This window comes from Streptomyces sp. CWNU-52B, assembly GCF_047444975.1.
GTDB lineage: Bacteria > Actinomycetota > Actinomycetes > Streptomycetales > Streptomycetaceae > Streptomyces.
The window spans coordinates 243,856-295,623 of sequence record NZ_JBLFJV010000001.1; the positions used below are offsets into that span (position 1 = coordinate 243,856).

Annotated in this window: 45 protein-coding genes and 1 pseudogene; 26 read left to right on the forward strand and 20 right to left on the reverse strand. The window is 71.5% G+C overall.

Annotation, left to right across the window (positions count from 1 at the left end; translation table 11 throughout):
- Positions 1 to 250: 250 nt before the first annotated feature.
- The 5 genes and pseudogenes from ACLVWQ_RS01040 to ACLVWQ_RS01060 form a co-directional block, all read right to left on the reverse strand.
- On the reverse strand, positions 251 to 1,804 hold the full coding sequence (locus tag ACLVWQ_RS01040) for a YfbK domain-containing protein (protein ID WP_414106124.1): 1,554 nt from the start codon (positions 1,802 to 1,804) through the stop codon (positions 251 to 253).
- Positions 1,805 to 1,981: 177 nt separating this feature from the next.
- Positions 1,982 to 2,845, reverse strand: coding sequence for an ABC transporter permease (locus ACLVWQ_RS01045; protein ID WP_414106125.1), 864 nt, complete (start codon positions 2,843 to 2,845; stop codon positions 1,982 to 1,984).
- A complete protein-coding gene (locus ACLVWQ_RS01050) occupies positions 2,842 to 5,544 on the reverse strand; it encodes an alpha/beta fold hydrolase (protein ID WP_414106126.1) in 2,703 nt (900 codons plus the stop codon). The genes ACLVWQ_RS01045 and ACLVWQ_RS01050 overlap by 4 nt, the downstream gene beginning before the upstream one ends.
- Positions 5,545 to 6,007: 463 nt before the next feature.
- Positions 6,008 to 7,942 (reverse strand): 3D-(3,5/4)-trihydroxycyclohexane-1,2-dione acylhydrolase (decyclizing), encoded by a 1,935-nt coding sequence (gene iolD, locus ACLVWQ_RS01055; RefSeq protein ID WP_414106127.1) that lies wholly within the window; start codon positions 7,940 to 7,942, stop codon positions 6,008 to 6,010.
- Positions 7,943 to 8,155: 213 nt separating this feature from the next.
- Positions 8,156 to 8,493, reverse strand: a pseudogene (locus ACLVWQ_RS01060) (hypothetical protein); the annotation flags it as partial.
- A 110-nt stretch (positions 8,494 to 8,603) separates the two neighbouring features.
- Here ACLVWQ_RS01060 and ACLVWQ_RS01065 point away from each other — a divergent pair.
- Together ACLVWQ_RS01065 and ACLVWQ_RS01070 are read left to right on the forward strand one after the other, a co-directional pair.
- Positions 8,604 to 9,551 (forward strand): sugar phosphate isomerase/epimerase family protein, encoded by a 948-nt coding sequence (locus tag ACLVWQ_RS01065; protein WP_414106128.1) that lies wholly within the window; start codon positions 8,604 to 8,606, stop codon positions 9,549 to 9,551.
- A gap of 321 nt (positions 9,552 to 9,872) precedes the next feature.
- Positions 9,873 to 10,073: a helix-turn-helix transcriptional regulator gene (locus tag ACLVWQ_RS01070; RefSeq protein ID WP_414106129.1), complete on the forward strand. Its 201-nt coding sequence runs from the start codon at positions 9,873 to 9,875 to the stop codon at positions 10,071 to 10,073.
- A gap of 14 nt (positions 10,074 to 10,087) precedes the next feature.
- Here ACLVWQ_RS01070 and ACLVWQ_RS01075 read toward each other — a convergent pair whose 3' ends face one another.
- Entirely contained in the window at positions 10,088 to 11,131 is a 1,044-nt protein-coding gene (locus ACLVWQ_RS01075; RefSeq protein WP_414106130.1) for a zinc-dependent alcohol dehydrogenase family protein, read from the reverse strand.
- A gap of 200 nt (positions 11,132 to 11,331) precedes the next feature.
- Between ACLVWQ_RS01075 and ACLVWQ_RS01080 the strand changes: the two genes are divergently transcribed.
- Positions 11,332 to 11,571 carry a heavy-metal-associated domain-containing protein gene (locus tag ACLVWQ_RS01080; protein ID WP_414106131.1) on the forward strand — a complete coding sequence of 80 codons (240 nt, stop codon included), beginning with the start codon at positions 11,332 to 11,334 and terminating at the stop codon, positions 11,569 to 11,571.
- Positions 11,572 to 11,656: 85 nt separating this feature from the next.
- Positions 11,657 to 13,987 (forward strand): heavy metal translocating P-type ATPase, encoded by a 2,331-nt coding sequence (locus ACLVWQ_RS01085; RefSeq protein WP_414106132.1) that lies wholly within the window; start codon positions 11,657 to 11,659, stop codon positions 13,985 to 13,987.
- A gap of 635 nt (positions 13,988 to 14,622) precedes the next feature.
- Here ACLVWQ_RS01085 and ACLVWQ_RS01090 read toward each other — a convergent pair.
- From ACLVWQ_RS01090 to ACLVWQ_RS01110, 5 genes are all read right to left on the reverse strand, one after another.
- A complete protein-coding gene (locus ACLVWQ_RS01090) occupies positions 14,623 to 15,912 on the reverse strand; it encodes a citrate synthase (RefSeq protein ID WP_414106133.1) in 1,290 nt (429 codons plus the stop codon).
- Between the two features lie 522 nt (positions 15,913 to 16,434).
- A complete protein-coding gene (locus ACLVWQ_RS01095; protein WP_414106134.1) occupies positions 16,435 to 18,735 on the reverse strand; it encodes an ATP-dependent RecD-like DNA helicase in 2,301 nt (766 codons plus the stop codon).
- An 83-nt stretch (positions 18,736 to 18,818) separates the two neighbouring features.
- On the reverse strand, positions 18,819 to 19,754 hold the full coding sequence (locus ACLVWQ_RS01100; protein ID WP_414106135.1) for an SDR family oxidoreductase: 936 nt from the start codon (positions 19,752 to 19,754) through the stop codon (positions 18,819 to 18,821).
- Positions 19,755 to 19,947: 193 nt separating this feature from the next.
- Complete coding sequence (locus tag ACLVWQ_RS01105; protein WP_414106136.1) at positions 19,948 to 20,070, reverse strand: hypothetical protein; 123 nt, start codon at positions 20,068 to 20,070, stop codon at positions 19,948 to 19,950.
- Positions 20,071 to 20,264: 194 nt separating this feature from the next.
- Positions 20,265 to 20,582, reverse strand: a complete 318-nt coding sequence (locus ACLVWQ_RS01110; protein WP_414106137.1) for a hypothetical protein — start codon at positions 20,580 to 20,582, stop codon at positions 20,265 to 20,267.
- A 95-nt stretch (positions 20,583 to 20,677) separates the two neighbouring features.
- Between ACLVWQ_RS01110 and ACLVWQ_RS01115 the strand changes: the two genes are divergently transcribed.
- The 3 genes from ACLVWQ_RS01115 to ACLVWQ_RS01125 all read left to right on the forward strand — a co-directional run bounded on the left by ACLVWQ_RS01115 (position 20,678) and on the right by ACLVWQ_RS01125 (position 22,613).
- Positions 20,678 to 21,556 carry a LysR family transcriptional regulator gene (locus tag ACLVWQ_RS01115; RefSeq protein ID WP_414106138.1) on the forward strand — a complete coding sequence of 293 codons (879 nt, stop codon included), beginning with the start codon at positions 20,678 to 20,680 and terminating at the stop codon, positions 21,554 to 21,556.
- A 153-nt stretch (positions 21,557 to 21,709) separates the two neighbouring features.
- Positions 21,710 to 22,312, forward strand: coding sequence for a nuclear transport factor 2 family protein (locus ACLVWQ_RS01120; RefSeq protein WP_414106139.1), 603 nt, complete (start codon positions 21,710 to 21,712; stop codon positions 22,310 to 22,312).
- A 7-nt stretch (positions 22,313 to 22,319) separates the two neighbouring features.
- On the forward strand, positions 22,320 to 22,613 hold the full coding sequence (locus ACLVWQ_RS01125; RefSeq protein WP_414106140.1) for a hypothetical protein: 294 nt from the start codon (positions 22,320 to 22,322) through the stop codon (positions 22,611 to 22,613).
- A gap of 65 nt (positions 22,614 to 22,678) precedes the next feature.
- Here ACLVWQ_RS01125 and ACLVWQ_RS01130 read toward each other — a convergent pair whose 3' ends face one another.
- Positions 22,679 to 24,301, reverse strand: a complete 1,623-nt coding sequence (locus tag ACLVWQ_RS01130; RefSeq protein WP_414106141.1) for an ArnT family glycosyltransferase — start codon at positions 24,299 to 24,301, stop codon at positions 22,679 to 22,681.
- 237 nt (positions 24,302 to 24,538) lie between these two features.
- Here ACLVWQ_RS01130 and ACLVWQ_RS01135 point away from each other — a divergent pair, with 237 nt between their 5' ends.
- The 4 genes from ACLVWQ_RS01135 to ACLVWQ_RS01150 all read left to right on the forward strand — a co-directional run bounded on the left by ACLVWQ_RS01135 (position 24,539) and on the right by ACLVWQ_RS01150 (position 28,667).
- Entirely contained in the window at positions 24,539 to 24,934 is a 396-nt protein-coding gene (locus tag ACLVWQ_RS01135; RefSeq protein WP_414106143.1) for a GntR family transcriptional regulator, read from the forward strand.
- 69 nt (positions 24,935 to 25,003) lie between these two features.
- Complete coding sequence (locus ACLVWQ_RS01140) at positions 25,004 to 25,996, forward strand: ABC transporter ATP-binding protein (RefSeq protein ID WP_414106144.1); 993 nt, start codon at positions 25,004 to 25,006, stop codon at positions 25,994 to 25,996.
- Between the two features lie 62 nt (positions 25,997 to 26,058).
- Positions 26,059 to 27,033: a cell wall protein gene (locus tag ACLVWQ_RS01145; RefSeq protein WP_414106146.1), complete on the forward strand. Its 975-nt coding sequence runs from the start codon at positions 26,059 to 26,061 to the stop codon at positions 27,031 to 27,033.
- A gap of 278 nt (positions 27,034 to 27,311) precedes the next feature.
- On the forward strand, positions 27,312 to 28,667 hold the full coding sequence (locus ACLVWQ_RS01150; RefSeq protein WP_414106147.1) for a hypothetical protein: 1,356 nt from the start codon (positions 27,312 to 27,314) through the stop codon (positions 28,665 to 28,667).
- Between the two features lie 161 nt (positions 28,668 to 28,828).
- Here the strand turns inward: ACLVWQ_RS01150 and ACLVWQ_RS01155 are convergent, their stop codons facing one another.
- The 4 genes from ACLVWQ_RS01155 to ACLVWQ_RS01170 form a co-directional block, all read right to left on the reverse strand.
- On the reverse strand, positions 28,829 to 29,623 hold the full coding sequence (locus tag ACLVWQ_RS01155; RefSeq protein WP_414106148.1) for an SAM-dependent methyltransferase: 795 nt from the start codon (positions 29,621 to 29,623) through the stop codon (positions 28,829 to 28,831).
- Between the two features lie 110 nt (positions 29,624 to 29,733).
- Entirely contained in the window at positions 29,734 to 31,464 is a 1,731-nt protein-coding gene (locus tag ACLVWQ_RS01160; RefSeq protein WP_414106149.1) for a PQQ-binding-like beta-propeller repeat protein, read from the reverse strand.
- Positions 31,431 to 32,054 carry a hypothetical protein gene (locus tag ACLVWQ_RS01165; RefSeq protein ID WP_414106150.1) on the reverse strand — a complete coding sequence of 208 codons (624 nt, stop codon included), beginning with the start codon at positions 32,052 to 32,054 and terminating at the stop codon, positions 31,431 to 31,433. The genes ACLVWQ_RS01160 and ACLVWQ_RS01165 overlap by 34 nt, the downstream gene beginning before the upstream one ends.
- 426 nt (positions 32,055 to 32,480) lie before the next feature.
- Positions 32,481 to 32,624: a hypothetical protein gene (locus ACLVWQ_RS01170; protein ID WP_414106151.1), complete on the reverse strand. Its 144-nt coding sequence runs from the start codon at positions 32,622 to 32,624 to the stop codon at positions 32,481 to 32,483.
- 154 nt (positions 32,625 to 32,778) lie between these two features.
- Here ACLVWQ_RS01170 and ACLVWQ_RS01175 point away from each other — a divergent pair, with 154 nt between their 5' ends.
- From ACLVWQ_RS01175 to rbsD, 5 genes are read left to right on the forward strand one after another with little or no spacing between them, the layout of a single operon-like run.
- Complete coding sequence (locus tag ACLVWQ_RS01175) at positions 32,779 to 33,846, forward strand: LacI family DNA-binding transcriptional regulator (protein ID WP_414106152.1); 1,068 nt, start codon at positions 32,779 to 32,781, stop codon at positions 33,844 to 33,846.
- Positions 33,843 to 35,393 (forward strand): sugar ABC transporter ATP-binding protein, encoded by a 1,551-nt coding sequence (locus tag ACLVWQ_RS01180; RefSeq protein ID WP_414106153.1) that lies wholly within the window; start codon positions 33,843 to 33,845, stop codon positions 35,391 to 35,393. The genes ACLVWQ_RS01175 and ACLVWQ_RS01180 overlap by 4 nt, the downstream gene beginning before the upstream one ends.
- Positions 35,383 to 37,347, forward strand: a complete 1,965-nt coding sequence (locus tag ACLVWQ_RS01185; protein WP_414106155.1) for a substrate-binding domain-containing protein — start codon at positions 35,383 to 35,385, stop codon at positions 37,345 to 37,347. Before ACLVWQ_RS01180 ends, ACLVWQ_RS01185 begins: the two co-directional genes overlap by 11 nt.
- A 51-nt stretch (positions 37,348 to 37,398) precedes the next feature.
- Positions 37,399 to 38,373 carry a ribokinase gene (locus ACLVWQ_RS01190; protein WP_414106156.1) on the forward strand — a complete coding sequence of 325 codons (975 nt, stop codon included), beginning with the start codon at positions 37,399 to 37,401 and terminating at the stop codon, positions 38,371 to 38,373.
- Entirely contained in the window at positions 38,370 to 38,771 is a 402-nt protein-coding gene (gene rbsD, locus ACLVWQ_RS01195) for a D-ribose pyranase (protein ID WP_414106157.1), read from the forward strand. Before ACLVWQ_RS01190 ends, rbsD begins: the two co-directional genes overlap by 4 nt.
- Positions 38,772 to 38,826: 55 nt before the next feature.
- Here the strand turns inward: rbsD and ACLVWQ_RS01200 are convergent, their stop codons facing one another.
- Positions 38,827 to 39,663, reverse strand: coding sequence for a helix-turn-helix transcriptional regulator (locus ACLVWQ_RS01200; protein WP_414106158.1), 837 nt, complete (start codon positions 39,661 to 39,663; stop codon positions 38,827 to 38,829).
- Positions 39,664 to 39,806: 143 nt separating this feature from the next.
- Here ACLVWQ_RS01200 and ACLVWQ_RS01205 point away from each other — a divergent pair, with 143 nt between their 5' ends.
- From ACLVWQ_RS01205 to ACLVWQ_RS01245, 9 genes are all read left to right on the forward strand, one after another.
- Positions 39,807 to 40,871 (forward strand): aldo/keto reductase, encoded by a 1,065-nt coding sequence (locus ACLVWQ_RS01205; RefSeq protein WP_414106159.1) that lies wholly within the window; start codon positions 39,807 to 39,809, stop codon positions 40,869 to 40,871.
- A gap of 334 nt (positions 40,872 to 41,205) precedes the next feature.
- A complete protein-coding gene (locus ACLVWQ_RS01210; RefSeq protein ID WP_414106160.1) occupies positions 41,206 to 41,622 on the forward strand; it encodes an NUDIX hydrolase in 417 nt (138 codons plus the stop codon).
- Positions 41,623 to 41,668: 46 nt separating this feature from the next.
- The gene (locus ACLVWQ_RS01215; protein ID WP_414106161.1) at positions 41,669 to 42,040 is read left to right on the forward strand and encodes a hypothetical protein; all 372 of its coding nucleotides are present in this window, start codon (positions 41,669 to 41,671) and stop codon (positions 42,038 to 42,040) included.
- A gap of 34 nt (positions 42,041 to 42,074) precedes the next feature.
- Positions 42,075 to 43,238: a hypothetical protein gene (locus tag ACLVWQ_RS01220; protein ID WP_414106162.1), complete on the forward strand. Its 1,164-nt coding sequence runs from the start codon at positions 42,075 to 42,077 to the stop codon at positions 43,236 to 43,238.
- A 61-nt stretch (positions 43,239 to 43,299) separates the two neighbouring features.
- Complete coding sequence (locus tag ACLVWQ_RS01225) at positions 43,300 to 44,070, forward strand: MBL fold metallo-hydrolase (RefSeq protein WP_414106163.1); 771 nt, start codon at positions 43,300 to 43,302, stop codon at positions 44,068 to 44,070.
- Positions 44,057 to 44,740, forward strand: a complete 684-nt coding sequence (locus ACLVWQ_RS01230; protein WP_414106164.1) for a hypothetical protein — start codon at positions 44,057 to 44,059, stop codon at positions 44,738 to 44,740. The genes ACLVWQ_RS01225 and ACLVWQ_RS01230 overlap by 14 nt, the downstream gene beginning before the upstream one ends.
- A gap of 12 nt (positions 44,741 to 44,752) precedes the next feature.
- On the forward strand, positions 44,753 to 45,490 hold the full coding sequence (locus tag ACLVWQ_RS01235) for a hypothetical protein (RefSeq protein ID WP_414106165.1): 738 nt from the start codon (positions 44,753 to 44,755) through the stop codon (positions 45,488 to 45,490).
- A 4-nt stretch (positions 45,491 to 45,494) separates the two neighbouring features.
- The gene (locus ACLVWQ_RS01240) at positions 45,495 to 46,700 is read left to right on the forward strand and encodes a sugar-transfer associated ATP-grasp domain-containing protein (protein ID WP_414106167.1); all 1,206 of its coding nucleotides are present in this window, start codon (positions 45,495 to 45,497) and stop codon (positions 46,698 to 46,700) included.
- A gap of 71 nt (positions 46,701 to 46,771) precedes the next feature.
- Entirely contained in the window at positions 46,772 to 47,437 is a 666-nt protein-coding gene (locus ACLVWQ_RS01245) for a GNAT family N-acetyltransferase (protein WP_414106168.1), read from the forward strand.
- Here ACLVWQ_RS01245 and ACLVWQ_RS01250 read toward each other — a convergent pair.
- From ACLVWQ_RS01250 to ACLVWQ_RS01260, 3 genes are read right to left on the reverse strand one after another with little or no spacing between them, the layout of a single operon-like run.
- Positions 47,358 to 48,203 carry a sugar phosphate isomerase/epimerase family protein gene (locus ACLVWQ_RS01250; RefSeq protein WP_414106169.1) on the reverse strand — a complete coding sequence of 282 codons (846 nt, stop codon included), beginning with the start codon at positions 48,201 to 48,203 and terminating at the stop codon, positions 47,358 to 47,360. The two genes, ACLVWQ_RS01245 and ACLVWQ_RS01250, sit on opposite strands and share 80 nt — an antisense overlap.
- Positions 48,200 to 49,399: a dihydrodipicolinate synthase family protein gene (locus ACLVWQ_RS01255; RefSeq protein ID WP_414106170.1), complete on the reverse strand. Its 1,200-nt coding sequence runs from the start codon at positions 49,397 to 49,399 to the stop codon at positions 48,200 to 48,202. The genes ACLVWQ_RS01250 and ACLVWQ_RS01255 overlap by 4 nt, the downstream gene beginning before the upstream one ends.
- A complete protein-coding gene (locus ACLVWQ_RS01260) occupies positions 49,396 to 50,547 on the reverse strand; it encodes a Gfo/Idh/MocA family protein (RefSeq protein ID WP_414106171.1) in 1,152 nt (383 codons plus the stop codon). The genes ACLVWQ_RS01255 and ACLVWQ_RS01260 overlap by 4 nt, the downstream gene beginning before the upstream one ends.
- A gap of 213 nt (positions 50,548 to 50,760) precedes the next feature.
- Here ACLVWQ_RS01260 and ACLVWQ_RS01265 point away from each other — a divergent pair.
- The coding region (locus tag ACLVWQ_RS01265) for a LacI family DNA-binding transcriptional regulator (RefSeq protein ID WP_414106172.1) at positions 50,761 to 51,768 on the forward strand (1,008 nt) is incomplete at its 3' end.

Genomic DNA, 51,768 nt, shown 5'->3' on the forward strand with positions numbered 1-51,768 from the left:
GGATGGGGCTGGGCGCGCAGTTCCCCGCGCCCCTGGGGGGGGCGGGTGAAGGTTCGTGGTCGGGTGCGGGTGGGATGGGGCTGGGCGCGCAGTTCCCCGCGCCCCTGGGGGGTGGGGGTCGAGGTTCGTGGTCGGGTGCGGGTGGGATGGGGCTGGGCGCGCAGTTCCCCGCGCCCCTGAGGGGTGCGGGTGGGATGGGGCTGGGTGCGCAGTTCCCCGCGCCCCTGAGGGGGCGCGGCTGTGTGGTCGTCTAGAAGCCCAGGGATGCCGCCCTTGCGATCGTGGTTGACAGGGTTCGGGTCTCCTTGGATTCCGTGGCGGATGCCAAACCCTCCGCCCGGCTCGCCAGTTCGCGCAGTGGCGGCGCCCCGGGCAGCGTCCCGTCCCCCGAGCGGAGCGCGTCCGCGAAGTACGCGGCGACGGCCGCCACCTGCAACCCGCTCCGCGCCGTCTCCCCGTCCCACAGCGGCCCGTCGAGGGAGGCGCCCTCGATCCGGCCGCTCTCCTCGTGCGGCACCCGCGTGCCCGGGTCCAGCCACCGCACCGTCGCCGTGGCGACATGCCCCGTCGCGCCCGGCCTCGTACGCACCGCGTACAGCGCGGTGACCGTGTGGCCGGGACCCGTCTCGCCGCCGTCCACCCGGTCGTCGCGGAAGTCCTCGTCCGCCACCCCGCGGTTGTCGTAACCGATGAGCCGGAACTCCTCCACGGTCTCCGGGTCGAAGGCGACCTGCGCCTTGGCGTCCCGGGCCGTCAGCTCGACGTTCCGCGGCAGTTCGTCGCAGAAGACCGTGCGGGCGTCCTTCGTGTCCGACACGTACGTGGTGTGCCCGTCGCCCCGGTCCGCGAGGCGTTCCATCAGCGCGTCGCCGTAGTCGCTGCCCACCCCGACGCCGAAGAGCGTGATGCCGTGCTCACGGCGGGCGTCCCCGACCCGTTCGAGGATGGCGTCGGCGTCGGTCTCACCGGTGTTCGCGAGCGCGTCCGACAGCAGCACGACCCGGTTGGTGGCGCCCTCGCGCAGCCCCTCGACCGCCGTGCGGTAGCCGGTGGTGACGCCCGCGCCGAGGTTCGTCGAGTCGATGGCTTCGAGGGTGTCGATCGCCTCGTGGACGCGGCCCCGGTGCTCGCCGAGGCGCGTCATCGGGAGCACGGTCCGCGCCTCGTCGCTGAAGGTGACCAGCGCGACCGCGTCGTCGTCGCGCAGCCGGTCCGTCATCACGCCCAGGGAGTCCTTCGCCAGGTCGAGGCGGCCCGGTTCGGCCATCGAGCCGGAGACGTCGATGACGAAGGTGAGGGCGGCGGGCGGACGTTCGGCGCTGCCCTGCGCCTCGCGGGTGGCGAGGCCCACCCTGACGAGCCGCCAGTCCGGGCTGTCCGTACGGGCGCCGTCCATCGTGACCGTGAAGCCGTCGCCGTCGGGGCGCTCGTAGTGCTGGCTGAAGCTGTTGACGAACTCCTCGGGCCGCACCGTCGACGGCTCGGGCCGCCTGCCGTCCTCCAGGGTGCGGCGCGCGTAGCCGTACGAGGCGGTGTCGACGTCCAGCGCGAAGGTGGAGAGGTGGTCGGCCGGGTCCGGGTCCGGGTCCGCGGGGCCGCCGGTCGGCCGGGCCGGGGCGGGTATCGGGACGTCCTGCTGCAGCTTGCTGCCGCCCCGGTCCTGCGAGCTCTCGCCGTCGCCGCCGCCGCAGGCGGTGAGCAGGAGTCCGACCGTGACGGTGACCGCCCCGGTCACGAGTAGGCCCCGCCGCCCCCGGGTACGGGTACGCCGCCGCTGTGCCTGGTGCCGTTCTGTACGCCTCATGTGTGTCCCCCTCGGTGACCTCTGTGAGCCGACGTCTGTGACTGTGACGGCGGAGGAGGCCGGAATGAGCGGCACAACATGTTGCGGATGGATCTCGATGCGGCCACGGTGGGCGGCCGCCGAGACCGGTGGGTGATCCTCCGGAGACCCGGAGGTGTCCCGCTGCCTACGGCACCGCTACGACACCACGTCCTTGCGGGCGAACCCGCGGAAGGCCAGCGCGAACAGCACCATCGCGTAGGTGACGGAGACCGCCGTGCCCTGGATCATGCCGCCCCACTCCGGGGTGGGCTGCACCGCGTCGGCCCAGGCGAACTGCCAGTGCGCGGGCAGGAAGTGGCGCCAGTCGCCGAGGGCGGTGACCGCGTCCAGGACGTTCCCCACGATCGTCAGGCCGACCGCGCCGCCCACCGCGCCCAGCGGCGCGTCGGTCTTCGTCGACAGCCAGAACGCAAGGCCCGCGGTGACCAGTTGGGACGCGAAGATGAACGCGATCACGACCACCAGGCGCTGCGCCGCCGTCCCCGCGGACAGGGTGCCGCCGGTCGGGATCTCCAGCGGCCCCCAGCCGTACGCGGCCGACCCCACCGCCAGTGCCACGACCGGCAGCAGCACCATCGCGGCGAGGCTGAGGCCGAGCGCGACCACGAGCTTGGACCACAGGAGGCGGGCCCTGGGCACGGGTGCGGCCAGGAGGTAGCGCAGGGAGGACCAGCCGGCCTCGGAGGCGACGGTGTCGCCGCAGAACAGCGCCACGGGGACGACCAGCAGGAAGCCCGCGGAGACGAAGAGGTTCGTCGCGGCGAAGTTGGCGCCCGACGCCGTGGCCGTGTCCATGAGGGTGACCCGGCCCTCGCGGCCGTCCGGCCGGCCGCCGATCGCGAAGGCCACGGCCAGCACGAAGGGCAGGGCGGCGAGGACCGCGCCCATGACCAGCGTGCGGCGCCGTTTCAACTGGCGTGCCAGCTCGACCCGCAGGGGCAGGGTCCGTCCGGCGCGGTAGCCGTCCGCCACCTCGGCACGCTCGACAAGGGTGCTCACGCGGAGCCTCCGATCAGGGTCAGGAACGCGTCCTCAAGGCGGCGGTGGGGCCCCATGGACGCCACCGGCACTTCGAGCCGGACCAGCTCCACGAGGAGCCGGGCGGCCGCCGCGGAGTCCTCGGTGGCCGTGGGGGAGGTGCCCGCGAGTGCGGGGGCGAGCGCTGTCAGCCGTATCAGCAGGCCGTCGTCGGCGCGGACCGCCGAGTCGACGCCCGGCAGCGCCGCCACCTTCTCCACCAGCGGGTCCGCGATCTCGCCCGCGAGGCCGACCAGGAGCGTGTCGCCGGAGCCGATGATCTCGTGGACCGGGCCCGCCTGGACCAGCCGGCCCCGGTCCATGACGACCAGGTGCGTGCAGGACTGCTCGACCTCGGCGAGGAGGTGGCTGGAGACGATGACCGTACGGCCGGCCGCCGCGTAGCGGATCATGACCTCGCGCATCTCACGGATCTGGGGCGGGTCGAGGCCGTTCGTCGGCTCGTCGAGGATCAGCAGGTCCGGGAGGCCGAGCATGGCCTGCGCGATGGCCAGGCGCTGCCGCATGCCCTGGGAGTACGTACGGACCGCGCGGGCCAGCGCGTCTCCCAGGCCCGCGATCTCCAGCGCCTCCTCCAGGTGGGCGTCCTCGGCCGGGCGTCCGGTGGCCCGCCAGTACAGGTCCAGGTTCTCGCGCCCGGAGAGGTGCGGCAGGAAGCCCGCGCCCTCCACGAAGGCCCCGACCCGGGAGAGGACCGGCGCACCGGGCCGGATCGTGTGCCCGAAGACCTGGATCTCGCCGGCGTCGGGCTCGATGAGGCCCATGAGCATGCGCAGGGTGGTGGTCTTGCCCGCGCCGTTCGGTCCGAGCAGGCCGAGCACCTGGCCCTTCTCCACCCGGAACGACAGGTCCCGTACTGCGTACCGGTCCGTCGACTTCGCGTACCGCTTGCTCAGGTCGGTGATCTGGAGGGGGACCTCGGCGAGCGCGGGGTCCGGCGGGGACACCGCGGTGCGGCGGCGGGCCGTCGTCAGCAGGGCCCCCGCGATCAGCGCGCCGAGGAGCGGCAGCCACCACACCCAGGCGGGCAGCCCCGCGGCCCCGGTCGTCACACCGGGCGCGGTCGGCACGGCGAGGTCGCTCTTCAGCGAGACCGTGTACGTCGCCGGGGCCGTCGGGGACGCGTACCCGAGGTCGGTCGAGGCGAGGACCAGGCGCAGCCGGTGGCCGTCGCGCACCTCGTGGTCGACGGCGGGCAGGGTGAGCCGGACGTCCTTGCCGTTCTTGCCGGTCGCGACCCTCACCGGGGTGACCAGTTGGGACGGCAGGACCTGCTGCCTGCCGCCGGGTCCGACGTCGTAGACCTTGGCGAAGAGCACGGCCTCGCCGGTCGTCGACTTCACGTTCACCGTGGCGGTGGGCGAGCCGGTGATCCGCAGGTCCCCGGTCATCGGCTTCGACTCGAACCGGGCGAACTGTCCGGGGAAGTCGAGTGCCACGCCGACGCCCAGCGAGGACAGCTGGGAGAGGCCGCCGGCGCCGCCGATACCGGGGATGGCCGAGACGCCGGGCGGGCCGGCGCCCGCGGGGTTGGCGAACTCCTGCTCCTCGCGCCCGCTCAGCGCGATCTTCCGGTCGTCGCCGGTCAGGCCGGGATACGTGTCCCCGTCGGCGCCCCGCAGCAGGGCGGCGCCGTCGGTCGAGTCGATGCCGCCGGTGCGGGTGACCCGGAACGCGGGGCCCGTGTCGGCGTTCTTGTCGTCCTTCAGGTAGCGGTCGAACCAGGAGCCGACGCGTGCCTGGAGGCGGTCCGTCTCCATGTCGCCGCCGTCGTGGCCGCCGGCCAGCCAGTCGACGTCCACCGGGGCGCCGTTGGCCTTGACGGCCTTGGCGATCCGGTCGGCCTGGCCGAGCGGGAAGAGGGAGTCGGTCTGGCCCTGCATGATGAGCGTGGGCACCTTGATGCGGTCGCCGACGGCGGAGGGGCTGCGCTCCTCCAGGAGCTTCGTCGCGGCGGCGTCGGGCCTGCCGGACTCCGCGACCCGCTCGTACATCGCGCAGAGCTGGGCCTCGAAGGCGTCGCAGCCGCCGCCGGAGTTGATGAACAGGCCGGCCCAGAGCTTCTTGAGGACGCCGTTCGGGAAGAGGGCGTCCGCGAGGTTCCAGTACGTGATCGCGGGGGCGATGGCGTCCACGCGGCTGTCGTGGCCGGCGGCGAGGAGGGAGACCGCGCCGCCGTACGAGGCGCCGGTGACGCCGACCCGGGGGTCGCCGGCCTTGTCGAGCTGGACCTCGGGGCGGTCCGCGAGCCAGTCGATCAGCCGGGAGACGTCGGCGACCTCGCCCTTCGGGTCGTTGAGGCCGATCTTGCCGGTGGACCTGCCGAAGCTGCGTGAGGACCAGGTCAGGACCGCGTAGCCGTCGCGGGCGAGGTTCTGCGCCTGCTCGCGGACGTCCTCCTTGTCGCCGCCGAAGCCGTGGGTCAGGAGGACGGCGGGGCGGCGGCCGGCGGGGCCGGCGGTGAAGTACGAGGTGTCGATTCTCACGTCGCCGCCCATGGGGAGGACCCGGTCGGCGCGGTGCACCGCGGGTGCCTCGTCGGAGGCGACCGCGGTCCAGGTGCCGGCGCCGGCGACCACCACGACGGCGGCTGCGGCGGCGATCCACCGGCGTGGGCCTCGCAACCACCGTTGCGGGGCTGCGGGCATTCGAAGATCCATGCTTCAACGGTACGGGGCTGTGGGGGGTGTCGGTGCGGTCGCTGGGGGGAGGGGGTGGCCTCCTGGAGGAGTACGGGTGGGCTTCGGGATACCGCGTCTGCGGTATCCCGAACCGCGGGGGCGGTACGCGGGAGGGGGTGGTTCGGGTGTTGTCGGGCGGGTGCGGGTTCGTTGTGGCTGGTCGCGCAGTTCCCCGCGCCCCTAAAGATTGCGCAGTTCCTCGCGCCCCCAAAGACTGCGCCGTTCCCCGCGCCCCCAAAGACTGCGCCGTTCCCCGCGCCCCCAAAGACTGCGCCGTTCCCCGCGCCCCCAAAGACTGCGCCGTTCCCCGCGCCCCCAAAGACTGCGCCGTTCTCCGCACCCCCAAAGACTGCGCCGTTCTCCGCACCCCTGGAAGATTCCTCGTGCCCCTGGGGATGGAGGTCGGTGGCGGTTTCAGGGGCTTCGTGGGGTGGGGGCTGGGTTATAGGGGGCGGTGGCGGGTGGCTGACAGGCGTTCGTAGAGTTTGCGGGCCTTCAGTGCTGAGGGGCGGGTTGCCGTTTCGGCCACCGGGACGTCCCACCAGGCCTGCGCCGGGGGTGCGCCCGACACCGTGTCCGCCGTTTCGGTCTCCACGTAGACGCAGGTGGGGGTGGCGGCGGCCCGCGCCTCGGTGAGGGCCTCGCGCAGGTCGCTGACGGTCTTGGCACGCAGGACCCGCATGCCCAGGCTCGCCGCGTTGGCGGCCAGGTCGACGGGCAGGGGGCGCCCCGTGTATGTACCGTCCTCGGAGCGGTGACGGTAGGCGGTCGCGAACCGCTCGGCGCCGACCGTCTCGGAGAGGCCGCCGATGGACGCGTACCCGTGGTTCTGCAGGATCACGACCTTGATCGCGATGCCCTCCTGGACGGCCGTGACGATCTCGGTGGGCATCATCAGGTACGTGCCGTCGCCGACCAGTGCCCACACGGGCCGGTCCGGGGCGGCCATCCGCACGCCGATCGCGGCCGGGATCTCGTAGCCCATGCAGGAGTAGCCGTACTCGACGTGGTACTGGTCGCGGGACCGGGCCCGCCAGAGTTTGTGCAGGTCGCCGGGGAGGGAGCCGGCCGCGTTGACCAGGATGTCGGCGTCGGTGGCCAGTTCGTCGAGGACGCCGAGGACCTGCGGCTGGGTGGGCCGGGCGAAGGGGTCCTCCGCCTCGTAGGCCGCGTCGACGCGGTACTCCCAGCGTTCCTTGTCGTCGGTGTACTCGGTGACGTACGCCGGTTCGGCGTGGTGGCCGTGCGCGGCGAGCGCCTCGGTGAGGGACACGAGGGCCGTGCGCGCGTCGGCGACCAGCGGCCGGCCGGCCATCTTGTGGCCGTCGAAGGAGGCGATGTTGAGGTTCAGGAAGCGCACGCCCTGGGCGGTGAACAGGGTGCCGGAGGCGGTGGTGAAGTCGGTCCAGCGGGTGCCGACGCCTATCACCAGGTCGGCGGTGCGGGCGAGTTCGCAGGCGGTGGCCGTGCCGGTGTGCCCGACGCCGCCGACGTCCGCCGGGTGGTCCCAGGCGAGCGAGCCCTTGCCCGCCTGGGTGGAGGCGACCGGGATACGGGTGAGGTCGGCGAACTCCCTGAGCGCGTCCTCGGCCTCGCTGTGGTGGACCCCGCCGCCCGCGACGACCAGGGGGCGCCTGGCCTGCCGTATCGCCTGCACGGCGGCGGCCAGTTCCCCGGGGTCGGCGGCCGGGCGGCGGACGGCCCAGACGCGCTCGGCGAAGAACTCCTCGGGCCAGTCGAAGGCCTCCGCCTGCACGTCCTGCGGGAGGGCGAGGGTGACGGCGCCCGTGTCGACCGGGTCGGCGAGCACGCGCATCGCCTGGAGGGCGGCCGGGATCAGGGCCTCGGGGCGGGTGACGCGGTCGAAGTACCTGGACACGGGGCGCAGGCAGTCGTTGACCGACACGTCGCCCGCGTACGGGACCTCTAGCTGCTGGAGGACCGGGTCCGCGGGGCGGGTGGCGAAGGTGTCGCCGGGGAGGAGGAGCACCGGGAGGCGGTTGATCGTGGCGAGGGCCGCGCCGGTGACGAGGTTGGTGGCGCCGGGGCCGACCGACGTGGTGACGGCCTGCGCGGAGAGGCGGTTGGACTGGCGCGCGTAGCCGACGGCCGCGTGCACCATGGACTGCTCGTTACGGCCCTGGTGGTACGGCATGTCATCGGCGTACTCGAGGAGCGCCTGGCCCAGCCCGGCGACGTTGCCGTGCCCGAAGATGCCCCAGGTGGCGCTGACCAGGCGGCGGCGCACCCCGTCGCGCTCGGTGTACTGGGCGGCGAGGAACCGCACCAGTGCCTGCGCGACCGTCAGCCTCGTGGTCGGCCTAGTCGTCGGCCGTGCTGTCGGCCCGGTCGTCGTCGTTGACGTCGGCTCTGTCATCGGCAGCCCTCTGTGCTCTCTGCGTGTCACGGGTGGGATCACGGGTGGGAAAGCGATCCGCCACGTCATACGTCCGAACGGGCCTTACGTCTCTACGGCCCGCCCACCGATCCGTCCACCGACCCGTCGACCGGGGCGGCCGGGGTGGGCAGGGCGGGCGCGCCGGGACGTCGTGCGGGCCGGTACGCCGTGCGGCCGTGCACACCCGGTGTCGGGAACCTCCGGCGCGGAGCCGTAGCGGGCGGGGAGTCGTCGCTCGCACTTCGCTCCTGCCAGGGCGAAGCGGACTTCCGCGCCGGAGGCGATCGGTACCCGGGCAGCACGGGGGCGTACGCGAAGTCGGCCACGAGGCCGGCGCCTTCGGCGAACGCGCGCTCCCTGCCCAGGAGTTCTAGCACTTTGCCCTCTTTATTCCCCTCTGTGCGCACCGTACAACCGTCGTCGGAGGGAAGCACGGGCGGCGACACGGAGCGCGGCACGAACGGTGAACGGTCCGTGCACAGGTCATGTACGGACCGTGCGCGGACCGCGCCTGGTCCACAGCGGGCCAGGTTAGGCCGACCCCAGGTCTAGCGGCGGCAGCAGAGCCCTGTCAATTGGTTGTCCGGACATTCGGACCAGGCCTTGACACCTCTCCCCGACCGCGCCGAAGCTGACGGCCATGACGACGTTGCCACCTGAGTCATCTCCCGCATCCTCCGCAGCGCCCGCGTCCTCGCTGTCGCGCATCCGTATCGGTTCGGCGCCCGACTCCTGGGGCGTGTGGTTCCCCGACGATCCCCAGCAGGTCCCCTGGCGGCGCTTCCTCGACGAGGTCGCCGAGTCCGGCTACGAGTGGATCGAGCTGGGCCCGTACGGCTACCTGCCGAGCGAGCCCGCCGTCCTCGCGGACGAGACCGCGCGCCGCAACCTGCGGGTCTCGGCCGGCACGGTCTTCACCGGGCTGCACCACGGCCCCGACGTGTGGGACGCCACCTGGGCGCACGTCTCGGACATCGCCGCGCTCACCCAGGCGATGGGCGCCGAACACCTCGTGGTCATCCCGTCGTTCTGGCGCGACGACAAGACGGGCGAGGTACTGGAGCCCGACACCCTGACCGCGGAGCAGTGGCGCCATCTCACCACCCAGACCGAGCGGCTCGGGCGCGAGGTGCGTGAGCGGTACGGGCTGAAAATCGTCGTCCACCCGCACGCGGACACGCACATCGACAGCGAGGAGAACGTGACGCGCTTCCTCGACGGCACGGACTCCTCCCTCGTGTCGCTGTGCCTGGACACCGGCCACTACGCCTACTGCGGCGGCGACAACGTGAAGCTCATCGAGACGTACGGGGAGCGGATCGGGTACCTCCACCTCAAGCAGGTGGACCCGGAGATCCTCGCCGACGTGCGGGCGAACGGGGTGCCGTTCGGGCCCGCGGTGGCCCGGGGCGTGATGTGCGAGCCGCCGAGCGGGGTGCCGGAGCTGGAGCCCGTGCTGGTCGCCGCGCAGAAGCTGGACGTGGAGCTGTTCGCGATCGTCGAGCAGGACATGTATCCGTGCCCGCCGGACAAGCCGCTGCCCATCGCGCGGCGGACCCGGCAGTTCCTCCGCTCCTGCGGAGCCTGAGCCTTCGCGTTCCACTGGGGTGCGGGGCGGCCGTGACCGGGCGCGCAGTTCCCCGCGCCCCTGGAAGGGCGCGTCCCCGAGTCGGGATCCATCGGCGAGTCGGATCAATCGGTAATGCGTCACTCGTGTCACGAATGACCTCTTTCTGTCACACATGTCCCGAGTACGCGGGTCTTGCGTCACACCCGTGCGACAGCCCCTGACGCGTTGTCACACTGCGTCGTTCACCGAGCACAGGCTAGTGATCGCCAGCGCAGTGCCCGGCTCCCCCGACGGCCGCCCCTCGGCCGCCGCCGCGGCGCGCGCAGGGAGGTGCCACCGATGACCGACCGTAGGCTCTGGTCGTACAAGGAGATCGCGGCGCACATCAAGGTGCAGCCGGACACGGTGCGGTCGTACCGCAAACACGGGCTGCTGCCCGCGCCCGACCACGTGGAGGGCGGCAAGCCCTACTGGTACGCCGACACCGTGCGCACCTGGGTCGCCGCCAGGCCCGGCAACAGAGGCCGACGGGGCGACTGACGGCCGGGCGGGCGTCACGGTCCGCACGCCCAGGGCTCGACGACCGTGACGCCCGCCCCCGGCGCCGCACCCATCGCCGCCAGTGCGGCGGGGGCGGCGGCCAGGGGGATCGTGGACGTCACCAGGAGGTCGGGGCGCAGCGTTCCGGCCCGTACGGACTCCAGCATCGGCGGGTAGGCGTGCGCGGGCATCCCGTGGCTGCCGAGGAGTTCCAGTTCGAGCGCGATCACGCGGGACATCGGCACCTTCGGGTCCTCGGGCAGCAGGCCCACCTGGACGTGCCGCCCGCGGCGGCGCAGGCCGCCGACCGACGCCGCGCAGGTGGCCGGGGATCCGAGGGTGTCGAGCGAGAGACGGGCGCCGCCGCCGGTCAGCTCGCGGACCGCCGCCGCCGTATCGTCGACCTTCCGGGCGTCCACGCAGTGCGCGGCGCCGAACCGCCGCGCCAGGTCCAGCGCCTGCGGCGAGAGGTCGACCGCGACGACCCGCGCCCCGGCGGCCGCGGCGATCATCACCGCGGACAGCCCGACCCCTCCGCAGCCGTGCACCGCCACCCACTCCCCCGGCGCCACCCGCCCCCGCGCGACGACCGCGCGGAACGCCGTGGCGAACCGGCAGCCGAGCGAGGCCGCCGTCCGGAAGGACAGCTCGTCCGCCACGGTCACGAGGTTCACGTCGGCGTGGTCCAGGGCGACATACTCGGCGAAGGACCCCCAGTGCGTGAACCCCGGCTGGGTCTGCCTCTCGCACACCTGCTGGTCGCCCGCCGCGCAGGAGGCGCAGCGTCCGCAGGCGCAGACGAAGGGCACCGTGACCCGGTCGCCTGGGCGGTGGCGGGTCACCAGGGCGCCCACCGCCTCGACGGTGCCGGCGAGTTCGTGTCCCGGCACGTGGGGCAGCGTGACGCCCGGGTCGTGGCCCTGCCAGCCGTGCCAGTCGCTGCGGCACAGGCCGGTGGCCTCGACCCGCACCACCACGCCGTGCGGCGCGGGCGCCGGGTCCGGTACGTCCCGCACCTCGGCCGGTTCCCCGAACCGCTCGAACACCACTGCCCGCATGTCCTTCGCCCCTCCGCTCGCCCCTCCGCCGTGGATCACCATCATGGTGGACCGGCGGCCCCGGCCGCACTCCGTCACACCCTTGGAGGTGTACCCCCTAGGGGTATAGTGTGGGGAACGTGAGGGCCTCTTGAGCCTCGCACGCCCCATACATCTCGAATGCCCCATACATCTCGAACGTCTCGACGAGGAGCAACGACATGACCGCCCAGACCGACAGCCCCGGCTCCGTCACCACCGTCTACCAGGTGAGCGGGATGAGCTGCGGGCACTGCGAAGGCTCGGTCTCCAGCGAGATCTCCGAGATCGCGGGGGTCACCTCGGTGAAGGCCGTCGCGTCCACCGGCGAGGTGACCGTGGTCTCCACCGCCCCGCTCGACGAGGAGGCCGTGCGCGCCGCCGTCGACGAGGCCGGCTTCGAGCTCGCCGGCAAGGCCTGACGCACGCTTCCCTCCTTCCGCACCGGCCGTGCCGGCCAGCTGATACTGGTTCCGTACGGTCCGGTTCGTTCCCTGGAGCACGGACATGACCAGCAGCACAGCACCGGGCACAGCACCGGTGGCCACTCCGGCCGACGCGCCCGTCCGGGCCGCGGAGGTCCAGCTGACCATCGGCGGGATGACCTGCGCGTCCTGCGCGGCCCGGGTCGAGAAGAAGCTCAACCGCATGGACGGCGTCACCGCCACGGTCAACTACGCGACGGAGAAGGCGAAGGTCTCGTACGCGGACGGGGTGCGGGTCGCCGACCTGATCGCCACCGTGGTGAAGACGGGCTACACCGCCGAGGAACCCCCGCCGCCGCCCCCGCCCACGGAGGCCGCCGACGCGCGCCCCACCGAGGAGGGGCCGACCGAGGAGGGTCCGGCCGAAGAACGCGACCCCGAGCTGACCGCGCTGCGCGAACGCCTCGTCGTCTCCGCGCTCCTGGCCACCCCGGTCGCCCTGCTGTCGATGATTCCCGCGCTCCAGTTCGACAACTGGCAGTGGCTCGTCCTGACCCTCGCCGCGCCCGTCGTCGTCTGGGGCGGGCTGCCCCTCCACCGGGCGGCGTTCACCAACGCCCGGCACGGCGCCGCCACCATGGACACGCTCGTGTCGACCGGCACGCTGGCCGCGTTCGGCTGGTCCCTGTGGGCGCTGTTCGTGGGCGACGCGGGGATGGCGGGCATGCGGGACGAGGGCTTCTCGCTCACCGTCTCCCGTGAACAGGGTTCCTCGGCGATCTACCTCGAAGTGGCCGCCGGGGTCGTCGCCCTCATCCTCCTCGGCCGCTATCTGGAGGCCCGCTCCAAGCGCCGCGCGGGCGCCGCCCTGCGTTCCCTGATGGAGCTGGGCGCCAAGGACGTCTCGGTCGTACGGGGCGGCCGCGAGGTCCGCGTCCCGGTGGGCGCGCTGGCCGTGGGCGACCGCTTCGTCGTACGGCCCGGCGAGACGGTCGCCACCGACGGCACCGTCGTCGAGGGCACCTCGGCCGTCGACGTGTCGATGCTGACCGGCGAGTCGGTGCCGGTGGACGTGACCGCGGGTTCGGCCGTCACCGGCGCGACCGTGAACGTCGGCGGACGGCTCCTCGTCGAGGCGAGCCGCGTCGGCGCCGACACCCGGCTCGCCCGGATGGCTCGGCTCGTGGAGGACGCCCAGAACGGCAAGGCGCAGGTGCAGCGCCTCGCCGACCGGGTCTCCGGGATCTTCGTACCCGTCGTGCTGCTGATCGCGCTCGGCACGTTCGGGGTCTGGCTCGGGGTCACCGGTGACACGGCCGCCGCGTTCACCGCGGCCGTCGCCGTACTGATCATCGCCTGCCCGTGCGCCCTGGGCCTGGCCACCCCGACCGCGCTGATGGTCGGCACGGGTCGCGGCGCCCAGCTCGGCATCCTCATCAAGGGCCCCGAGGTCCTGGAGTCCACCCGCCGCGTCGACACGATCGTCCTGGACAAGACCGGCACGGTCACCACCGGCGTCATGACCCTCCAGGAGGTGTACGCGGCCGACGGCACCGACGAGACGCGCGTACTGCGGCTCGCGGGGGCCCTGGAGCACGCCTCCGAGCATCCGATCGCCCGCGCGGTGGCTGCGGGCGCCGAGGAGCGCACGGGGGCCCTGCCGCCCGTGCAGGGCTTCGAGAACGTCCCCGGGCTCGGGGTGCGCGGCACGGTCGAGGGCCACGCGGTGCTCGTGGGGCGGGTCCGCCTCCTCGAACAGGCCGGCGTCACGCTCCCGGACGGGCTGCTCGCCCTCAGGGCGCGGGCCGAGGCCGAGGGGCGTACCGCCGTGGCCGTCGCCTGGGACGGGACGGCGCACGGGGTCGTCACCGTCGCCGACGCGGTCAAGGAGACCAGCGCGGAGGCGGTGCGCTCGCTGCGCGCCCTGGGCCTCACCCCGATCCTGCTGACCGGGGACAACCGGACCGTCGCCGAGTCCGTGGCCCGCTCCGTCGGAATCGACCCCGCCGACGTGATCGCCGAGGTGCTGCCCGAGGGCAAGGTCGACGTGATCGGCCGGCTGCGGGCCGAGGGGCGGACCGTGGCGATGGTGGGCGACGGCGTGAACGACGCGGCCGCGCTGGCCGCCGCCGACCTCGGGCTCGCGATGGGCACCGGGACGGACGCGGCGATCGAGGCGAGCGACCTGACGCTCGTACGGGGGGATCTGCGGGTGGCCGCGGACGCGATCCGGCTGTCCCGGAAGACGCTCTCCACGATCAAGGGAAACCTCGTGTGGGCCTTCGGCTACAACGTGGCGGCGCTGCCGCTCGCCGCGGCGGGACTGCTGAACCCGATGATCGCGGGCGCCGCCATGGCGTTCTCCTCCGTGTTCGTGGTGACGAACAGTCTTCGTCTGAGGGCATTTTCATGACGAAGAGGTAGGAGTCCCCTAGAGTCCGGCACACGTCTTCACATAAGCTCTTCACACGGCGTGCGCATCTTCCTTACTCTGGGACTCCGATAGTCATATCGGGCCTCTTGCGCAGCTTCAGGGCATATGCAAGAGACGCAGATCACAGTGATGCGAACGTAACCATCGAAGGGGTTCGTGAGTCTAGATTGACGATGTCAGAGACGTCTTGGGGGGCGTATCTGACATCTGGGGACGTCTTGGGGGACGTTCTCGGAATTGCGTTGCCGGGACACGTACAACGGGGAGCTTTGAGCGGCCCTCCCGTCCGTACGGGTCCCGGCAGACCGCACCGCAGTAGACAGATTTTTGCTCGTTTTGCTCGCAGCGATTCAGGCGCTGCCTTCAGACGCCCGGCCGGATCCCGTGGGGGGAATCCGCACCGGGACATGGGAAGGCGCCCCGACTCCGGCCCGTGGGGGGACCGGCAGCGGGGCGCCTTCTTTAATGCACTTCAGGGGCAGCGGCTCCGGAGGGCGTGACTTCCGGAGGGCGTGCGGGGCTGCGGTTCCACCGCGCCCTCTGAGGGGCGCGGGGAACTGCGCGACCAGCCCCCACCGGACCCGCGGACGGAAACCCGCGGCCCGAGCGGAGTGCTACCGCTGCTCCACCGGGATGAAGTCGCGCTCGACCACACCCGTGTAGATCTGCCGCGGGCGCCCGATACGGGATCCGGGCTCCTTGATCATCTCGTGCCACTGGGCGATCCACCCCGGCAGGCGGCCGAGGGCGAACAGGACCGTGAACATCTCGGTCGGGAAGCCCATGGCCCGGTAGATCAGACCGGTGTAGAAGTCGACGTTCGGGTAGAGGTTGCGCGAGACGAAGTACTCGTCGGAGAGCGCGTGCTCCTCCAGCTTGAGCGCGATGTCCAGCAGCTCGTCGGACTTGCCGAGGGCCGAGAGGACGTCGTGCGCCGCGGCCTTGATGATCTTGGCGCGCGGGTCGAAGGACTTGTACACCCGGTGGCCGAAGCCCATCAGGCGGACGCCGTCCTCCTTGTTCTTCACCTTGCGGATGAAGGAGTCGACGTCGCCGCCGTTGGCCTGGATGCCTTCCAGCATCTCCAGGACCGACTGGTTGGCGCCGCCGTGCAGGGGGCCCCAGAGGGCGCTGATGCCGGCGGAGATCGAGGCGAACATGTTCGCCTGCGACGAGCCCACCAGACGGACGGTGGAGGTCGAACAGTTCTGCTCGTGGTCCGCGTGCAGGATGAGCAGCTTCTCCAGCGCGGAGACGACGACCGGGTCGGGCACGTACTCCTGCGCCGGGACCGAGAAGGTCATGCGCAGGAAGTTCTCGACGTAGCCCAGGTCGTTGCGCGGGTAGACGAACGGGTGGCCGATCGACTTCTTGTACGCGTACGCGGCGATCGTCGGAAGCTTCGCGAGCAGCCGGATCGTCGAGAGGTGGCGCTGCTGCTCGTCGAACGGATTGTGGCTGTCCTGGTAGAACGTCGACAGCGCGGAGACCACCGACGACAGCATGGCCATCGGGTGGGCGTCACGGGGGAAGCCCTGGAAGAACCGCTTGACGTCCTCGTGGAGCAGGGTGTGCTGCGTGATCTCGGTCTTGAAGGTGGAGAGCTCGTCGACCGTGGGCAGCTCGCCGTTGATCAGCAGGGAGGCCACCTCAAGGAAGGTGGAGCTCTCCGCGAGCTGCTCGATCGGGTAGCCGCGGTAGCGGAGGATGCCCTGCTCACCGTCGAGATAGGTGATGGCGGATTTATATGCGGCGGTGTTCCCGTACCCGCTGTCGAGCGTCACCAGACCGGTCTGGGCGCGGAGCTTGCCGATGTCGAAGCCCTTGTCGCCGACGGTGCTGTCGATCACCGGGTAGGTGTACTCGCCGTCGCCGAACCGCAGTACTACAGAGTTGTCGCTCACGTCATCCCTCACCGACGTTGTGCCTCTTCTTCGAGGTGCCCTGACTGTTCTCTACCATCCCCCATTTGGCGCAGGAGAGTGCACTCGGGGTCGACCATTGGGCCTAGCGGCGGCACTGAGTGCCGCCAGCTTGCTCATCCTGCCCGCTTCCTCCGCCTTCCGAAAGTGGCGTGTGACGTTTCCGACTCGTTTGATCGATCATTTGTTACTCCGGGGGTTCCCTGCGGGTTCCCTGCGGGGCTTGGGCAGGGGTGTCGTGCGGGTCGGTGGGGGCTTGGCGCGCAGTTCCCCGCGCCCCTGGGTGGGTGGGGGCTCGGCCCCGGTGTTGGGTGCGGGGTCGGTGGGGGCTTGGCGCGCAGTTCCCCGCGCCCCTGGGTGGGTGGGGGCTCGGCCTCGATGTTGGGTGCGGGCCCCTGGGGTGAGTGGGGGGCGGCGTGGGGTTTTTGGGGGCGCGGGGAACTGCGCGGGCAGCCCCCTGCGGGCCGCGCGGGGGCGTATACGTATACGGCCTCGGTCGGCGGGTCACTCCGTGGGGCGGCTGCCGGACAGGCGGAAGGCCAGTGCCGTGCAGCGGCGGCCGGCGGACACCGTGCGCACCGCCTGGCCGATGGCCTTTCTCGAACCGACCAGCACCACCAGCTTCTTCGCCCGGGTGACCGCCGTGTAGAGGAGGTTGCGCTGGAGCATCATCCAGGCCCCCGTGGTCACCGGGATGACGACGGCGGGGTACTCGCTCCCCTGCGAGCGGTGGATCGTCACCGCGTACGCGTGCGCCAGCTCGTCGAGTTCGTCGAAGTCGTACGGGACCTCCTCGTCCTCGTCCGTCAGGACCGTGAGGCGCTGGTCGTCGAGGTTGAGCGAGGTCACCACTCCCACGGTGCCGTTGAAGACACCGTTCTCGCCCTTCTCGTAGTTGTTGCGGATCTGGGTGACCTTGTCGCCCACCCGGAAGACCCGACCGCCGAAACGCTTCTCGGGCAGGTCGGGCCGGGCCGGGGTGACGGCCTGCTGGAGCAGACCGTTGAGCGCCGCCGCACCCGCCGGGCCGCGGTGCATCGGGGCCAGCACCTGTACGTCACGGCGGGGGTCGAGCCCGAACTTGGCCGGAATCCGTCGCGCCGCCACATCCACCGTGAGCCGCCCCGCCTCCTCCGTGTCGTCCTCGACGAAGAGGAAGAAGTCCTTGAGCTGGTCGGTGACCGGGTGCTGTCCCGCGTTGATCCGGTGGGCGTTGGTCACCACGCCCGACTGCTGGGCCTGCCGGAAGACCCGGGTGAGCCGCACCGCGGGGACGGGGCCGCGCTCGGCGAGCAGGTCGCGCAGCACCTCGCCCGCGCCCACACTGGGCAACTGGTCGACGTCCCCCACGAAGAGCAGGTGCGCGCCCGGGGGCACCGCCTTGACCAGCTTGTTGGCGAGCAGCAGGTCCAGCATCGACGCCTCGTCCACGACCACCAGGTCGGCGTCGAGCGGACGGTCCTTGTCGTACGCCGCGTCGCCGCCCGGCCTCAGCTCCAGGAGCCGGTGCACGGTCGACGCCTCCGCGCCGGTCAGCTCGGCGAGCCGCTTGGCGGCCCGTCCGGTCGGCGCCGCCAGCACCACCTTCGCCTTCTTCGCACGGGCCAGCTCCACGATCGAGCGGACCGTGAAGGACTTGCCGCAGCCGGGCCCGCCCGTGAGCACGGCGACCTTCTCGGTGAGGGCGAGCCGGACCGCCTGCTCCTGCTCGGGCGCCAGCTCGGTCCCCGTACGCCCCTTCAGCCAGGCCAGCGCCTTGTCCCAGGTCACGTCCCGGAAGGCGGGCATCCGGTCCTGGTCGGTGCGCAGGAGCCGCAGCAGCTGTGCAGACAGGGAGAGTTCGGCCCGGTGGAAGGGGACGAGGTAGATGGCGGTCACGGGTTCACCGCCGTCCGTCCCCGGCACCCGCTCCCGGACGACCCCGGGCTCCGCACCGTCCTCGCCCGGGGCGGCCAGCTCCGCCAGGCACTCGATGACCAGGCCCGTGTCCACCTGGAGCAGCTTCACCGCGTCGGCGATCAGCCGCTCCTCCGGGAGGAAGCAGTGGCCCTGGTCGCTGGACTGCGAAAGGGCGTACTGCAGACCGGCCTTCACCCGCTCGGGGCTGTCGTGCGGGATGCCCACGGACTGGGCGATCTTGTCGGCGGTGAGGAAGCCGATGCCCCAGACGTCGGACGCGAGGCGGTAGGGCTGGTTCTTGACGACCGAGATCGACGCGTCCCCGTACTTCTTGTAGATGCGCACCGCGATGGACGTGGACACCTCGACGGTCTGGAGGAAGAGCATGACCTCCTTGATCGCCTTCTGCTCCTCCCAGGCCTCGGCGATTTTCTTGGTGCGCTTGGGACCGAGCCCGGGGACCTCGATGAGCCGCTTCGGCTCCTCCTCGATGATGTCCAGGGTGTCAAGACCGAAGTGCTGGGTGATGCGGTCGGCGAAGACGGGCCCGATGCCCTTGACCAGCCCGGAACCGAGATAGCGCCGGATGCCCTGCACCGTGGCGGGCAGCACCGTCGTGTAGTTCTCGACGGTGAACTGCTTCCCGTACTGCTGATGGGAACCCCAACGGCCCTCCATCCGCAGCGACTCGCCCACCTGGGCACCGAGCAGCGCGCCGACGACCGTGAGGAGATCACCGCCACCGCGCCCGGTGTCGACCCGGGCGACCGTGTATCCGTTCTCCTCGTTGGCGTACGTGATCCGCTCCAGCACACCTTCCAGAACGGCCAGGTTCCGCTCCCCGCTCCCACTCCCAGCCTGCGTGCCCACCCGCGTCCCCGCTCGCATCCCCGCCTGATCGGACATGGTCCGACGCTACCGCCCGGGTGTGACACCGCGAGCCGGTCCACGGACCGGAGGACGCCGGACCGCTCCGGCGGTCCCTGCGCTCAGCCGGCGGCGAAGTAGTGGCCGTTGTCCAAGCCGGCGAGCAGGCCGGGCTGAGCGGGTTCCCAGCCGAGGGTCCTGCGGGTGATGTCGTGGGACGCCGGGTAGGTCTGCGTGACGATGTTCGCGAGGAACCCGAAGTATCCCGGCACCATCAGTACGTCCGCGGGAACGCTCACGACGGGCAGGCCCAGACGGCTGCCGATGGCCTCGGCGATCTCACGGAGCGGAATGGCCCCGTCCGCGACCGCATGCCAGTTTTTGCCGGCGGGGCCCTCCTCCAGCGCCAGGCGGAACAAGGAGGCGACGTCGCGGGCGTGCACGGCGTTCCACAGGTTCGTGCCGTCGCCGGGGTAGCCGACGTAGCCCTTCTCCTTCGCGAGCGCGATCAGCTGCACGAGGAAACCGGCTCGATCGGTCGTGCTGTGCGCGATGTTGGCGATCCGCACGACCGAGGACCGCACTCCCCGCTCGGCGAGGCCGATCACGGCGGTCTCCACGACGTTGCGCACCCGCAGGGTGCCCTTGTGCTCGTCGCCGCCGGGAAGGGCCGGGTCCTCCTCGGTGACCGGCCGTCCCAGGTTCCCGGGCGAGCCGATACTCCCCGCCACGACCAGCGGCTTGCCGGTTTCCGCGAGTGCCTCGCCGTACGCGAGCATGATCGGCAGTTCCGCGGCGGCCACGGCGTCGAGCCCACCGGACGGCAGCAGGTCCTGCCGGTGCGCGACATGGACGACGCCGTCGGACTCCGCGGCCGCCGCCTTGAGCCCGTCGAGATCCTCCAGGCTTCCGCGCCGCACCTTCGCGCCGAGCGCGGACACCGCCGCCGCGGCCGTGTCCGACCGGGCCAGGCCGGTGACCTCGTGCCCCGCCGCGATCAGCTCGGGGATTATGTACGAACCGGAATGGCCCGTCCCGCCGGTGACGAAAACGCGCATGCTGCTGCTCCTCGTGTCCTTTTGAATCATGTGGCATGAGAATTGAATGACGTGGCGTGGGAAATGGAGATGCTGGGGCTGATGCCGGTGCGCTCGGCTGAGAATTCCGACGCCGAGAGAGAAGTCGGCGTGCTTCACGGAATGGGCGACGAGGCCCAGTATCAGCAGGCCGGTGTCCAGCGTCCGCGCCTGCCTACGGTACGACGACGGCCCCGGCCGGGGCGGTGTCTGCCGTCCCGGCCGGGGCGCCGGCGAGCGTCCGGTCGGCCAGAGCGCGGGCTGTGTTCCCCGGGCCGACAATGCTGACGCTGCTCATGTGGGTGCCTGCTTTCCGGAGCCGGACAGAAACCTGAACCAATTCACGAATCGCCGAATTCATTTCGAGTCATCGGGTCATCGGGTCATCGGGTTCTTGTTCAGGCTGTCATCGCGCCGAGCAGGCGTCCAAGACCTGTTTCGACCGTGGTGATGCCCTGGGGGCATCACCTGTCCTACCTCCGGCCTCCCGGGTCAGGCCAGGGGCTCGTGGTTGACCCAGATCGCCTTGTACGGGCGGCGGGCCTGCCAGCCTGCGATGAACTCGCCGACGCCGGGGAGGGCGAAGGCCGCGCCGAGGGCGTCGAGGTCGGCCAAGCCGAACTGGACGACCGCGGACGCGACGGCCACCGGGGCGTGGTCGTCGGCGGGGACGGGGAGGTGGTGGCGGGCGGCGAAGAACTGGAAGGCGCCGGTGTCCATGGTCAGTTCTTCAAGGCCCTTCAGGTACTCGTCGAGCTCGTCCGAGGGAATCGGTTCGTCGAAGGCAACGATCATCGTGTGGTGAATCATGCCTCGATTGAACTGGGGGTTCTCCGTCAAGTCCAAGGCCGGGAAGTTCTTGATTCATTCCGATGGGGAATGGATCGGCACGGTATTCTGGCGGCATGGCCGAGCTGGAGACCCGCGAGCTGGAGTACTTCGCCGCGCTCGCCGAGGAGCTGCATTTCGGCCGGGCGGCGCGGCGGCTGGGGATCGCGCAACCCGCCCTGTCCAAGGCGGTGCGGCGACTGGAGGACCGGCTCGGGGTGGTGCTGGTGGAGCGCTCCAGCCGACATGTCGCCCTCACGGCCGCCGGGGAGTCGCTGAAGTACCACGGCCGGCACGCGCTGCTCGCTGTCGGGGCCGCGGCCGAGAAGGCCCGCCGGGCGGGTGAGCGGGAGACCCGGCTGCGCCTGGTGATCAAGCCCGGCGGGGACGCGGATCTGCTGTCCGGCATCCTCGCCGCCTACTCCCACCGGCCCGGCGCCCGCCAGGTGGACATCCTGTTCGGCGGATCCACCGACCGAGCCGATCATGTGCGCGACGGCCGGGCGGACGTGGCGTTGTTGTACGTGCCTTTCGACGACCTGACAGGGCTGGATCACGAGACCCTGGTGGTCGAGGGCCGGGTGGCGGTCCTCCCGGTGGGCCACCGGCTCGCCGGCCGCAGCGAGGTGACGCTCGCCGATCTGGCCGGCGAGCCGCTGCCGCACTGGAAGGGCGTACGCGGCAACGGGGTGCCCGGCTTCGAGCCCGTCGCCGAGTTCGGCTCGGAGACCGGTCCCGAGATCGCCGACGGTGCCGAGCTGACGCACATGGTCCTGCTGGGGCGGACGATCGCGGTGCTGCCGCGTTCGCTGGCCCGACCGCGGCATCCCGGGCTCGTCCACGTCCCGGTGGCGGACGCGCCGCGCAGTGAACTGGTCCTCGCCTGGGGGCAGGAGGACCGGCGGCGACTGGTCGCCGACTTCGTCGCCTCCGCGGTGGAGTCGACACAGAGTTGAGCCCACACCGTCGGCATGGCCGCGTTTCCTGCTGAATCGGTCGCTGGCCCTTGATTGACGTCGCTAAGTGTCGACACTTATCGTGTCAGTGGCGTAGGCGACCGGCGGCGTACGCAATCGGCGGCACGCCACCCGAGGACGATCGAGGCCCGCATGAGCGAGAAGCACCAACAGGGGCGTCAGCAGGGACATCAGCAGGAGCAGACCGGGCACTCTGCCCCCACCCTGCCCCTCCAGGCGTGGGCCCACCGTCAGGGGAAGGTCGACATGCGCCCCCTGGAGCAGGCCGATTTCGGTCCGGAGGCGCTTGCCTCGCGTGCCCAAATCGCTGACGCCTTCTACCGGTTCGGTATCGCGCACGACGAGGCCCGTATCGACGTCGTGGTGTCGTGCTTCACCGAGGACACCGTCTTCGAGGTCGCCCAGGGCCAGGCCGAGCCCTTCACCCGGTTCCACGGCCGGACCGAGCTCTTCGACCGGCTCACCCGAATCGTCGCCGAACAGGGCGACCAACGGCGGCACGTGATCAGCAACGTCGTGGTCGACGAACTGGACCTCGCCGCGGGCACCGCCTCGGCGCTGGCCTTCAGCGTCGTCACCGTCGCCGCGAACGGCCTGAGCCTGGGCGCCAGCGTGCTCTACACCGCCCGCCTGCGCCGCGAGCACGACGGCTGCTGGCGGTTCAGCCACTTCTTCATCGGCATGGACTCCTACGCGGGCACCAAGCCCGCGGCGGGCGAGCGTCATGCGCCGTGAGAACTGCGTGACCAGGAACCACATAGAGGTGTGGCACCAGCGGACCCTGCCGACAGCCCCCGAACGGGTCACGTTGTGGGCGGTGTTGCGTGGCTCTCTCCTGCCGCTCCTGGTCTGGGCCGGCGTCGCGTGCTTCGTGTACTTCGTCTACGCCCCGGTCGTGGCGGTGGCCCTCGGCGGGCTCTTCGTGTTGTCGTTCATCGTGGGGTTCGGGCTCCGCCGCAGGGCCAGGCACTCTGTCCGCTGCAGCGTCTACGGCGCGATGGGCGGCGTGCTCGACAAGTCCATGGCCGGGTTCTGAGGCGTCGCGGAGCATCGTGGGGCATCGCGGCGAAGGCGGCCCCGGGATGCAACGGCCCGCCGCTGTCAGGAGGTCGCCGGGCCGCAGCCGTTGTCCGTCGCGTTGTGGCGCCGGTAGACGCGTGCTCCGTCGACCGTCGTCTCCAGCCGGTATCCGTCGGTCAGCAGGCGGTGCAGTTCGGGGTAGTGGGTCAGGTCGTAGGGGGTGCCGGCGGAGTCGTCGACGACGGCGCAGGGAGGGGTGGCGGCCAGTTCGCGGAGGAGGACGGGCCAGGTGCCGGGGACGGCGTGAGTCCGGCCGACGGTGTGCGGATCGCCGCCGCCGCTGTAGTTGGTGAGCAGGCCGGCGGTGAGGTAGCGGCTGGCCGGCGGGCGTTCCGCCTGCCAGTACACCTCCGGATGCATGCTCCAGGCGAAGACGGGCTGCCCCGGTTCGGTGAGGTCACGCACCACGCGGGCCACGGCCAGCGACTTGGCCATGTCCGGCTCTTCGGCGCGGAAGGCCGCCGTTGTCCAGCCCGCGGCCACCATCAGCGCGGACAGCGTGACGAGGACACTCGCGCGGGGGCGGCCGGTCCGGACGGTCCGGCCGAACCGGTCGACTCCGCGCAGCGCCAGCAGTGCCAGTGGCGGGACGAGTTGGAGGAAGTAGTGCCCGTAGTAGTGCCAGCCCACCGAGACCCCCGCCGCCGAGGCCACCAGCCACACGACGAGGACGCGGTCCGCGGCAGGGGCGGGGGCCGGAGAGGTGGCAGGAGCGGGAGCGGTGGCGCGGACCTGCGAGGGGCGCGGTGGCGTGCCGCGATTCGCCCTCGGCAGCAGCACGAGCGCGGCACAGCCGGCGAACGCCGTCATGAGGTGGCCGAGGTTGCCGGTCGCATGGCCCAGCACCTCTCCCCATCCCGGGGGCGATGTCGCGTAGGAGCCTGACGAGAACAGCACCCAGAAGGCGAAAGGGCGCCAGCCGAGCAGCGCGGCGCAGCCCAGGAGCGGCAGGGCCGTGCCCACCGCGAGCCGCACCGCGCCGCGTCGTCTGCCGGCTCCGGTGAGCGCCATGAAGGCCAGCGGCAGCAGCACGGCCAGGCCGACCTGCTTGGTCAGCGCGGCGACGGCCACGGCCAGGCCGGCGGTGAGCCACCGGCCCTTGACTCCGTAGTACACCGCGGCCGCGGTCGCGGGCAGCATGAAGATCTCGAAGGTCGCCGCCATCGCGTCCGGCGCCGGCAGGGCAGCCGAGGCGGCGACGGTCAGCACGCCCGCGGGCAGCGCGGCCCAGGGACCGAGCAACCGCCCGGCGAGCCGTGCGGTGTACACGGCGGTGAGACTCAGCGCGCCCACCGCGAGGACGCGTACGAGGAACAGGGCATGGTCCCCCGCCAGCGCCAGGCACGCCTCGTACAGCCAGGGCAGGAGCGGCGGCTTGCGGTCCACGACGTCCACGTACAGCCGTCCGCCGTCGCGGAGCATCGCCGCCTGGGTGCTCAGGTACCCCTCGTCCGGGCTCCAGAAGGGACGGGCGAACGAGGGCAGGCGTACCAGGGCCGCCAGGAGGGACAGGCAGGCGACGAGGAGCAGTGGGCTGTCCCGCGGGCGTGCCGGCGACCGCGTCGTCCGTGGAGCGCGCGCCGCCACCGTGACGGACGCGCCGCTCCGCGCCGGGCGATGGAGATCCGTGAAGACGGTCGGCATCGACGACTCCTCATGACGGGCAGCGCTGGACAGCACTGGTCAGCGCTGGTCTCCACTCGCCACCCTCAGTCCACTAGATACTTAGTGGACTGAGTATTAGAGTCGACCGAGAGAGCTGTCAACAACGACCTTTCGATGAGGTGAAAGTGGGGCCTGTTCTGTGGACCTGCCTCGTCCGGACCCAGCCGGTGGCTCGGTGGCCCCGGCCACCGGACCACTGGGTGACATAGTGGAGTGGTGGACTTTCGAATCGAACGGAACACCGGAGTGGCCCCCTACCAGCAGATCGTCCAGCAGGCGAAGCAGGCACTGCGGCTGGGCCAGCTCCTGCCCGGGGACAAGCTGCCGTCGGCCTCAGAGGTAGTGGCGGCGACGGCCATCAACCCGAACACCGTCCTGAAGGCCTACCGCGAGCTGGAGCGCGAGGGCCTGGTCGACACCCGCCAGGGCCGCGGAACGTACGTACGCGCCTCGCTCGCCCAGCCCGGCACCGCCTCCGGCTCACCGCTCCGCGACAGCCTGCGGGTGTGGATGGCATCGGCACGGGCGGCCGATCTCGACCGCGAGGATGTGGCCGCACTGCTGGCCGCCGAACTCGACACGTTCTTCCCTCGGCCCGCCGCGAAGCACTGACCACGGCACGGCACGTCAAGGCACGACACAGCACGGCACGGCACGGCACGGCACGCACACCGAGGAACGATGCCCTCACCGCCTTCACCCGATCGACACCCCACCGACCCCACCGATCCCACTGACCTCACCGACGCTGCCGAACTTGCCGTCGAGGCAGCGGGGTTGGGCATCCGGCACGGGCGTGAGTGGACGCTGCGCAACGCGGACTTCCGCGTACCGCGCGGGCGCGTCGCCGCGCTCGTGGGCCCCAACGGCGACGGCAAGAGCTCGTTGCTCGCCGTCGCCGCCGGGCTACGCCGGCCCACGGAGGGCACGATCCGCGTACTCGGTCACGCGCCGGGCGACCACGCGGTGCTGCCCCGGGTCGGCGTACTGCTCCAGGACCGGCCACTGCACAAGGGCTTCACCGTCGCGGAGACGCTGCGGCTGGGCCGCCTGCTCAACCCCGGCTGGGACCAGGAACTGGCCGCTTCGGTCATCGCCGAGGCGGACGTCCCGCCGCGCGCCAGAGTGGGCCGGCTCTCCGGGGGACAGCGCAGTTGTGTCGCTCTCGCCCTCACCCTGGGCAAGCGTCCTGACCTGCTTCTCCTGGACGAACCGATGGCCGACCTCGACCCACTGCGCCGGCACGCCATGACGGCCGCACTGATGACGTCGGCTGCCCGGTACGGCACCACCATCGTCATGTCGTCGCACATCCTCGCCGAGCTGCACCTGATCTGCGACTACGTGGTCCTCATGGCGCACGGGCGCATCCTGCTCGCCGACGACACCGACTTCGTGCAGGCCGCCCACACCCTCGTCACCCACACCCACACCCACCCCCTCGACGGCGACGGCGACGGCGACAGCACCGCCCTGCCGCCCTCGTTGCGGAACGGCACGGTGATCGAGAGCCGCACCACCGGTCGCCGGCTCACCGCGCTCCTCCGGTTCGCCACCGGGGCGGACGGCGCCGCGACCACCGCCCCGCCCGCCCTGGACGAGATCCTGCTGGCCTACCTCCGCAACCCCGAGGCGCCACCCCTGCTCGCCCCCGACGAGACGGCCCGGCCATGACACCCACACCCACACAGGCAGCGGCAGGGGCAGGGGCCGACGCAGACACGAGGGCAGCGACGGTGACGGGACTCATCTGGCCGACCTGGCGGCAACACCGCGCGGCCTACCTCCTGTTGCTCGCCCTGGCCTGCGCCGCCGGGGCATGGGCGGTGTGGCAGCATCACGTACTCGTCACCGACATCCGCGTCTACGGCGAGACGTGCACCCGCAACGACGGGTGTCATCCGGGCGAGGAGGTACCGGGCGGCGCTCGGTTCGTCCAGGACCAGGCGCACACGGCGCTGCGCTGGCTGCCGCCGGTGATCGGCGTCTTCCTCGGCGCCCCCTTGTTCGCCCAGGACCTGGAGAGCGGTACCCACCGGCTGGCCTGGACGCAGTCGTGGAGCCGTCAGCGGTGGATCGCCACGAAGCTGGCCACCGCCGGTCTGGTGGTCTCCCTCGGCGCCCTGCTGCTCACCGTGCCGGTCACCTGGTGGTGGCACAGCATCCGGGCCGGCCGCGCCGGCGACGGCGACACCGGGGCGGCATGGCGCGCCGCCACGCCGCAGACCGACTGGTCCTACCTCCCCTACACCGGACCGGCAGGCATCGCGCACCTCCTGCTCGCTCTGGCGGCCGGCGCGGCCGTCGGCCTGCTGCTGCGCCGTCTGCTGCCCGCGGTGGCCGTCTCCGCCGCCGTCGTGGCCGGTCTGCAGCTCGCCCTGGACCGGGTACGTCCCCACCTCCTGCCCGCGACGATCAGACGCCACGCGGACCCGGCCACCCCGGAGCCGTTGGTCAACGGCTGGCATCTCGGTCAGGGTTTCGTACGCTCCGACGGCAGCCTCTTCACCACCCCGAAGAGCATTCCGTGTGAGGGCGAATCCTGGGAGGAGTACGCGCGCTGCCAGGGGATCACGGGCTCCTACAGCCGTGACCTGCGCCCGTCCCAGTTCCTGCCTCTGCAGTGGATGGAGACAGGGATCTGTCTGGGCGCGGCGGCGCTGCTCGTCGCTCTGTGTCTGTGGTGGGTGCGTCGCATCACGACGCAGTAGCAGGCGCCGTTCAGCGACCTCGCGCACGCCCCTGCGCACGTCCTCGCGGGCATCCCCGCAAGCGGCCTCGTCGGCTCGCTCGGTCCGTCCTGCGGGTCACGCCTCCGTAGCAGCCGATCTCGCCGGACGTCCAGGGTGGCCCGGTGGTCGATCGGACCGCCTCAACTCTGCCCGTGAGGACGCCACTTGTGCCCCCGAGGCCCTGGTGCCGCCTCGTCGCACTCCCGTAGCGTGTTCAATTTGCTCGATCAGAGCCTGCACAACCCAGGGAGCCAGCGATGTACGCACGCGAAGACCCGGCCCGGACGCGTAGGGGGACATCTTCCCGCCCCCTCCCCCGCCAAAACGCCGACGCTGCTTCGTCCGGGGCGACTTCGATCCTGAACCTCCAGCGGCTCGCGGGCAACGCGGCCGTCGCCCGCAGCCTCTCCGGGTCGAACAGCAACGCCCCGCTGACGATCCAGCGCGCCGGAGGGTACGACGACGGCACCTACCGCGGCCGCAACCGCGAGCGGCGCCGTCTGGAGGACGAGTGGGACTCGGTGATCGACGGCAACAGCACGCACCAGGCCGAGCACCCGATCCTCTACTCCGCCGCCGCCCCCCGTGCCCGTACCCGGGTGCCCCGTGGCCAGGCGGGAGCGGTCGGCGCCCACGCCCGAGCCGTGGAGAACGACCTCCCGGCCTACTACGAGGGCTATGACGACCACCGGGCCCACGACGGCACCGGCACACGCCGCCGGGACCGCATCGGTACGACCGGTATGACGCAGCGGCAGTACCGCGACGCGCAGACCGAAGCGCTGGAGATGCACAACAACCCGGCCAACGCCATGCACATGAACATGATGGGGTACGCCCATCAGCCCGGATTCCGCAACGCGCCGCGCACCGCGGCCGTCGAGCAGTCCGACGACAGCTACAACCACATGCTCCGCAGCGGCCGGGGCAGCGCGCCGTACTTCGACAGCAGCGGCCAGGTGCGCAGGACACGGCCGCTGATGAACTACGAGCGGGCCGAACTCGAAGCGGGACGCCGGGTCGCCCGCACCGGTCGCTACCCGGACGAGCACGAGCAGGACGCCACGATGCGGAGGCACGGTGCCCGCTCGTACCGGCTGCGCTCCGGGCGGACCAACGACTTCGAGTCGCTGACCAGTTACCCGGACCTCGGCAGCGACCGCAGCGCCAGCCCTCAGGAGCTGGACACGTCCTACCGTCAGCGTGATCCGTCCCGTCGGCGCAGCCGTTCCCGGGGCAGGGTGAGCCAGCGGGAGCAGCTGAACCTGCTGGCCCGCGGCGAGACGTTCGACGGGGCGGACTTCGCGACCAGCTTCGACGGCGGCGGTTACGACGACGAGCGGCCGGGCCGGTCGCGGCAGCGCAGCCAGTCACGGCGCCGCATGGCCAGCCGGTCACGCACCCGCGCCTCCTCCATCGCCCCCGACATCAGCGACGCGTACAGCTACGGCGGCCACGACGACGGCTACGAAGAGGAGCGGCCGGGCCGGTCCCGGTCGCGGTCCCGGCGCAATCAGTCGCGCCGGCGCATGGCCAGCCAGTCGCGCCACCGCTCGTCGTCGATGTACCCGGACGTCTCCGACGGGTACAGCTACGGCGGCGGCGCCTACTAGAACAGGTCCAGGTCTCTTCCAGAACAGGTCCCTTCGGCCGGCTGATCGCTCGACTGCCGATCAGCCGGCCGGAGGTGCCCGTCTATCTATCCATCCATCTATCTGTGTCTGTCCGGTGCGTGATCGCTGATGCGCGACCCCGGCGCGCCGCAGACGGCGGTTCAGCCGGTCTTGCGGCCCACGCCTCCGTAGAAGCCGATCTCGCCGGACCGGGGCGGCGGCGTGGTGTCCGGGCGCCAGAACGGGACCTGGGCCAGGCCGGGTTCGATCAGTTCGAAGCCGTCGAAGAGGCGCTCGACCTCGGCGCGGGACCGCAGGTTCATGGTGGCGGTCGCGTTCTTGTAGACGGCCTGGGCGTCCGTGCGGTCGGCGAAGTCGCCCGTGGCGTGCGAAAGCACCAGGAAGCTGCCCTTCGGCAGCGCGTCACGCAGGGTGGCGACGATCTGCCCGGGGTTCTCCGCGTCGGTGACGAAGTGGAAGATCGCCACCAGGAGCACCGCGACCGGCTGGTCGAAGTCGATGACCCGGCGGACGTCGGGGTGGTCCAGGATGGACCGCGGGTCGCGCAAGTCGGCGAGCACGATGCTGGTCGCGCCGGAGCGGCTGAGCAGCGCGTCGGCGTGCGTCTTCACGATCGGGTCGTTGTCGACGTACGCGACCCGCACGTCCGGGGCCACCTCCTGGGCGATCTCGTGCACGTTCGGTGAGGTGGGCAGCCCGGTGCCGATGTCGAGGATCTGGCGGACGCCGCTGCCCACGATGTGCCGGACGGCACGCTGCAGGAAGGCGCGGTTGGCCCGCACGCCGATCCACACCTCGGGCGCGACAGCGGCGAGTGCGTCGGCGGCCCGCTGGTCCACCTCGTAGTTGTCCTTGCCGCCCAGCAGGTAGTCGTAGATCCGCGCGGGGTGCGGCTTGCTGGTGTCTATCTCGGCACGGACGCCGTCCTGGCTCACACTGCGCTCCTCTCGACCACCGCCACGGCCACTCCGCCTGCGCACGGTTGACGACAGCTTCCCATATCAACCAGTGTGCGAGCGCCCGCCGTTGCCGGAGTTACCGCAAGTTACCCGGAGTTGCCGGAGAGCAGCAGGGCGATCGTACGGACCAGTCCCGCGTTCTTCGGCGCGCTGATCCCGAGGACGGCGCGGCCGGAGGCCACCATGGCGGTCTCACCCATGAGTCGGCTGCCTCCGGATGCGTCCGGGACGAGATGCGCGCCGCGGTCCAGCCGCTCCGCCCCGGTGTCCCACGGGAGGTCGCTCGCGGCGATCCTCCGGGCCGCGTCGGCGTCGGCGGCCACCCACCGTACGGTGATCTGGAAGATGTCCTTGGCGGACCCCGACCCGGTGGCGAACCGGCACTCCGTCGCGTGCGGCAGCCTGACGCCGAAGGCGGTGCGGCTCGTGTCGACCGGTAGCCGGAGATAGCCCTCGCCCAGCCCGTCGAGCTGTTCGGCGGAGAGCAGCGAGCAGGCGTCCGGCCAGTCCGACGCCGGCACCCCTCCCAGGGCGGGTTCCGCCAGGCCCTGGTGTGCCAGGCGCAGCGCCGTGTAGCGGGCGCCGTTCTCCTCCCGGCTGCGGATGACCGGGAACTCGCCGCTCAGCCCGACGAGTTCGCCGCGGAGCGGCCAGGGCAGCATGACCCGTCGCTTGCCGGACAGGTCGAGGACCACGCTCACGCCCGTACGTTGCACGCGCTCGGGTGTGAGGGCCTCGCCGTTCGAGATGACGGCCCGGTCGCTCACCACGAGGTCGCCGGGAGCGTCCTGGTGCCACAGCGGGGATCCGTCGGCCGCCCCGACCGCTCGAAGCTGCCGCCCGTCGTGGAAGTACACCGTGTCGCCGACCCGGCCCACGGTCCGGCTGTCACCCGCCGGGTCCTGCACGGTGCCGCCGCCCAGCCGGTGACCGGACTCGTCGAGGAGGGTGAAGGACGCCTTGCGGATACCGGCGTCCTGGGATTGCACGCCGATGACGTCCTCGGCCGTGGAGAAGGTCGTACGACCGCCGAGGCTCGCCAGGTCCTCCTGCCAGACGCGGTCGCCGTCGCGCGGGTCGACGGCCTTGAGCACGGTCCGCGGGCCACCCGAGCAGAGCGTGATCAGGTAACGGCCGGTGGCGGCGACCGTATGGATGCGGGCGGTGGCGGGGTCCGTGTAGGGCGCGCTGTCACATTCCGGCTGCCTCTGCCAGACGGGCCGCCCGGTCCCGGGGTCCAGGCCGACGGTGCGCCCGTCGTGCGCGTGGACGACGATGCCGCGCTCGTTGACGACGACCGGTCCGAGGACGGGCAGCTCCCGCTCGTCCCCCGGCTGGACGATCGCGGCCGTCCTCTCCCAGTACGGTTCCGACCACAACTGCCTGCCGGTACGCAGGCCGAAGCCCCGCAGGGTCGCGTAGGAGCCGCGTTCGACACCGGCCACGATCACCTCACCGGTGAGGCCGGCGCTCACGATCCGGTCCGCCGGGTCGGCGGCGCGCACGGTACGGCGGTTCTCGCCCGTGCGCGCGTCGCGGACGTCGATCATGTGGCCGTGCGGGGCGAGCACCACGTCGTCCGTCACGGTCGGCTCCCCCGGCTCACCGCGGACCGAGTACGACCAGGCGGTCTCGAACGCGTCCGCGCGCGCCGCCGACAGGGCTTTCCGGTCCTCGGCACCCCCGGCCCCGCCTCGATCGCCGCTCCCCGTGCACGCCGCGAGGACGAGGAGCGGGGCGAAGAGGGCGAGCGCTCCGGCGGCGCGGGCGGCAGGGCGGCGCATCAGCAGCCCACCGGCTTCGGTGCACGTCCGCACTGGTCCGCCTCCGTGGAGAGCTGGAACGGGCCGCCGACGGTGCCCTCGTAGACGGTTCCGTACGTCTTGTTGAGGGCGGTCACCGCCCACCGGCCGCCCTCGGGCCCGGGTACGACGCGCTTCTCGCTCCGGCCCGCGATCGTGTAGCGGATGACCAGCCCGAACGCGCGGTAGCCCCGCCGGGCCGTGAAGGTCACGTGGAGCGGCACCTGTTCGTCCGGGGCGAGTGTGATGGCGTTGTCGCGGAAGTACGGGGGCGAGCCGTCTGAGCCCTTCCCGCGGAGTACCGGCTGCGCGGCGTCCATGTCGGCGTGCAGCTCGATCTTCGACGCGCCTCCTGCGGAGGGCTCGCAGATGAGGGCCCCGTCGAGCGGCGGCGCCGGACGGGCGGTCCTGGGCTCGATGTCGATCGACTCGACGGTCAGCGCGCGGGTGCCGCCCTGCAGGGTGATGCCGACGTTCAGTTCGGCGGCGCGGGCGCCGTTGTTCCGCTTGACGACGGCGTCGGCGTCGGACTGCGTACTGAGCTCCGCGCGGTCCTCGGGGGAGGTGAGGGGGCGGGCGAAGGCTGTGCAGCCGGCCTCGTTCATGAGCTGCGGCAGGACATCGAAGTCCGAACCGGACGGACTGGATGAACCAGATGAACCGGATGAACCAGGTGAACCAGCGGTGTCCTCAGCGCTCCCGTCGGCGCCGCCGCCCGGTGACAGCCACCCGGTGGCGACCGCGACGAGAAGGGGGGCGAGGACGAGGGCGAAGGCGCTGGCGACGACTCTTCTGAACCGCTGGAGCCGTTCCTGTCGAGGGTCGACGGGCGGATGCTGCCGCACACCTGCCCCCTGGCCCCGGCCCCGCCCTGTTCCTGCCCGCCTGGTCATCCCGCTCCACCGTCAGTTCGCACTCTCGGCACGCTCGTCGCACGTTCCCCGCGAGCGTCGCGGATCCGCTGTGCGGCCCGGGGCGAAACGGCAGGCCGGTCATGCGATCGGGTGAAGCGGCCCCCTGGGTGAGGTACCTCACTCGCGTACGGCGGCCGGTTCGAACCACGCCACCTTCCAACCGGCCGTCCGGGAGCGGGCGGTGACCGGGTAGCGGCCCCAGTCGTCCGCGAGTGCCTCGACGAGGAACAGTCCTCGGCCGAGGTCCTGGAGGCCGACCACCTCCTCTGACTCCCCCGCCTCCTCTGACTCCCCGCCGCCCCCGGGACCGGATCATCACGATCCGGTCTCAGGGGTTGCCCCATCTCCCTGTAATCGATTCCAATCGCTCTCATCGCGTTGCGTGTAATCGATTCCACAAGGAGGTGGAGCGTCGATGGCGAGCATCAAGGACGTCGCCGCCGAGGCAGGCGTGTCCGTCGCCACCGTGTCGCGGGTGCTCAACGGCCACCCCTCCGTCAGCCCGGCGGCCCGCGCCCACGTGCTGGCCGCCGTCGACACCCTCGGCTACCGGCCGAACGCCGTCGCCCGGTCCCTGCGCACCGACCAGACCCACACCTTCGGCCTGGTCATCAGCGACGTGCTGAACCCGTACTTCACCGAGCTGGCCCGCTCCGTCGAGGAGGAGGCCCGCGCCCTCGGGTACAGCGTCATCATCGGCAACGCCGACGAGCGGCCCGAGTTGCAGGACCATCACGTCCGTACCCTCCTCGACCGCCGTATCGACGGCCTTCTCGTCTCCCCCACCGACGGCGGCTCCCCGCAGATACTGGCCGCCGCCCGCACGGGGACCCCGATGGTCTTCGTCGACCGGTGGACACCGGGCGTGGACGTGCCGGTCGTCCGGGCCGACGGGCGCGCCGCCGTGCGCGACCTCGTCGCCCACCTCCACCGCCTCGGCCACCGCAGGCTCGCCATCATCGCGGGCCCGGCCGCCACCACCACCGGCAGCGAGCGCGTGGCCGCCTTCCGGGACGCGCTGAGCGAGTACGGGCTCCCGCTGCCCGACGCCTACACGGGCCAGGGCGACTTCCAGGCGGCCAGCGGGCGGCGGGCCACCGAGGAGTTCCTCGACCTGGCCGAACCGCCCGAGGTCGTCTTCGCCGCCGACAACCTGATGGCCCTGGGCGCGCTGGACGCCATCCGCGCGCGCGGACTACGCGTGCCCGACGACATCGCGCTCGCCGCGTTCGACGACATCCCGTGGTTCGTGCACACCGACCCGCCGATCACGGCGATCGCCCAGCCCACCCCGGAACTGGGCCGCGCCGCCGTACGCGCCCTCGTCGACCGCATCGAGGGGCGGCCCCCGCGGTCCGTCACCCTCCCCGCCCGGCTCGTCGTCCGCCGCTCGTGCGGCGAGCCGCCGTCCCCCCAGCAGTCCCAGCAGTCCCCCCAGTCCGTCCAGTCCACGCGAAGGTCCACGCGAAGGAGCAGCACGTGAGCAACAGCCCGGACGAGTTGCTGCGTATCGAAGGCATACGCAAGACCTTCCCCGGCGTCGTCGCCCTCGACAGCGTCGACTTCGATCTGCGCCGCGGCGAGGTGCACGTACTGCTCGGTGAGAACGGCGCGGGCAAGAGCACCCTCATCAAGATGCTGTCCGGCGCCTACCGGCCCGACGCCGGGAAGATCGTGGTCGGCGGGGAGACGGTCCGCATCCACGGCGCGCAGGACGCCGCGCGCCTCGGGATCGCCACCATCTACCAGGAGTTCAACCTGGTCCCCGACCTCACCGTCGCCGAGAACATCTTCCTGGGCCGCCAGCCGCGCCGCTTCGGGATGATCGACCGTAAGCGCATGGAGGAGGACGCCTCCGTACTCCTGGAGCGCGTCGGCGTCGACGTGTCCCCCCGCGCGCGGGTACGCGAACTGGGCATCGCCCGCCTCCAGATGGTCGAGATCGCGAAGGCGCTGAGCCTGGACACCCGCGTCCTGATCATGGACGAGCCGACCGCGGTGCTCACCTCCACGGAGGTCGACAAGCTCTTCCGGATCGTGCGCACGCTGCGCGAGGACGGCGTCGGCATCGTCTTCATCACCCACCACCTGGAGGAGATCGCCGCCCTGGGCGACCGCGTCACGGTCATCCGGGACGGCAGGAGCGTCGGCCAGGTCCCCGCCTCCACTCCCGAGGACGACCTCGTACGCCTGATGGTGGGCCGCTCCATCGAGTTGCAGTACCCGCGCGAGCGCACCGACGCCGGGACCGCCCTGCTCACCGTGGACGGGCTCACCAGGGACGGTGTCTTCCACGACGTCAGCTTCGAGGTGCGGGCCGGTGAGGTCGTCGGCATCGCCGGGCTCGTCGGCGCGGGCCGCACCGAGGTCGTGCGGGCGGTCTTCGGGGCCGACCCCTACGACAAGGGCTCCGTGGCCGTCTCGGGCACCCGGCTGCCCCGCCACGACGTCAACGCGGCCATGACCGCCGGCATCGGGCTCGTACCCGAGGACCGCAAGGGCCAGGGACTGCTCCTGGACGCCTCCGTCGAGGAGAACCTCGGGCTCGTCACCCTGCGGGCGGCCACCCGCGGCGGGCTCGTCGACCTCAAGGGACAGCACACCGCAGCCGCGCGGATCGCCGAACAGCTCGGCGTGCGGATGGCCGGGCTCGGCCAGCACGTGCGTACGCTCTCCGGCGGCAACCAGCAGAAGGTCGTCATCGGCAAGTGGCTGCTCGCCGACACAAAGGTGCTGATCCTCGACGAGCCGACCCGCGGTATCGACGTCGGCGCCAAGGTCGAGATCTACCAGCTGGTCAACGAACTCACGGCCGCCGGCCACGCCGTCCTGATGATCTCCAGCGATCTGCCCGAGGTGCTCGGCATGAGCGACCGGGTGCTGGTGATGGCCCAGGGCCGGATCGCCGGCGAACTCTCCGCCGACGAGGCCACCCAGGACTCCGTGATGGCACTCGCCGTCAGCACCCCCACATCAACCACATCAACCGCCGAATCCGACTCCGCCGTGGAGGACTCCCGTGGCCACTGACTCGCTCAAGAGCACGACGGGCGCCGGTGGCGCCTCCGGCGGCCTGCGCCGTCTCCTGCTCGACAACGGCGCGCTCACCGCGCTCATCATCCTCGTCATCGCGATGTCGGCCCTGTCCGGCGACTTCCTGACGACGGACAACCTGCTCAACATCGGCGTCCAGGCGGCCGTCACCGCCATCCTCGCCTTCGGTGTGACCTTCGTGATCGTCTCGGCGGGCATCGACCTGTCGGTCGGTTCCGTCGCCGCCCTGTCCGCCACCGTCCTCGCCTGGACGGCCACGTCACAGGGCGTACCGGTCTGGATCGCGGTGCTTCTCGCCGTCGCCACCGGCATAGCGTGCGGCCTGGTCAACGGCGTGCTGATCTCGTACGGGAAGCTGCCGCCGTTCATCGCGACGCTCGCCATGCTGTCGGTGGGCCGCGGGCTGTCCCTGGTGATCTCGCAGGGCTCCCCGATCGCCTTCCCCGAGTCCGTCTCGCACCTGGGTGACACACTCGGCGGCTGGCTGCCGGTCCCGGTCCTCGTGATGATCGTGATGGGCCTCGTCACCGCGCTGATCCTGGGGCGTACGTACATCGGGCGTTCCATGTACGCGATCGGCGGCAACGAGGAGGCGGCCCGCCTCTCCGGGCTGCGGGTGAAGCGGCAGAAGCTCGTGATCTACGCGCTCTCGGGGCTCTTCGCCGCCGCCGCGGGCATCGTGCTCGCCTCCCGGCTGTCCTCCGCGCAGCCCCAGGCCGCGCAGGGGTACGAGCTGGACGCCATCGCCGCGGTCGTCATCGGCGGCGCCTCCCTCGCGGGCGGTACGGGCAAGGCGTCCGGGACGCTGATCGGCGCGCTGATCCTGGCGGTGCTGCGCAACGGGCTCAACCTGCTGTCCGTGTCGGCGTTCTGGCAGCAGGTCGTCATCGGTGTGGTCATCGCGCTCGCGGTGCTGCTCGACACCGTGCGGCGCAAGGCGGGGGCGACCCCGGTCACGGCCGGTGCCGGTGGCGCGGGGGGCCTCAAGGGGCTCAAGGGGCCCCAGGCCGTCAAGTACGCGCTCGCCGTGGTCCTCGTGGCGGCGGTCGTGGGCGGCCTGTCCCTCTTCAACAACGGCTCCTCCTCGGCGAACCCGAAGGTGGGCCTGTCCTTGTCCACTCTGAACAACCCCTTCTTCGTACAGATCAAGGAGGGCGCGCAGGCGGAGGCGAAGCGGCAAGGGGCCGACCTGACCGTCACCGACGCCCAGAACGACGCCTCGCAGCAGGCCAACCAGCTGCAGAACTTCACCAGCGAGGGCGTCGACTCGATCGTCGTCAACCCGGTGGACTCGGACGCGGCGGGCCCCTCGGTGCGCTCCGCCAACAAGTCCGACATCCCCGTCGTCGGTGTCGACCGGGGCGTCAACAAGGCGAAGACGGCCGCGCTCGTGGCCTCCGACAACGTCGAGGGCGGCAGGCTGGGCGCCAAGGCGCTCGCCGAGAAGCTGGGCGGCAAGGGCCGCATCGTCATCCTCCAGGGGCTGGCCGGCACGTCCGCGAGCCGTGAGCGCGGCGCGGGCTTCGAGGAAGGCCTGAAGGCCTACCCGGACATCGAGGTGGTCGCCAGGCAGCCCGCGGACTTCGACCGTACGAAGGGTCTGGACGTGATGACGAACCTGCTCCAGGCCCACCCGGACGTCCAGGGCGTCTTCGCCGAGAACGACGAGATGGCGCTCGGCGCGCTCAAGGCACTGGGCGCCAAGGCCGGAAAGTCCGTGCAGGTCATCGGCTTCGACGGCACGCCCGACGGGCTGAAGGCGGTCGAGGAGGGCACGATGTACGCCTCCGTGGCGCAGCAGCCCAAGGAACTCGGGCGGATCGCGGTGGAGAACGCGCTGCGGGCCGCCGACGGCAAGAAGACCGAGCAGACGGTGAAGGTCCCGGTGAAGGTGGTCACGTCGAAGAACGTGGCGGGCTTCACCGGCTGAGCCCGACCCCACCCGCCTCAACCCCTGGGTCCAGGGAGAGGGAGTCAGTTCATGTTCGACTACGACCTGCTGGTCGTGGGGTCGGCCAACGCCGACCTGGTCATCGGCGTCGAGCGGCGGCCGGGCGCCGGGGAGACCGTGCTCGGCTCCGACCTGGCCCTGCACCCCGGCGGCAAGGGCGCCAACCAGGCGGTCGCCGCCGCCCGGCTGGGGGCGCGTACGGCGCTCCTCGCCCGGGTCGGCGACGACGCGCACGGCAGGCTGCTGCTCGACTCGCAGCGGGCGGCCGGGGTCGACACGGCGGGGGTACTCGTCGGCGGGGCGCCCACCGGGGTCGCGCTCATCACGGTGGACCCGTCCGGGGACAACAGCATCGTGGTGTCGCCCGGCGCGAACGGCCGGCTGACCCCGGACGACATCCGCGCGGCACCCGCGGCCGCCCTGCTCGCGGCCTCCCGGGTCGTCTCGGCGCAGCTGGAGATCCCGCTGGAGACGGTCGTGGAGGTCGTACGGACCCTGCGGGCTCCGGAACCCGGGTCGCCGGAACCCGGGTCGCCGGAACCTCGGTCGCCAGGGCCTCGGTCGCCGGGGCCCGGCACCCGCTTCGTGCTGAACCCGTCGCCGCCGCAGCCGCTGCCCGCCGAGGTGCTCGCGGCCTGCGACCCGCTGATCGTGAACGAGCACGAGGCACGGGTGCTGCTCGGCACGGACCCGGCCAAAACGCCCGATCAGTGGGCGGCGGCGCTTCTCGCGCTCGGCCCGCGCTCGGTGGTCGTCACCCTGGGGGACGAGGGCGCGCTGGTCGCGGACGCCTCGGGCACGGTCCGGGTCCCGGCCGTGAAGGTGCGCGCCGTGGACACGACCGGCGCCGGTGACGCGTTCACCGCCGCGCTGGCCTGGCGGCTGGGCGCCGGGGAGTCCCTCGCCGACTCCGCCGCGTACGCGGCCCGCGTGGGCGCGGTCGCCGTCACCCGGGAGGGCGCGCAGGCGTCCTTCCCCACTGCCGAAGAGGTCGCCGCCGTATGAAGAAGACCGGAATCCTGAACCGTCACCTCGCGGGCGCGACAGCCGAGCTGGGTCACGGCGACGGCGTGCTGATCTGCGACGCGGGCATGCCGATCCCGGCGGGCCCGGCCGGGCCGCGGGTCGTGGACCTGGCGTTCCGAGCCGGGGTGCCGTCCTTCGCGGAGGTCCTGGAAGGGCTCCTCGATGAGCTGGTCGTGGAGGGCGCGACGGCGGCGGAGGAGGTACGGAAGGCGAACCCGCAGGCGTCCGCCCTGCTGAGCGCCCACTTCCCGGCCACGCTGACCCATGTGTCCCACGAGGAGCTGAAGGCCCTCTCGGCCGGCGCCCGCCTGATCGTGCGCACCGGCGAGGTCCGCCCGTACGCGAACGTCCTGCTGCGCTGCGGGGTCTTCTTCTGAGCCAGGCCGACCGCACTCCCCGCGGCGCCGACCACACTCCCCGTGTTCGGGGGAGTCAGCGTGCGTACAGGCGGTCCAGTGCCGACCGGCTCCGGTCGTCCGCGGCCCGGCAGATCATCAACCGCTGGTCCGTGTCCTGAAGCGGCATGAGGACCTCGAAGTGCACGGCGATCTCACCGGCGTCGGGATGCCGCATCGCCTTGCTCCCGCGGCCGTTCACCTTGACGTCGCCCTCGGCCCACAGCCGGGCGAACTCCTCGTCATGGGCGGTGAATTCGGCGATGAGTCCGGTCAGCGCCCGGTCCTCCGGGTGCGCGGCCCACGCGGCCCGCAGATGGGCGATTCCCTCGCGCAGGACCCGCGCGCGGTCGACGTAGAACTCGCGTATCTCCGGATGGATCAGGCACAGCCACATCGCGTTGCGCCGCTCCGGCGGCAGGGTGTCGAAATCCAGGAGCAGCCTCGCCATCTCGTCGTTCCAGGCCAGGATGTCGAAGCGGTGGTTCATCAGCATGGCCGGCAGCGGTGACAGCTCGGCGACCAGCCGGGCCAGCTGCGGCGCCGCGGTGGCGGCCGGCTCGTCGCTGACGCGCCGGCGCTGCCGGGTCAGGTCGAAGAGGTACGCGCGTTCGTCGGGGGCCAGCCGCAGCGCGCGGGCCAGCGCCTCCACCACGTCCGCCGAGGGCCGCAGCCCGCGGGCCTGCTCCAGCCGCACGATGTAGTCGATGCTGACCCCGGCCAGCTCGGCGACCTCCTCGCGGCGCAGCCCCGGGGTCCGCCGGGACCCACGACGCGACGGCAGGCCGAAATCGTGCGGGTCCAGGCGCTCGCGCCGGGTCCGCAGGAACGCGGCCAGCTCCTGCGTCGCGTCCACGGTGCGAGTCGTCGTCATGCCCGGTCCAACAGCCAGGGTAGGACCGCTGTTCCCAGGAACTTCCTTCCCTTACCCCCGGCCGGCGGCGGTCGCAGTCTTGTTCCCGACAACGGATCACAGACACCGACTGACACCGACAGACACCGAAGGACCTGATCACCATGTCGCTCACTCTCGACACCTACCGGCTGCTGGGCCGCTCCGGGCTGCGGGTCTCACCGCTGGCACTGGGCGCGGCGACCTTCGGCACCGAATGGGGCTGGGGCGCCGAGCAGGACGAGGCACGCAAACTGTTCGACCTGTACGTCGAACGCGGCGGCAATTTCATCGACACGGCCAACACCTACACCGACGGCAGTTCCGAGCGCCTGCTGGGCGAATTCACCCGCGACAACCGGGAAAGCCTGGTGCTGGCGACGAAGTACACGACGCTGCGCCGCCCCGGCGACCCGAATTCCGGGGGATCTCACCGCAAGAGCCTGTTCGCGTCGGTGGAATCCAGTCTGCGCCGGCTGAACACGGACTACCTCGACCTGCTCTATCTGCACGTGTGGGACTTCACGACGCCGGTCGAGGAGATCCTGCGCGGCCTGGACGACCTGGTCAGGCAGGGCAAGATCCTCTACGTGGCGATCTCGAACGCCCCGGCCTGGCAGGTGTCGCGCATGCAGGCGATCGCCGATCTGCGCGGCTGGTCGCCCCTGGTCGCGCTGGAGATCGAGTACAGCCTGATCCAGCGCGCCGGGGAGCGCGACCTGATCCCCATGGCACGGGAGATGGGGCTGGGCGTCATCCCGTACTCGCCGCTGGCGGGCGGGATACTCACCGGCAAGTACAGCCGCGCCGACCTGACCGCGACGGACCACGCGTCCGACGAGAGCACCCGCAAGAGCCTGAACACCGCCCTGGGCTGGGTCACCGAGCGCAATCTCGACGTCGCCGACGCCGTGAAGGAGGTCGCCGCGGACCTGGGCGTCACACCCGCCCAGGTCGGGCTGGCCTGGACCCTGCAGAACCCGGGCGTGACGGCTCCGATCATCGGCGCCCGTACCCCCGCGCAGCTGGCGGACAACCTGGGCGCCCTGGAGGTCGACTTCACGGCCGCCCAGCTGACCCGCCTCGACGAGGCCAGTGGGATCGAACTCGGCTACCCGCACGACCTGCTCGCCAGTGACCACATCCGCGAGGTGAGCGCGGGCGACCTGAAGCTCGAAACCCGCCGCTGACCGGAGAAGTACCGGTAGCAGGGGTGGTCCGGGCCAGGACGGGCGAGTACGGGAAGCAACGGGGAATTCTCGAGGGGGCCCGGTCCGTCGACCGGGCCCCCTCTGTCCCCTCCCCCAGATCAGAACCCCCGCGATCCCCCCGGATCCCCCTCCAAAGGTCCTGATGCCCACTACGACCCACGAGGCGGGGGGAGGGTTGCACGGTGCCTTGAGATTTTTTTGAGCTTCTTCCGAGCAGCGCCGGGCGGGCCGGTGGGCCCCGATGAGCGACGCGCGTATTGCGTGACGTAAGTCATAGCTCGCTAGAATGCGCGGGACTGTTGGGGGAGCGCAGGTGGATTCCGATCTCGCGGTACCGCTGCATGCCGTCAGTGTCACCGGCATCGTCCTGAGAGACGACGGCCGCCTTCTGGCGATCAAGCGGGTGGACGACGGCACCTGGGTGCCACCCGGAGGAATACTGGAGACCGGCGAAGGACTGGAGCGGGGTGTCGTCCGCGAGGTCCTCGAGGAAACCGGCGTGACGGTGCATCCGCTGAGACTGACCGGCGTCTACAAGAACATCCCTCGTCGGACCGTGTCCATCGCCTTCCTCTGCGACGTCGTGGCAGGCGAGCCGAGCGTCTCGGACGAGGCTTCCGACGTCACGTGGATGACCCCGCAGGAAGCCTGCGCGGTGATGCCACCGCTGCGGGCCCTCAGGGTCAGTGACGCGTTGGACCTGAACGGCCCGTTCGTCCGGTCCTACTAGGACAGGCCTGGCACGACCGGAGGTACGTATCACGTTCTATGCGCGCGTGCTGTGGGTGCCCGTACTGCTGATGGTCCTGGCCACTCTCGCCGTTCATGAGGCGACCGAGCACATGTCGATCAGCCGCGACACCACCGTCATGGGCCTGCTCTCGCAGTTCGACGGCACGGCCACCACGGTCTTCGTGGCGCTGGCCACGTTACGCACCTCGGTGAAGTCCGAGAACCCAGGGGGAAACGCGCGCATGTGGCGTCGCTCGGTCCGCTTCCAGTTCGCGGCCGCCTTCGCGCTCGCCGCGTTCGTCCTGGCCACTGCCGCGGCCCACTACACGGGTCTTGGCTCATGGGCTCTGGCGCTCAACGCCACCACGATCGCCGCCGTGCTGTGGGCTCTCGTCGGCCCCATCGAGCCGTCATGACTCCGCGGAGCCGGCATGACTCTGCGGAGCCGGCATGACTCTGCGACTTGAGTACGACCTCGTCCTGGCGCCGTCGTCACATGTGGACCGGATCGTGGCCACCGTCCGGAAGGGACTGCTGGCCCACCGGACCGACAGCCGGGCGGAGATCGACATGACCTACCGCACGAACTCCACCCAGGACGATCTCTTCCTGTCCCTCAGCGTCGACCTGGAACTCGGTTCCTTCGGCATGGCCGAGCGCGGCTCGGCGGGGCTGGTCGCCCTGCTCGGCGGTACGAGCTTCCGCGATCCCGCCATCAGAAGCGTGACGCTCAGCGCGTTCAGCCTCCTGGGCACCGATCCGCTCTTCCCCGGCCCGATCCGCGGGACCGGCATCCTGGACGGGTCCGCCGGTCCCGCTCCATGGCTCTCGGTGCCCGTGCCGAAGACGGCAGCCCGTCAGTCCTGGAACGAGGTGAGCCGCGCCCTCGTACGAGCCGGCGTACAGGTCGTCACCGACCTCAGTCTGAACGTGACCCCCCATGAACTGACGCTGCGCGCCGCCGCCGTGGCCGACGAGGCGACAGCCGGCCGGCCGGTCGCGCTCTTCTTCAACGCCACCAGCAGACTCGACTACGCGGTCCGGCTGACCGAGCGGATCGCCACCACACTGCAACCACAGGTCCCCAACATCACCGTCGGCATCCGTATGTGCCCGTCGGCCATGGGGTTCTCGGTCCTCGAATACCTCCGGACCTGGAATGTGCCGATCTTCGCCTACACCCTCACCTCATACCCGTCGGGGCGCACGTTCTGGAGCCAGGCCGCCTATGCCTCGATGATCCACGCGATGGGCGGTGACGTGGTCAACATAGGGCTGCTGAGTGTCCCCGCGCTGCGCGGCGGAACCCTCTACGAAGCCATCATGCCGCTGCTGAGCAGGAGAAACGCACGAAAGGCCAGCCTGCCGGCGCTGACCGGCGGAGTGGAACCGCGCGTGGCCTACGCCTATGCCGCCGCGGTCAGCGATCCGGTGCTCCTCCACACCATGACCCCGATCTTCCGCGGCGGCCTCGAAGAGAGAGCTGTCCGGAAACGGGTCAAGGCGATCCGCGAAGCGGTGGAAGCGGGCCGCCGGTCACTGGACATCGAGCGCCTGTTCGCCGAGCGCAACTCCAGCGTGCGCAACTGGCAGGCGCTGGAAGAAGAACGATGACCGGATGAAGAAGCCGGCCGAAGCCGGATGAAGACGGATGAAGCCGGATGAGAGGACAGAAGTGAACGAAGAACGACGCACGCTCCACGTACTGGGGAGCGGCTCGGCCAAACCGAGCGCTCTGCGGGCCAACTCCTCGTACCTCGTCGAAACCGGTGACGCGCTGCTGGCCATCGACTGCAGCGGCAGCCCCGTGCACGAGATCCTGAGCCGCGGTCTCGACCCGGGCGCCCTTCGCCACCTCTGCCTCACCCACGGCCACCCCGACCACGTGTACGGCCTCCCCAGCCTGATCCACTCGTCGTGGATGCTCGGCCTGTTCCGGGAGGAACCGCTCACCGTCCATGGCACGCGGGAGACCCTCGGCGTCGCGAAGGCCCTGCTCGCCGTCTTCGGTCTGGAGGAGCGCCGCAACGCCCCGCGGATCGACTGGCGCCAGGCCGACGCGGACCGCCCCAGCGAACTGAAGGGCACCGCGGGACTGCGGGTCACCGCGTATCCCGTCACCCACGCGGGCACCGAGGCCCTCGGTTACCGCGTACGCGACACCGTGTTCTCCGGCGACGCCGTCTGTGACGAACGACTGGTGAGCGCCGTGGACGACTCGGTGCGGGCGTTCGTCGTCGACTGCGCGGGTCCGACCGGGAACGCCGGGCACGCGGGTGCCGCGGACATCGCCGGACTGGTGCGTGACCGCCCGTCGTTGGAGTCGGTACTGCTGACACACGTCGGGTTCCCGCCGGCCGAGGAGAGCGCGGTCCTGGACGCCTTCCGGGGGTGCGGTGCCGAGGTACGCGTCCTCTCGGACGGTGATCGCCTTGAACTCCGCTGACCCGGTCGTCTTCTGCGGCATGGGCGGCTCAGGCTCGACCTACCTGCGGCACGCCCTGGCGCGGACCGGTCTGACCGTTCACAACAAGCCGGACATCGTCCACCACCGCCACTGGGTGAAACAGGGACCGGCCGCGCAGAGCGAGGAGTTCGCCCGGCGGGCCGCCGGCTTCACCCTGGACACCACCGTCGTCGCCGGCCTCGCGGGCATCCAGCACTACCTCGACCGCCTGGCCGCCACCCCGGCCACGACCGCCGTCCTGAGCACGTGGGCGGAGCAGCAGTTGCTGCGGCACACCACTCGGCGACGCGTCGTCTTCCTGCTCCGCGAACCGGCGGCGGCCTACCGCTCGATGTGCGACCCCGTCCGGCACGGCGACATCGCCGAGCAGTACGGCGGCGCCGACTCCTGGTACGCCGTCTTCTATGCCGAGCGCTGGCGGAAGATCGCCGAGGAGTACCTGGCACTGCGCGCGGCCGGCTGGGACGTCTCGCTCTGGTCCTACGAGAACCTGCCCGACCACGCCCGCAGGGACGGCTTCGGCGAGATCGTCACCCAGTGGCGACGCTCCGGGCCCCGCCTGAAGCCGGCCCTGCGGGACGAGACGATCGACCTGATCAGAACGTGCACCGGTGAGGTGCGCAAAGCCCTTGACCTACCCGAGTGGTGAGAGGCAGTCACCATGGCGAAGTGGCCGAAGACCTCCGGCGAGGTCACGCTGGGCCGGCGGAACACCTTCGAGCACGGCGTCGTGATCCTCGGCCCCGCGGTCATCGGGGACGACAACTTCTTCGGTGCCTACACGGTGATCGGCGGGCGGTGCCGCCAGGCACATCGGCAGGGCGTCGCCGCCGGGCGAAGACCGGGCACGGTCCGCATCGGCTCCGGCAACTACTTCGGTGAGCACACCGTCATGCACGCCCCGGTCGGCCGGGCCACCGTCCTCGGCGACCACAGCTCGGTGGGCGCGGGAAGCCTGCTGGCCCACGACTCGCACGTCGGCTCCCATGTCACGCTGTCGGTCAACTGCTCCGTGGGAGGCCACGGTGTCATGCTCGACTGGAGCGGGCTGGGCATCGGATGCTCACTGCACCCCCGCACGGTGATGGGGCACTGGTCCTTCGCCGGCATGGCCGCCGCGGTGACTCGTACCGTGGGAATCGGGCATCTCGTGGTGGGCAATCCTGCCGGGTTCCTGCGTCCGAACTTCGAGGCGTTCGTACGTTCCGGCCTGGACGGCGCCGCTCTGGCGCAGCTCCGTGAGTTCCTGGACACAGGGAGGACACCGCCGGGCTCGAACCCCGTCTCCCGTGCCGTGGCGGAGTTCGAGGCCGCGACGGCACGGACGATCAGGAACCGGGTCCTGCGGACCTGGTCGGATGTCGAGCCCGCACGGTCGCGTGAGGTGCCCCATGAGTAGCGCCATGAACAGCCCTGTGAACAACCGCGTGAACAGCGCTTCCGCGGACTTCGCGCGTCCGCTGCCGTCGGGTCTCGCCGCCAGGTTCGTCTGCGGGACGCATCGGGGTCAGCTGACGCCGGCGTCCGCCCCACGTCTGACGTGGGGAACCGTCCTGGTCACGACGACCGGCACGGGTCCCGCGGGCCGGGCGCTGCGCTCCCTCCTCTACGGGGTGAAGGGCGCGGCGGACGTGTGGCGCCACCGACAGTCGGTCGGCCGGGACCACCCGCTCCTCGACGCCGTGTTCCTGGCTCTGCGGACGAGTTGCGACAGCCGTGACCTCAGGGCACTGCGTACGTGCGGCGGACTGGACCTGGCCGCGCTGCGCGGTGTGGTGCCGCGCGCACGCCGTACCGAATACCGCGACTGGAACAACTGTGCCGTCGCGGCGGCGCTCGTCGACGACAAGGCGCGGTGCAACCGCCGTCTCAGGGCCGCGGGAATCGAGGTCCCGCGGCAGATCCTGCTCGACGCCGGAACCCAGGTGTGGACAGCGGCCGAAGACGTCGACCCCGGGAACCCCCGGCCCCTCGGGGTCCTCCGTTTCTCGCACCGGGACGTCCCGTACGGGACGTCCTGGATGCTGAAGGACCGCTACGGCCTGCAGGGCGAGTCCGTGTGGGCCGCCAGGTCGGGCCACGCGCCGCCGACCGGCAGCCGGGCGCTGGAGGACCTGGTCCGCGCCGGCCGGCTGGTGGCCGAGGAACTGCTCCGGCCGGACGACTGGTTCGCGCGGTCGGGCGACACCGCCCTTCCGGCCATGAGAGTCGTCACCTCCAAGCTCCGGGGACGCACCGAGACAGCGGGAATGGTCCTGTTCCGCGGCGGAGCGGGAGCGGTGGCCGCCAACCGGCGACAGGGCGGCACCGCACATCTGGTCCACGAGGACGGTTCCTGCGGGGACGGGCTGGACGTGCGGGGCGCGAACCGAGGTCCGTGCGCCTACGTACTTCCGAAGTCCTGGGCGAGGACCGTCCGGGACATGTGCACACGGGCCCACGACCTGTTTCCCTGCGTCGGGTCGGTCGGCTGGGACGTGGGGCTCTCGGACCGCGGCCCCGTCGTCCTGGAGGGCAACCCGAACTGGGGCATGAACGTTCCTCAGTTGCTGCCCGGCAGGCCGATGCTGGAGGAGTTCAGGACGACGCGTTTCCGCGCCGGCTGGTAGCGCGCGGACGTCAGGAGCAGGCCACCGGGCCATCGAGGTATCGGGGTACCGGGCCGAGGGAGCGGTGATCGGTGATCGACAGGACCGAAGTGCGCGTGGCGCGCCTCGACCGCGCGACGTTGCCCGCGTTCCTCGCCTTCGTGGACCGGACGACGCTGGACAGCCTCGTTCCCTTACGGGTCACTCGTCGCCCTGCCCCCGGTCAGAGCTACCTCTGCGCCCTGTACCGGGGCCGGGTGATCGGCTGCACCTCCTGGTACGGGAGGCGGCGGCACTACTACGTGGACCTGGACGGAGCCACCGCCCACTCCACCGGCGTGTACCTGTGCTCTTCCGAGGTGCTGCCGGACTTCCGCGGCAGCGGGATCGGCGGTCTGCTCTACGAACGCCGCCTCGCCGAATGCGGCGGGGCCACCAGCGCGGCCGGCGTCGCGGCTGTCAGCGTCGAGATCCTGGGGCGGGGGACGCCCCTGTCGGTCGACGACGAAGCCCGCCCCGGTCTCCTGTGGCACCTCGCACACGACTTCGTGATCGTCGGGCACAGCCGCGAGGAGGACGCCGGCCCGGCCCTCCTCCGCCTGCCGCCGGGCGGCCAGGACCGGCGGCAGGAACCATGCGGGACGGCGCTGACGGCAAGAGAACAGCACCGCCGGAGCGTCAGTGCGTGTGTGCCACGAAGCGCGCCGCCGTCTCCGTCAGGACCTCTCGGCCGTCGCGGGCCCACAGGCCTTCGTTGAAGAGTTCGACCTCGATGGGGCCCGTGTAGCCCGCCGCCTCGACGTACGCCTTCCACTCGCGCAGGTCGATCGCACCGTCGCCGAGCTGGCCGCGGCCGTTGAGGACGCCCTCGGGCAGCGGGGTCGTCCAGTCGGCCAGCTGGAAGGTGTGGATACGGCCGCCCGCTCCCGCGCGGGCGATCTGCGCGGGCGCCTGGTCGTCCCACCAGAGGTGGTACGTGTCGACCGTGACGCCGACCTGCTGTGCGGGGAAGCGTTCCGCGAGGTCCAGGGCCTGGGTGAGGGTGGAGACCACACAGCGGTCGGCGGCGTACATCGGGTGGAGCGGCTCGATGGCCAGCCGCACCCCCCGCTCCTCGGCGTACGGGCCCAGCTCGCCCAGTGCGTCCGCGATCCGCTCCCGGGCGCCGCGGAGGTCCTTGGAGCCCTCGGGGAGGCCGCCGGAGACCAGGACGAGCGTGTCGGTGCCGAGGGTGGCCGCCTCGTCGACCGCCAGGCGGTTGTCGTCGAGCGCCTCCGCCCGCTCGGCCGGGTCGATCGCCGTGAGGAAGCCGCCCCGGCACAGGGTGGTGACGGCCAGCCCGGCCTCCCTCACCAGCTCGGCCGACTTCTCCAGGCCGTACGCCTGCACCGGGGCCCGCCACAGGCCCACGCCCGGTACGCCCGACTGCACGCAGGCGTCGACCAGTTCGGGCATCGACAGTTGCTTGACGGTCATCTGGTTGATGGAGAAGCGGGCGAGGTCACCGGGGGAAGTCGTACTCATGGGTTCACTCCGTACAGGGAGAGCAGGTTCTTCATACGGGCCTGGGCGAGTGCCGGGTCGGGGAACAGGCCCAGGCCGTCGGCGAGTTCGTACGCTCGGGCCAGGTGCGGCAGCGAGCGGGCCGCCTGGAGGCCGCCGACCATCGTGAAGTGGGACTGGTGGCCCGCGAGCCAGGCCAGCAGGACCACACCGGTCTTGTAGAAACGGGTGGGCGTCCGGAAGAGATGGCGCGACAACTCGACGGTGGGGTCCAGGAGCCGGCGGAAGCCACCCACGTCACCGGTGTCCAGCACGCGGACCGCCTCGGCGGCCAGCGGCCCCAGCGGGTCGAAGATGCCGAGCAGGGCATGGCTGAAGCCCTGCTCGTCACCCGCGATCAGCTCGGGGTAGTTGAAGTCGTCGCCGGTGTAGCAGCGCACCCCGTCGGGGAGCTTGCGGCGCAGGTCGATCTCGCGCTCGGCGTCCAGCAGCGAGACCTTGATGCCGTCGACCTTGTCGGGGTGGGCGGCGATGACCTCCAGGAACGTGCTGGTGGCGGCGTCCAGGTCGGTGCTGCCCCAGTAGCCCTCCAGGGCCGGGTCGAACATGGGGCCCAGCCAGTGCAGGACCACGGGCTCGGCGGCCTGCCGGAGCAGGTGGCCGTAGACCTCCAGATAGTCCTCGGGGCCCTTGGCGACGGCGGTCAGCACCCGTGAGGCCATGAGGACGGCCCGCGAACCGGACTCCTCGACGAGGGCCAACTGCTCCTCGTACGCGGCCCGCACCTCGTCCAGGCTGTACGGGTGACCGGCCTCGGTGACCGGCAGCTGGTCGGTGCCGACGCCGCAGGCGATCAGCCCGCCGACCGCCTTCGCCTCGGCCGACGAACGGCGGATCAGCTCGGCCGCGCCCGCCCAGTCGAGGCCCATCCCGCGCTGGGCCGTGTCCATCGCCTCGGCGACACCGAGCCCGTGGGACCACAGATGACGGCGGAAGGCGAGGGTGGCGTCCCAGTCGACGGCGGCCGGGGAGTCCGGCGAGACATCGGCGTACGGGTCGGCCACGACGTGCGCCGCCGAGTAGACCGTACGGGAGGAGAAGGGCGCGCCGGCGGTGACGGCGAGGGGTTCGGCGCGGGGGGTGTAGGTGCGCAACGCGCCGCCCGCGTCCGGCAGTCGGATGGCCGGGGGGCCGGCCGGGCTCTTCCCGTTCGTCACAGCGAGATCTCCGGTACGTCGAAACGGCGGCCCTCCGCCGAGGACCTCAGGCCCAGTTCGGCGAGCTGGACGCCGCGGGCGCCGGCCAGCAGGTCCCAGTGGTAGGGCGCGTCGGCGTAGACGTGCTTGAGGAAGAGCTCCCACTGCGCCTTGAAGCCGTTGTCGAACTCGCCGTTGTCGGGCACCTCCTGCCACTGGTCGCGGAAGACCTCGGTGGCGGGGATGTCCGGGTTCCAGACCGGCTTGGGGGTCGCGGAGCGGTGCTGGACACGGCACTCGCGCAGCCCGGCGACGGCCGAGCCCTCGGTGCCGTCGACCTGGAACTCGACGAGTTCGTCGCGGTTGACGCGGACCGCCCAGGAGGAGTTGATCTGGGCGATCGCGCCGCCGTCGAGTTCGAAGATGCCGTACGCGGCGTCGTCGGCCGTGGCGTCGTACGGCTTGTTCCTCTCGTCCCAGCGCTGCGGGAGGTGGGTGGCGGTGAGCGCCTGGACGGTCCTCACCCGGCCGAACAGCTCGTGCAGCACGTACTCCCAGTGCGGGAACATGTCGACGACGATGCCGCCGCCGTCCTCGGACCGGTAGTTCCACGAGGGGCGCTGCGCGGACTGCCAGTCGCCCTCGAAGACCCAGTAGCCGAACTCCCCGCGGATGGACAGGACACGGCCGAAGAAGCCCCCGTCGATGAGCCGCTTGAGCTTGAGCAGTCCGGGGAGGAAGAGCTTGTCCTGGACGACGCCGTGCTTGATGCCGGCGTCGTCCGCCAGGCGGGCCAGGCCGAGGGCGCCGTCGAGGCCGGTCGCGGTCGGCTTCTCCGTGTAGATGTGCTTGCCGGCCGCGATCGCCTTCCCGAGCGCCTCCTCGCGCGCCGAGGTGACCTGCGAGTCGAAGTAGATGTCGATGGTCGGATCCGCGAGCACGGCGTCGAGGTCCGTGGACCAGTGCTCGATGCCGTGCCGGTCGGCGATCGCCTTCAGCGCGGGCTCGCGCCGCCCGACCAGGACGGGTTCGGGCCACAGCACGGCACCGTCGCCGAGGTCGAGGCCGCCCTGCTCGCGCAGGGCGAGAATCGAGCGGACGAGATGCTGGCGGTAGCCCATGCGTCCCGTCACACCGTTCATGGCGATGCGCACCGTCTTGCGTGTCACGTCATTCCCTTCGCAGCAAGCGCTTTCTATGTAAGGAGAAGTTAGCCTCTCTGCAACAGATCGGACAAGACCACGGGGATGGCGAGTTGTTCGAGGGGGCGAACGGGGTGGGTTCGCGGCCGCGGCCATAGGGTCTGCACAGGCCCGGGGCCGAGGCCGGAAGCGGTACGGCCCGGAGGGCGACGACGAGATGCGCGACCGGAGGACGACGAGATGACGGTGACCCTGGCGGACGTGGCGGCCCGCGCACAGGTCTCACCCGCGACGGTGTCGCGCGTGCTGAACGGGAACTACCCCGTGGCGGCCTCCACCCGTGAACGGGTGCTGCGGGCCGTGGACGAACTGGACTACGTACTGAACGGCCCCGCGAGCGCACTCGCGGCCGCCACCTCCGACCTGGTCGGAATCCTGGTCAACGACATCGCCGACCCGTTCTTCGGGATCATGGCGGGGGCGATCCAGTCCGAGATCGGGGGGCCCGGGGGCCGGGCGGGCGGGGAGCGGCTGGCCGTCGTGTGCAACACCGGCGGCTCGCCCGAGCGCGAGCTCACCTACCTCACGCTCCTGCAGCGCCAGCGTGCCGCGGCGGTCGTGCTGACGGGCGGGGCGGTGGAGAACACCACGCACGCGGCGGCCGTGGCGACGAAGCTGCGCAAACTGGGTGCGGCCGGGACGCGTGTGGTGCTGTGCGGGCGGCCGCCCGCGCCGGCGGACACCGAGGCGGTGGCGCTCACCTTCGACAACCGGGGCGGCGGGCGGCAGCTCACCGAGCATCTGATCGGCCTCGGGCACCGGCGCATGGGGTACATCGCGGGTCCTGAGGAGCGGACGACGACCCGCCACCGGCTGGAGGGCCACCGGGACGCGCTCGCGGCGCACGGTGTCCCCGACGATCCCGGGCTGACCGTGCTCGGCCGGTACGACCGGGGGGCGGGGTACGAGGGGACGCTCGAACTCCTGCGGCGTGAGCCGGCGTTGACGGCTGTGGTGGCCGCGAACGACTCGGTCGCGCTGGGGGCGTGTGCGGCGCTGCGCGACTCGGGGCTGCGGATCCCTGACGACGTGTCCGTCGTGGGCTTCGACGACCTGCCGTTCAGCATCGACGCGGTGCCGGCGCTGACGACGGTGCGGTTGCCGTTGGCGGAGGCGGGGGCTCGGGCGGGGCGGATCGCGATGGGGCGGGAGGGGGTTCCTGCTGGAGGGATCGCGGCGATTCGGGGG

What these genes read in the sequence shown, in the direction of transcription:
- ACLVWQ_RS01140 (WP_414106144.1), top strand. Translation starts at nt 25,004, where the DNA reads ATGCCCTCACCGCCTTCACCCGATCGACACCCCACCGACCCCACCGAT.
- ACLVWQ_RS01250 (WP_414106169.1), bottom strand. Translation starts at nt 48,203, where the DNA reads ATGAGTACGACTTCCCCCGGTGACCTCGCCCGCTTCTCCATCAACCAG.
- ACLVWQ_RS01115 (WP_414106138.1), top strand. Translation starts at nt 20,678, where the DNA reads ATGGCCGAGCTGGAGACCCGCGAGCTGGAGTACTTCGCCGCGCTCGCC.
- ACLVWQ_RS01065 (WP_414106128.1), top strand. Translation starts at nt 8,604, where the DNA reads ATGACGACGTTGCCACCTGAGTCATCTCCCGCATCCTCCGCAGCGCCC.
- ACLVWQ_RS01200 (WP_414106158.1), bottom strand. Translation starts at nt 39,663, where the DNA reads ATGACGACGACTCGCACCGTGGACGCGACGCAGGAGCTGGCCGCGTTC.
- ACLVWQ_RS01075 (WP_414106130.1), bottom strand. Translation starts at nt 11,131, where the DNA reads ATGCGGGCAGTGGTGTTCGAGCGGTTCGGGGAACCGGCCGAGGTGCGG.
- ACLVWQ_RS01190 (WP_414106156.1), top strand. Translation starts at nt 37,399, where the DNA reads ATGTTCGACTACGACCTGCTGGTCGTGGGGTCGGCCAACGCCGACCTG.
- ACLVWQ_RS01080 (WP_414106131.1), top strand. Translation starts at nt 11,332, where the DNA reads ATGACCGCCCAGACCGACAGCCCCGGCTCCGTCACCACCGTCTACCAG.
- ACLVWQ_RS01220 (WP_414106162.1), top strand. Translation starts at nt 42,075, where the DNA reads ATGACTCTGCGACTTGAGTACGACCTCGTCCTGGCGCCGTCGTCACAT.
- ACLVWQ_RS01070 (WP_414106129.1), top strand. Translation starts at nt 9,873, where the DNA reads ATGACCGACCGTAGGCTCTGGTCGTACAAGGAGATCGCGGCGCACATC.
- ACLVWQ_RS01040 (WP_414106124.1), bottom strand. Translation starts at nt 1,804, where the DNA reads ATGAGGCGTACAGAACGGCACCAGGCACAGCGGCGGCGTACCCGTACC.
- ACLVWQ_RS01205 (WP_414106159.1), top strand. Translation starts at nt 39,807, where the DNA reads ATGTCGCTCACTCTCGACACCTACCGGCTGCTGGGCCGCTCCGGGCTG.
- ACLVWQ_RS01235 (WP_414106165.1), top strand. Translation starts at nt 44,753, where the DNA reads ATGGCGAAGTGGCCGAAGACCTCCGGCGAGGTCACGCTGGGCCGGCGG.
- ACLVWQ_RS01240 (WP_414106167.1), top strand. Translation starts at nt 45,495, where the DNA reads ATGAACAGCCCTGTGAACAACCGCGTGAACAGCGCTTCCGCGGACTTC.
- ACLVWQ_RS01105 (WP_414106136.1), bottom strand. Translation starts at nt 20,070, where the DNA reads ATGAGCAGCGTCAGCATTGTCGGCCCGGGGAACACAGCCCGCGCTCTG.
- ACLVWQ_RS01100 (WP_414106135.1), bottom strand. Translation starts at nt 19,754, where the DNA reads ATGCGCGTTTTCGTCACCGGCGGGACGGGCCATTCCGGTTCGTACATA.
- ACLVWQ_RS01150 (WP_414106147.1), top strand. Translation starts at nt 27,312, where the DNA reads ATGTACGCACGCGAAGACCCGGCCCGGACGCGTAGGGGGACATCTTCC.
- ACLVWQ_RS01110 (WP_414106137.1), bottom strand. Translation starts at nt 20,582, where the DNA reads ATGATTCACCACACGATGATCGTTGCCTTCGACGAACCGATTCCCTCG.
- ACLVWQ_RS01085 (WP_414106132.1), top strand. Translation starts at nt 11,657, where the DNA reads ATGACCAGCAGCACAGCACCGGGCACAGCACCGGTGGCCACTCCGGCC.
- ACLVWQ_RS01095 (WP_414106134.1), bottom strand. Translation starts at nt 18,735, where the DNA reads ATGTCCGATCAGGCGGGGATGCGAGCGGGGACGCGGGTGGGCACGCAG.
- ACLVWQ_RS01050 (WP_414106126.1), bottom strand. Translation starts at nt 5,544, where the DNA reads ATGGATCTTCGAATGCCCGCAGCCCCGCAACGGTGGTTGCGAGGCCCA.
- ACLVWQ_RS01130 (WP_414106141.1), bottom strand. Translation starts at nt 24,301, where the DNA reads ATGCCGACCGTCTTCACGGATCTCCATCGCCCGGCGCGGAGCGGCGCG.
- ACLVWQ_RS01120 (WP_414106139.1), top strand. Translation starts at nt 21,710, where the DNA reads ATGAGCGAGAAGCACCAACAGGGGCGTCAGCAGGGACATCAGCAGGAG.
- iolD (WP_414106127.1), bottom strand. Translation starts at nt 7,942, where the DNA reads ATGACAGAGCCGACGTCAACGACGACGACCGGGCCGACAGCACGGCCG.
- ACLVWQ_RS01175 (WP_414106152.1), top strand. Translation starts at nt 32,779, where the DNA reads ATGGCGAGCATCAAGGACGTCGCCGCCGAGGCAGGCGTGTCCGTCGCC.
- ACLVWQ_RS01165 (WP_414106150.1), bottom strand. Translation starts at nt 32,054, where the DNA reads ATGAACGAGGCCGGCTGCACAGCCTTCGCCCGCCCCCTCACCTCCCCC.
- rbsD (WP_414106157.1), top strand. Translation starts at nt 38,370, where the DNA reads ATGAAGAAGACCGGAATCCTGAACCGTCACCTCGCGGGCGCGACAGCC.